This is a genomic window from Promicromonospora sp. AC04, from assembly GCF_003058225.1.
In the GTDB taxonomy this organism is placed as follows: Bacteria; Actinomycetota; Actinomycetes; order Actinomycetales; family Cellulomonadaceae; genus Promicromonospora.
The window spans coordinates 227,059-284,729 of the sequence record NZ_QBUG01000010.1; the positions used below are offsets into that span (position 1 = coordinate 227,059).

49 protein-coding genes and 1 tRNA gene (2 of these 50 only partly in view) are annotated in these 57,671 nt (G+C 71.1%); 35 read left to right on the forward strand and 15 right to left on the reverse strand.

The features are described from left to right. The 7 genes from C8K30_RS24085 to C8K30_RS24120 all read left to right on the forward strand — a co-directional run. Positions 1-704, forward strand: partial view of a M20/M25/M40 family metallo-hydrolase gene (locus tag C8K30_RS24085; protein WP_199230671.1) — the end only. The gene continues 1,024 nt to the left of window position 1, outside the view; the window shows 704 of its 1,728 coding nt (coding positions 1,025-1,728); its start codon lies beyond the left edge, outside the window; the stop codon is at positions 702-704. A 67-nt stretch (positions 705-771) separates the two neighbouring features. Then, complete coding sequence (locus C8K30_RS24090; protein WP_108495427.1) at positions 772-1,104, forward strand: CD225/dispanin family protein; 333 nt, start codon at positions 772-774, stop codon at positions 1,102-1,104. A gap of 79 nt (positions 1,105-1,183) precedes the next feature. After that, positions 1,184-2,335 carry a hypothetical protein gene (locus C8K30_RS30785; protein ID WP_158281112.1) on the forward strand — a complete coding sequence of 384 codons (1,152 nt, stop codon included), beginning with the start codon at positions 1,184-1,186 and terminating at the stop codon, positions 2,333-2,335. A 17-nt stretch (positions 2,336-2,352) separates the two neighbouring features. Next, entirely contained in the window at positions 2,353-3,936 is a 1,584-nt protein-coding gene (locus C8K30_RS24105; RefSeq protein WP_199230672.1) for a methyltransferase, read from the forward strand. Between the two features lie 143 nt (positions 3,937-4,079). After that, entirely contained in the window at positions 4,080-5,021 is a 942-nt protein-coding gene (locus C8K30_RS24110; protein ID WP_233257402.1) for a LysR family transcriptional regulator, read from the forward strand. A gap of 230 nt (positions 5,022-5,251) precedes the next feature. Further along, complete coding sequence (locus tag C8K30_RS24115; protein WP_233257403.1) at positions 5,252-6,373, forward strand: S1 family peptidase; 1,122 nt, start codon at positions 5,252-5,254, stop codon at positions 6,371-6,373. Between the two features lie 191 nt (positions 6,374-6,564). After that, the gene (locus C8K30_RS24120; RefSeq protein ID WP_108495431.1) at positions 6,565-8,013 is read left to right on the forward strand and encodes a S1 family peptidase; all 1,449 of its coding nucleotides are present in this window, start codon (positions 6,565-6,567) and stop codon (positions 8,011-8,013) included. A 102-nt stretch (positions 8,014-8,115) separates the two neighbouring features. On the opposite strand, the gene C8K30_RS24125 is transcribed toward C8K30_RS24120, so the two are convergent. Next, on the reverse strand, positions 8,116-9,180 hold the full coding sequence (locus C8K30_RS24125; protein ID WP_233257404.1) for a phosphatase PAP2 family protein: 1,065 nt from the start codon (positions 9,178-9,180) through the stop codon (positions 8,116-8,118). A 221-nt stretch (positions 9,181-9,401) separates the two neighbouring features. Here C8K30_RS24125 and topA point away from each other — a divergent pair, with 221 nt between their 5' ends. The 8 genes from topA (at position 9,402) to C8K30_RS24165 (ending at position 19,206) form a co-directional block, all read left to right on the forward strand. Beyond that, on the forward strand, positions 9,402-12,215 hold the full coding sequence (gene topA / locus C8K30_RS24130; protein ID WP_108495432.1) for a type I DNA topoisomerase: 2,814 nt from the start codon (positions 9,402-9,404) through the stop codon (positions 12,213-12,215). 107 nt (positions 12,216-12,322) lie between these two features. Beyond that, positions 12,323-12,724, forward strand: coding sequence for a pyridoxamine 5'-phosphate oxidase family protein (locus tag C8K30_RS24135; protein ID WP_108495433.1), 402 nt, complete (start codon positions 12,323-12,325; stop codon positions 12,722-12,724). Positions 12,725-12,915: 191 nt separating this feature from the next. After that, complete coding sequence (gene tmk, locus C8K30_RS24140) at positions 12,916-13,608, forward strand: dTMP kinase (protein ID WP_108495434.1); 693 nt, start codon at positions 12,916-12,918, stop codon at positions 13,606-13,608. Continuing rightward, positions 13,605-14,741, forward strand: coding sequence for a DNA polymerase III subunit delta' (locus tag C8K30_RS24145; protein WP_108495435.1), 1,137 nt, complete (start codon positions 13,605-13,607; stop codon positions 14,739-14,741). The genes tmk and C8K30_RS24145 overlap by 4 nt, the downstream gene beginning before the upstream one ends. A 142-nt stretch (positions 14,742-14,883) precedes the next feature. Next, the gene (locus C8K30_RS24150; protein ID WP_108495436.1) at positions 14,884-16,554 is read left to right on the forward strand and encodes an enoyl-CoA hydratase-related protein; all 1,671 of its coding nucleotides are present in this window, start codon (positions 14,884-14,886) and stop codon (positions 16,552-16,554) included. A gap of 186 nt (positions 16,555-16,740) precedes the next feature. Next, positions 16,741-17,403: a hypothetical protein gene (locus C8K30_RS24155; RefSeq protein WP_108495437.1), complete on the forward strand. Its 663-nt coding sequence runs from the start codon at positions 16,741-16,743 to the stop codon at positions 17,401-17,403. Between the two features lie 63 nt (positions 17,404-17,466). Further along, a complete protein-coding gene (locus C8K30_RS24160) occupies positions 17,467-19,008 on the forward strand; it encodes an alpha/beta hydrolase (RefSeq protein ID WP_233257405.1) in 1,542 nt (513 codons plus the stop codon). 122 nt (positions 19,009-19,130) lie between these two features. Beyond that, a tRNA-Thr gene (locus C8K30_RS24165) sits at positions 19,131-19,206 on the forward strand. An 89-nt stretch (positions 19,207-19,295) separates the two neighbouring features. On the opposite strand, the gene C8K30_RS24170 is transcribed toward C8K30_RS24165, so the two are convergent. Further along, entirely contained in the window at positions 19,296-19,682 is a 387-nt protein-coding gene (locus tag C8K30_RS24170; protein WP_108495438.1) for a DoxX family protein, read from the reverse strand. A gap of 109 nt (positions 19,683-19,791) precedes the next feature. Then, positions 19,792-20,229, reverse strand: coding sequence for a DUF2809 domain-containing protein (locus C8K30_RS24175; RefSeq protein ID WP_233257406.1), 438 nt, complete (start codon positions 20,227-20,229; stop codon positions 19,792-19,794). Positions 20,230-20,339: 110 nt separating this feature from the next. Here C8K30_RS24175 and def point away from each other — a divergent pair, with 110 nt between their 5' ends. Then, positions 20,340-21,029: a peptide deformylase gene (gene def, locus C8K30_RS24180; RefSeq protein ID WP_108495440.1), complete on the forward strand. Its 690-nt coding sequence runs from the start codon at positions 20,340-20,342 to the stop codon at positions 21,027-21,029. Positions 21,030-21,081: 52 nt separating this feature from the next. Here the strand turns inward: def and C8K30_RS24185 are convergent, their stop codons facing one another. From C8K30_RS24185 to C8K30_RS24195, 3 genes are read right to left on the reverse strand one after another with little or no spacing between them, the layout of a single operon-like run. Next, on the reverse strand, positions 21,082-21,666 hold the full coding sequence (locus tag C8K30_RS24185) for an alpha/beta family hydrolase (RefSeq protein ID WP_108495441.1): 585 nt from the start codon (positions 21,664-21,666) through the stop codon (positions 21,082-21,084). 50 nt (positions 21,667-21,716) lie between these two features. Beyond that, positions 21,717-22,523: a hypothetical protein gene (locus C8K30_RS31045; RefSeq protein WP_108495442.1), complete on the reverse strand. Its 807-nt coding sequence runs from the start codon at positions 22,521-22,523 to the stop codon at positions 21,717-21,719. Between the two features lie 34 nt (positions 22,524-22,557). Continuing rightward, the gene (locus tag C8K30_RS24195) at positions 22,558-23,178 is read right to left on the reverse strand and encodes a hypothetical protein (protein WP_108495443.1); all 621 of its coding nucleotides are present in this window, start codon (positions 23,176-23,178) and stop codon (positions 22,558-22,560) included. A 295-nt stretch (positions 23,179-23,473) separates the two neighbouring features. Between C8K30_RS24195 and C8K30_RS24200 the strand changes: the two genes are divergently transcribed. After that, the gene (locus C8K30_RS24200; protein ID WP_108495444.1) at positions 23,474-26,035 is read left to right on the forward strand and encodes an ATP-dependent Clp protease ATP-binding subunit; all 2,562 of its coding nucleotides are present in this window, start codon (positions 23,474-23,476) and stop codon (positions 26,033-26,035) included. Between the two features lie 200 nt (positions 26,036-26,235). Here C8K30_RS24200 and C8K30_RS24205 read toward each other — a convergent pair whose 3' ends face one another. Continuing rightward, the gene (locus tag C8K30_RS24205; RefSeq protein WP_108495445.1) at positions 26,236-26,985 is read right to left on the reverse strand and encodes an IclR family transcriptional regulator; all 750 of its coding nucleotides are present in this window, start codon (positions 26,983-26,985) and stop codon (positions 26,236-26,238) included. A 69-nt stretch (positions 26,986-27,054) separates the two neighbouring features. On the opposite strand from C8K30_RS24205, the gene eda reads away from it, so the two are divergent. The 3 genes from eda to C8K30_RS24220 are packed head-to-tail and all read left to right on the forward strand — an operon-like array spanning position 27,055 to position 29,839. Continuing rightward, the gene (gene eda, locus C8K30_RS24210; protein WP_108495446.1) at positions 27,055-27,717 is read left to right on the forward strand and encodes a bifunctional 4-hydroxy-2-oxoglutarate aldolase/2-dehydro-3-deoxy-phosphogluconate aldolase; all 663 of its coding nucleotides are present in this window, start codon (positions 27,055-27,057) and stop codon (positions 27,715-27,717) included. Then, positions 27,714-28,814 carry a sugar kinase gene (locus tag C8K30_RS24215; protein ID WP_108495447.1) on the forward strand — a complete coding sequence of 367 codons (1,101 nt, stop codon included), beginning with the start codon at positions 27,714-27,716 and terminating at the stop codon, positions 28,812-28,814. The genes eda and C8K30_RS24215 overlap by 4 nt, the downstream gene beginning before the upstream one ends. A 29-nt stretch (positions 28,815-28,843) precedes the next feature. Continuing rightward, positions 28,844-29,839: an NAD-dependent epimerase/dehydratase family protein gene (locus tag C8K30_RS24220; protein WP_108495448.1), complete on the forward strand. Its 996-nt coding sequence runs from the start codon at positions 28,844-28,846 to the stop codon at positions 29,837-29,839. 18 nt (positions 29,840-29,857) lie between these two features. On the opposite strand, the gene C8K30_RS24225 is transcribed toward C8K30_RS24220, so the two are convergent. Continuing rightward, positions 29,858-30,874, reverse strand: coding sequence for a LacI family DNA-binding transcriptional regulator (locus tag C8K30_RS24225; RefSeq protein ID WP_108495449.1), 1,017 nt, complete (start codon positions 30,872-30,874; stop codon positions 29,858-29,860). Positions 30,875-31,057: 183 nt separating this feature from the next. On the opposite strand from C8K30_RS24225, the gene C8K30_RS24230 reads away from it, so the two are divergent. The 7 genes from C8K30_RS24230 (at position 31,058) to C8K30_RS24260 (ending at position 40,334) form a co-directional block, all read left to right on the forward strand. Further along, positions 31,058-31,981, forward strand: a complete 924-nt coding sequence (locus tag C8K30_RS24230) for a sugar ABC transporter permease (protein WP_108495450.1) — start codon at positions 31,058-31,060, stop codon at positions 31,979-31,981. Positions 31,982-31,986: 5 nt separating this feature from the next. After that, positions 31,987-32,919, forward strand: coding sequence for a carbohydrate ABC transporter permease (locus C8K30_RS24235; protein ID WP_369941070.1), 933 nt, complete (start codon positions 31,987-31,989; stop codon positions 32,917-32,919). Positions 32,920-32,989: 70 nt separating this feature from the next. Beyond that, entirely contained in the window at positions 32,990-34,642 is a 1,653-nt protein-coding gene (locus C8K30_RS24240; RefSeq protein WP_233257407.1) for an extracellular solute-binding protein, read from the forward strand. Positions 34,643-34,725: 83 nt separating this feature from the next. Beyond that, complete coding sequence (locus tag C8K30_RS24245) at positions 34,726-36,369, forward strand: xylan 1,4-beta-xylosidase (RefSeq protein ID WP_233257408.1); 1,644 nt, start codon at positions 34,726-34,728, stop codon at positions 36,367-36,369. A gap of 53 nt (positions 36,370-36,422) precedes the next feature. Next, the gene (locus C8K30_RS24250) at positions 36,423-38,594 is read left to right on the forward strand and encodes a beta-galactosidase (RefSeq protein WP_233257409.1); all 2,172 of its coding nucleotides are present in this window, start codon (positions 36,423-36,425) and stop codon (positions 38,592-38,594) included. Next, complete coding sequence (locus C8K30_RS24255; RefSeq protein ID WP_108495454.1) at positions 38,591-39,337, forward strand: DUF624 domain-containing protein; 747 nt, start codon at positions 38,591-38,593, stop codon at positions 39,335-39,337. Before C8K30_RS24250 ends, C8K30_RS24255 begins: the two co-directional genes overlap by 4 nt. Before the next feature lie 76 nt (positions 39,338-39,413). Beyond that, positions 39,414-40,334, forward strand: coding sequence for a hypothetical protein (locus C8K30_RS24260; RefSeq protein ID WP_108495455.1), 921 nt, complete (start codon positions 39,414-39,416; stop codon positions 40,332-40,334). A 144-nt stretch (positions 40,335-40,478) separates the two neighbouring features. On the opposite strand, the gene C8K30_RS24265 is transcribed toward C8K30_RS24260, so the two are convergent. The 3 genes from C8K30_RS24265 to C8K30_RS30790 all read right to left on the reverse strand — a co-directional run bounded on the left by C8K30_RS24265 (position 40,479) and on the right by C8K30_RS30790 (position 42,482). Further along, positions 40,479-41,750 (reverse strand): ATP-binding protein, encoded by a 1,272-nt coding sequence (locus C8K30_RS24265; RefSeq protein WP_108495456.1) that lies wholly within the window; start codon positions 41,748-41,750, stop codon positions 40,479-40,481. A gap of 109 nt (positions 41,751-41,859) precedes the next feature. Continuing rightward, positions 41,860-42,240, reverse strand: coding sequence for a type II toxin-antitoxin system death-on-curing family toxin (locus C8K30_RS24270; RefSeq protein ID WP_108495457.1), 381 nt, complete (start codon positions 42,238-42,240; stop codon positions 41,860-41,862). Next, on the reverse strand, positions 42,240-42,482 hold the full coding sequence (locus C8K30_RS30790) for an AbrB/MazE/SpoVT family DNA-binding domain-containing protein (RefSeq protein WP_158281113.1): 243 nt from the start codon (positions 42,480-42,482) through the stop codon (positions 42,240-42,242). The genes C8K30_RS24270 and C8K30_RS30790 overlap by 1 nt, the downstream gene beginning before the upstream one ends. 127 nt (positions 42,483-42,609) lie before the next feature. Here C8K30_RS30790 and C8K30_RS24280 point away from each other — a divergent pair, with 127 nt between their 5' ends. Both C8K30_RS24280 and C8K30_RS24285 read left to right on the forward strand, forming a co-directional pair. After that, positions 42,610-43,740: a serine hydrolase domain-containing protein gene (locus C8K30_RS24280; RefSeq protein WP_108495458.1), complete on the forward strand. Its 1,131-nt coding sequence runs from the start codon at positions 42,610-42,612 to the stop codon at positions 43,738-43,740. Then, positions 43,737-44,255, forward strand: a complete 519-nt coding sequence (locus tag C8K30_RS24285) for a pyridoxamine 5'-phosphate oxidase family protein (RefSeq protein WP_108495459.1) — start codon at positions 43,737-43,739, stop codon at positions 44,253-44,255. The genes C8K30_RS24280 and C8K30_RS24285 overlap by 4 nt, the downstream gene beginning before the upstream one ends. A 16-nt stretch (positions 44,256-44,271) precedes the next feature. Here C8K30_RS24285 and C8K30_RS24290 read toward each other — a convergent pair whose 3' ends face one another. After that, on the reverse strand, positions 44,272-46,371 hold the full coding sequence (locus C8K30_RS24290) for an acyltransferase family protein (RefSeq protein ID WP_108495460.1): 2,100 nt from the start codon (positions 46,369-46,371) through the stop codon (positions 44,272-44,274). Between the two features lie 106 nt (positions 46,372-46,477). Beyond that, entirely contained in the window at positions 46,478-48,571 is a 2,094-nt protein-coding gene (locus tag C8K30_RS24295) for an alpha-glucuronidase (RefSeq protein ID WP_108495461.1), read from the reverse strand. 147 nt (positions 48,572-48,718) lie between these two features. Between C8K30_RS24295 and C8K30_RS24300 the strand changes: the two genes are divergently transcribed. After that, positions 48,719-49,900, forward strand: coding sequence for a GDSL-type esterase/lipase family protein (locus C8K30_RS24300; RefSeq protein ID WP_108495462.1), 1,182 nt, complete (start codon positions 48,719-48,721; stop codon positions 49,898-49,900). Between the two features lie 194 nt (positions 49,901-50,094). Here the strand turns inward: C8K30_RS24300 and uxaC are convergent, their stop codons facing one another. Continuing rightward, the gene (gene uxaC, locus C8K30_RS24305; RefSeq protein ID WP_108495463.1) at positions 50,095-51,531 is read right to left on the reverse strand and encodes a glucuronate isomerase; all 1,437 of its coding nucleotides are present in this window, start codon (positions 51,529-51,531) and stop codon (positions 50,095-50,097) included. A gap of 64 nt (positions 51,532-51,595) precedes the next feature. Continuing rightward, positions 51,596-52,864, reverse strand: coding sequence for an ATP-binding protein (locus C8K30_RS24310; protein WP_108495464.1), 1,269 nt, complete (start codon positions 52,862-52,864; stop codon positions 51,596-51,598). Positions 52,865-53,183: 319 nt separating this feature from the next. Between C8K30_RS24310 and C8K30_RS24315 the strand changes: the two genes are divergently transcribed. The 5 genes from C8K30_RS24315 to C8K30_RS24335 form a co-directional block, all read left to right on the forward strand. Next, a complete protein-coding gene (locus C8K30_RS24315; RefSeq protein WP_108495465.1) occupies positions 53,184-54,200 on the forward strand; it encodes a LacI family DNA-binding transcriptional regulator in 1,017 nt (338 codons plus the stop codon). 54 nt (positions 54,201-54,254) lie between these two features. Then, positions 54,255-55,484 carry an extracellular solute-binding protein gene (locus tag C8K30_RS24320; RefSeq protein WP_108495466.1) on the forward strand — a complete coding sequence of 410 codons (1,230 nt, stop codon included), beginning with the start codon at positions 54,255-54,257 and terminating at the stop codon, positions 55,482-55,484. After that, a complete protein-coding gene (locus tag C8K30_RS24325) occupies positions 55,481-56,605 on the forward strand; it encodes an ABC transporter ATP-binding protein (protein ID WP_108495467.1) in 1,125 nt (374 codons plus the stop codon). Before C8K30_RS24320 ends, C8K30_RS24325 begins: the two co-directional genes overlap by 4 nt. A 94-nt stretch (positions 56,606-56,699) precedes the next feature. Further along, entirely contained in the window at positions 56,700-57,617 is a 918-nt protein-coding gene (locus C8K30_RS24330) for an ABC transporter permease (RefSeq protein WP_108495468.1), read from the forward strand. Beyond that, on the forward strand, positions 57,617-57,671 hold the 5' portion of the coding sequence (locus C8K30_RS24335; protein ID WP_108495469.1) for an ABC transporter permease. 800 nt of this gene lie beyond the right edge of the window; 55 of the gene's 855 nt are visible here — the first part of the coding sequence; its start codon is at positions 57,617-57,619; its stop codon lies off the right edge, out of view. The genes C8K30_RS24330 and C8K30_RS24335 overlap by 1 nt, the downstream gene beginning before the upstream one ends.

Genomic DNA, 57,671 nt, shown 5'->3' on the forward strand with positions numbered 1-57,671 from the left:
CGCCCGGCCGGCGGTCCGCGACCACGCGCCTCGCCCGCGCGGTGACCCGCGTGGGCCGACGCCGGTTCGCGGCCAGGGTCAACGCGCCCACCGTCGACATGCTGGGGCGGGTGGCCCCGAGCGCCACCGGTCTCAAGGGCACGTTCCTCAGGGTCGTGACCAAGGTGGCCTCCGGGCCGCTCAGCAAGCTCGCGGCCTGGGTGCTGGCAGGGGGCGGCCCCGAGGCCTCGGCTACGGTCCGCACCACAGTGGCGGTCACCGAGCTCGAGGGCAGCGCGGGCGCGAACGTCGCGGCGTCGACGGCCCGCGCGCACCTCGACGTCAGGGTGGCGCTCGGCGACACGGTGGACCGGACGGTGAAGCGGCTGCGACGCGCCATCCGCGACAAGAAGGTCGAGATCGAGGTCGTCGAGAGCAGCGAGCCCAGCGAGGTCTCACCCGCGGACGGCCAGCAGTTCGCGCTGCTGAGCGAGGCGATCGGCGCGTCGTACCCGGACGCGCTCGTGGTGCCGTACGTCATGCTGGCCGCCTCCGACGCCCGCACCTTCACGCCGATCAGCGACCACGTCTACCGATTCAGCCCGTTCGTCATGACGTGTGAGCAACGGCAGTCGATCCATGGTGCCGGCGAACACCTGAGCGTTGATTCCCTGGGCCGCGGTGTGCATTTCTATCGTGAGGTACTGCGCAAAATACCCGGCTGACCTGGGCATTCAACAAATCACCAAAATTGGACTAAGTTCTCCCTTTACGTAGGTGAGGGGGACCTTCATGAGCAGCTCGGACATACCACCCGTAGTCCCGGGCCGACCGCGTGCGCCCGTGAACGTCAACGTCCATACCTACCCGGCGCAGCTCCAGTACCCGCCGCGGTCGTATCTCGTGTTCGCCGTTCTGGTGACCATCTTCTGTTTCTGGCCCACGGGAATCATCGCCATCGTGAACGCGGCACGCGTGAATTCCCTGTGGAAGGCGCAGGAGCACGACAAGGCCCGGAAGGCGTCCCGCCGCGCGCGCGACTGGGGTCTCCTGACGCTCGCCATCGGAGTCGTGGCGATCGTCGCCGTCGTGCTCTGGGCGAGCATCGCCTACCTGAACGCGTAGCAACTTCACCCACCGTTCGTCACCTATCACACGATTGCCCCTCCTGTCCTGGTGGGGGATGCGGGTAAAGTTCGCGGCTATGAGTGCGACACGGCGCAAGGGCTCGCGGGGCGGTCGTGCTGTTTCCCGCGCTGGAGGTCCCCCTGCAAGCAATGCGCTCACCTGGGCGGAGAGCCTCGCGGCCGGCGAGGCCGCACCCAGTGCCAGCGCCCTCGAGTGGGCCGAAGGGCTCGCGCAGAACGACGCCACGCCCAGCCCGTGGGGTAGCGCGAGCACAGCCGCTCCCGCAGCTCCCGCCTCGGTCGAGGAGGGCACGGGCTCCGTCTGGGGGCCGGTGCCGGCGCCCGCGGTGTCGGACGGCGACGGCGACGCCGACGCGAACCCGTGGGGCTCCGTCGCGGCGGCAGAGCCGGCCGTGCCCCGCGGCCGCGGCAAGAACGCCGGCGGCAAGAGCAGCAAGCCCAGCAAGACCAGGTCCAAGGGCAAGGGCGCCAAGTCCGGCACCAAGGGCGCGCCGAAGAGCGAACCCGCGCCCACCCCCGCCGGCGGCTTCCCGCTCAACGCGGGTCCCGTGGCCGACGACTTCTCGCCCGATCCGCTGTCGGAGCCGCTGCCGGAGCCCCTCCTGGAGGACGCCCCGCCCGTCCGGCCGGGCAAGTCCGGGTCGAAGAAGGCCGGGTCCACGAAGTCGGGCAAAGGCCCCAAGGGGCGCATCCCCACCCCCAGCACGGCGCAGCAGCGGAAGATCAAGAAGTCGCTGCGCCGCGGCCTGCCCAAGGCGCTCGACAAGCCGCTGGTGCTCGTGACGGCGGGCGTCCTCGCCGCCGTCCTGGGCCTGGGCACGGGCTGGGGCATGAACCTCTACCAGACGGGCGGCTCCCTGCCGTCGGCGGACGCGGCGTCGTGCGCGCAGACGCAGATGGCGTGGACGCAGGCCGCCAACGCGCAGTCGGGGATGGTCGAGGACCAGCCCGACACCCTGCGCAAGGGGTTCGTCAACGCGCGCAACGCCATGGAGGGCGTGACCCCGCCCGGGGCGATCTCGGAGGACTGGGCCGTCGCCTTCACCTACTACTCGACGGTGGCGAACAACATCGAGAAGGTGAAGGCCAACGACGGCCCTGCGGTGATCTCGGCAGTGGGCGGCGCGCAGGAGGAGCTCGACACCGCGGCCATGGTCAGCGCGTTCGAGACCATCTCCGCCTACGTCAACTCGAACTGCAACCAGTAGCCCGTCAGGATGGGCTCGTGCAGCCTCCTGTGACCGACCCCGTCCTCGTCGCCTCCCTCCGCGACGACCTCGTCTCCGCCGCCTACGACGTCGACGGCGTCGAGGACCTCTTCGGCCCGCTCGCCGCGGCCGCGCTGCACCGGGAGCAGGCGTTGCCGGCGCGCCGGGCGGTCGCCGCGGCGGTGGACGGCAAGCCGCCGTCGGACCGCGACCCGCGCGCGACCCTGGCCGCGCTGTTCCTGCTGGGCGCGGCGGTGCCGCGCGCCGCGCTGGACCGGGCGCTGCCCGCGACGGGGGCGGCGGGCGCGGAGCGCCTGGGCCTGGTCGCCGCCCAGGGCACCGGGGACGACGACGAGGTGCGTGCCGTCGTGGACCTGCGCCCCTATGCCTCCGCCGACGCCGTCGGCGACGCGCGCTGGTGGCTCGCCTCCGACCTGGGCGAGCTCGCGACCGGCGGCCGCCTGGCGACCGACCACGTGCTCGGCGCCGGCGGCGCGTCCCTGACGCTGGCGCAGGTCACGGTGCGCAACCCGACCGGCCGGGTGCTCGACCTGGGCACCGGCTGCGGCATCCAGGCCCTGCACGCGGCGCGGCACGCCCGGCAGGTGGTGGCGACCGACATCTCGCGGCGGGCGCTGTCGTTCGCGGGCTTCAACGTCGCGCTGAACCTGCCCGCCGGGGCGGAGGTGGAGCTGCGGCACGGCTCCATGCTGGAGCCGGTGGCGGGGGAGCAGTTCGACCTCGTCGTCTCGAACCCCCCGTTCGTGATCACCCCGCACGCCGGCGCGGCCGGCCGGGCAGTGGCCGACGCACTCGGCGACTACGAGTACCGCGACGGCGGCCGGGCGGGCGACGACCTGGTGCGGGACCTGGTCCTCGGCGTCGGCGGCGTGCTCGCGCCGGGCGGCACGGCCCAGCTCCTGGCCAACTGGGAGCATCGCCGGGGCGAGCCGTGGACCGAGCGGGTCGGCACCTGGCTCGACCAGGCCGGCCTGGACGGCTGGATCATCCAGCGCGAGGTGCTCGATCCCGCCGAGTACGCCGAGACCTGGATCCGCGACGGCGGGACCACGCCCGACCGCGAGCCGGAGGCCTGGGCCGCCGCCTACGGCGCGTGGCTCGACGACTTCGCGTCCCGGGACGTCGAGGCGGTCGGCTTCGGGATCGTCACCCTCCGCCGCCCCGCATCGGGGGCCGTGACGCTGCGGCGCCTCGAGGAGCACACCGGATCGGTCCGCCAGCCGCTCGGGGCGCACATCGCCCGCAGCCTCGCCGGGCACGACTGGCTCGCGGCCCGCGACGATGCGGCGCTGGCAGCGGCGCACCTGGTGACGGCGGCTGACGTCACGGAGGAGCGCTACCTGACGCCGGGGGCAGCCGACCCGAACGTCGTCGTGCTGCGGCAGGGGGACGGGCTGGGGCGCGGCGTGCACGCGTCGAGCCCGCTCGCGGCCCTGGTCGGCGCGTGCGACGGCGAGCTCACGGTGGGGCAGATCGTGGGCGCGCTCGCGGCGCTGTTCGAGGTCCCGGCGGACGCCCTTGCCGCTGAGCTGTTCCCGGCAGTTCGTGGTCTGGTTCGTGACGGCTTCCTGGAAGAATGAGACATATGGGTCACGTTCCGACCGGCGCGCGGGAATTCTTCCGTTTCCAGGACGTAACGGTCGGTCGCGCGGACCGATAAATTTTGTCCATATCAGAGACATCTGCGCCTATGACAGATATTTTCCACCGTGTGGAACTCGACATGCGGCACTTGAGGATGGTCGTCGCTGTTGCCGAGTCGGGCAGCGTCACAAAGGCGGCCGCCGCCCTCGGCATCGCGCAGCCGGCGTTGACTGCGCAGCTCAACCGCATCGACCGGTCACTGGGCGGGAACGTCTTCGTCCGCGACCGCTTCGGTGCGCGACCGACGGAGCTCGGTGAGCTGGTACTCAGGCACGCTCGCGTGCTTCTCCCCGCCATGGCGGCCCTCGCCGAAGACGCCGAGCGCCTCGTCAACGGCGACGTCGCCCACGGCGAGACCGTTCGGGTCGGCATTACCGGGACGGGGCTGGGTGGCCTGTTCGTCAACCAGCTGCACATCGGCATCCCCGGTGCGGAGGTCACCACGGCCATGCCCCACCTGCCTGACGACGTCGCGTCCCGGCTCGCCCGGGGCACCATCGACGTCGGGCTGGTGGGGATGTGCTCGGACGTCTCGCCGCCGGCCGCCGTGGAGGTCGCGTGGACCCGGGTCTGCACCGACCCGATGTTCGTGCTGCTCGACGAGCACCACCCGTACGCGGGCAAGCCCGAGGTCTCGCTCGCCGAGCTGTCCGAGGAGCAGTGGCTCTGCGTGCCGTCGTACGGCTGCCTCGAGGAGTGTTTCGTGTCGGCGTGCGTGCGCGCCGGGTTCACGCCACGGGGCATGGGTGAGGCCGGGTGGACCACCGCCGTCGACCAGGTGCGGGCGGGGCGCGCCGTCGCGCTCGTGGAGCCCGGCCAGCCGGACCCGACGGGTGTCGTCGCGGTGCCTCTCTCCGGCGCGCCCCTGCGGCGCACCCACTACCTGGGCTGGCGGCACGACGCCGACCTGCGCGTGGACCTGGAGGCCGTCGAGGGCGCCGCTCACCGCGCCCACCGCGACGCCGTCCGGCGCAGTCCGCAGTACGAACAGTGGTTGGCGATGTACGGGATGCTCGGCTGACCACAGCCCCCGACGGGTCAGGCGTACAGGTCGCTCCGGTGATCTGTGCGCCTGACCCGTCGTGCGTGGGATCCGCGCGGGCACGTACGTGGTTTGCCCTCCATAGGAAATATGTATGACCTGAGTGTGATCTGGGCGTGACGTCCGTCTCCTCCTACAGTGGCGCTGCGGGTGAAAAGTCGCCCGTGGGTGGATATTCACCCGCTCTACGACCCAAGGAGTCGCTGGAGATGAGACGTACTTCCCTCCGGGGCGTCGCCGTGGCAACAGCCACCGTGGGCCTCTTTGCCGGCACCATCAGCGCCGTCGCAGCTGCACCGTCCGACGTCGAGTCCGCAGCCGCGGGCTACACGCCGGGCCTCGTCGCCGCCATGGAGCGCGACCTGAACCTGAGCACGGCGGACGCCGTGGCCCAGCTCGAGGCCCAGGAGATCCTGGCCGACACGCAGCAGAGCCTGGAGAAGTCACTCGGTGCGTCCTACGCCGGTGCCTGGGTCGAGGGCACGGACGCCCTGCACGTCGCGGTGACCGACGCCGCAGAGGCGGCCGACGTCCGCGCGGCCGGGGCCACCCCCGTGACCGTGGACAACTCGCTCAAGGCGCTCGACGCCTGGACGGCCGACCTGGACGGTGCGCTGTCCCCGGCCGACGTGACCTCGTACCACGTGGACGTGGAGACCAACGAGATAGTCGTCTCCGTCGTCGAGGGCGCACAGGCCGACGTCGAGGCCGCCGTGGCCGAGGCCGGCGTGCCCGCCTCCGCCGTCTCCCTGACCGCGGCGACGGAGCGTCCCCGGACCTTCGCCGACGTGATCGGTGGCGAGGCGTACTTCATCGACGACAGCGCGCGCTGCTCGGTCGGCTTCGCCGTCACCGGCGGCTTCGTGTCGGCCGGCCACTGCGGTTCGGTGGGCTCCTCGGCGAGCGAGCCGAGCGGCACCTTCGAGGTCTCCGAGTTCCCGGGCAGCGACTACAGCTACGTCTCGGTCGACACGGACACTCCGGTCGGCGTGGTGGACGACTGGGCCGGCGGCACCGTCGCCGTCCAGGGTTCGACGCCGGCCGCCGTCGGCGCCACCGTCTGCCGCTCGGGCTCCACGACCGGCTGGCACTGCGGCACCATCGAGGCGCTCAACGCCACGGTTAACTACGCCGAGGGCAGCGTCTTCGGCCTCATCCAGACAGACGTCTGCGCGGAGCCGGGCGACTCGGGCGGCTCGCTGCTCGCGGGCTCGCAGGCCCAGGGCATGACCTCCGGCGGGTCGGGCAACTGCTCGTCCGGTGGCCAGACCTTCTTCCAGCCGGTGGGCGAGGCGCTGAGCGCGGCAGGTGTGTCGCTCCTGACGAACTGACCCGCACGCGCCGCTGAGCGCGGACGGTCCGTCGGGCCGCGGAGCAGGTAGGGAAGTCCCCTACCTGCTTCGTGGTATGTCCGCATATTGCTCCGATATGTCCTAAACGGTATCTGGGAGTTACCTGAAAGCGACCTTACGCTGTGCCGCACTGGGTGAATCCATTGCCCCGACGACAGGAGTCGCTGGACATGAGACGCACATCCTTCAAGGCGATCACCGTGGCTACCGCCGCGGCGACGCTCCTCGCCGGCAGCATCACCGCTGCTACCGCAAGCGCAGCCGCCGGAGCCGACAAGCCCGAGGTCTCCAGCTACGCCCCGGGCATGGTCGCGGCCATGGAGCGTGACCTCGGCCTGACCACCTCACAGGCCGTGGCCCGCCTCAAGACCGACGAAGCCCTGTCCGACAAGCAGCACGCCATCGCCAAGGCCCTCGACACGGGCTACGCGGGCGCCTGGGTGGACGGCACCGAGCTGTTCGTCGCGGTCACCGACAAGGCCGGAGCGGCCGAGGTCCGGGCCGCCGGCGCCACGGCGGTCGCTGTCGACAAGTCCCTGAGCCAGCTCGACCGGCTCGCCACGAAGGCCTTCCGGGCAGCGCCGGACGCCAAGGTCGCCGGCGCCTACGTCGACGTCGCGTCCAACGCGGTGGTCCTGGAGGTGGCCAAGGGCGCCAAGGCGGCCGTCGCGGCCGCCGTCAAGCAGGCCGGGATCCCGGCGGGCTCGGTCTCCCTCGTCGAGGTGACGGAGATGCCCCGCACCTTCATCAACGTGATCGGCGGTAACGCGTACTACATCGGCGGGTCGCGCTGCTCGGTCGGCTTCTCGGCCACCGGCGGCTTCGTGTCGGCGGGCCACTGCGGCGACGTCGGCAACACCACTACCTCGCCGAGCGGCACGTTCCGTACGTCGTCGTTCCCGGGCAACGACTACAGCTACGTGAACACCGGCACCGACGACACCCCGGTGGGCTCCGTCAACAACTACTCCGGTGGCACCGTGGGTGTCGCGGGCTCGACGGCGGCCGCCGTCGGCGCGACCGTCTGCCGCTCCGGTTCCACGACCGGCTGGCACTGCGGCACCATCCAGGCCCTGAACGCGTCGGTCACCTACGCCGAGGGCACCGTCTCCGGCCTGATCCGGACCAACGTGTGCGCCGAGCCGGGCGACTCGGGCGGCTCGCTGCTCGCGGGCTCGCAGGCCCAGGGCATGACCTCGGGTGGCTCCGGCAACTGCTCCTCGGGCGGCACCACCTACTTCCAGCCGGTGAACGAGGCGCTCAGCGCCGCGGGCGTCTCGCTGGTCACCGGTGGCGGTGGCACCCCGACGGGCTGCACCGGCTACGAGTCCACCTTCAGCGGCACCGCCGCCTCGGGCTCGGCGTACGCGAAGCCGTCGGCCAGCGGGTTCTCGGCAGCCTCGGGCACGTTCCGTGGCTGCCTGGACGGGCCGAGCGGGGTGGACTTCGACCTCTACCTGCAGAAGCTGAGCGGCAGCACCTGGACCGACGTGGCCCAGGGCATCACCTCGGCTCCGGACGAGACGGTCACGTACTCGGGCACGTCGGGCACCTACCGCTGGGTCATAGACGCGTACTCCGGTTCGGGCTCCTACACGGGCGGTTACGACACCCCGTGACGGCCTGATCCGCCGAACGTGAAGTAGGGCCAGGGCGAGACAGAACCGCAGCCTCCTGCGGTGCCTGTCTCGCCCTGGCCTACTTCACGGGGCCGGCGGGGTTCAGGGGCGCGCGGTCGACTGGCGCACGAGCAGCATCAGCGCGAACGAACCAAGGGTCACGGCCGCCACCCCGAGCATCCCGCCCATGTACGCGGTGAGGTCTCCGCCGAGCGGCAGCGCCCAGCCGTACCCGCGCACGCTGCCGAGCGCACCGAGAGCGAGCGCCCCGGTGACCACCGCGCCGAGGAGCAGCAGGCCGGCCGCGCCGGACGACCCGGGCTCCACACCGCCCCGCGGCTCGTCCAGGGACGACGACGAGCTCAGCATGCAGACGCCGGCGCTCCAGGCGAGCACGACCAGGATGGCGGCGACGACGTCTGAGGGCCGGTGCCACTGCCCGACCAGCGTCGACACCCCCGTCGCCCCCGTGTAGACGGCGCCCGCGACCGCGACGACCGGCCGCCAGCGCCGGGGCACCGCGATGAGGAGGCCGGCGGCGATGGACGCGGCGACGGTCGTGTGCCCGCTGGGGAGGGTGTTGATGTCGGCGCGCGCGATGTCGAGCAGCGGAGGCCGGTCGAGGACCACGTGCTTGAGCACCTGCGTGGTGAGGTTCGACCCGGCCACGAGGATCACCACCTGCCCCGCGAGCCACCAGCGGCCGCGGGCCAGCGCGAGGATCACCGCGGCCGCAAGGCCCAGGCCGACGAACGTGTTCGACACCACACCGAGCACCGGCTCGGCGAGGTCCCAGAGCACGCCCTGCCCGCGGGCGGCGCCTTCGAGCGCGAGCTGGTCGGCGCGCTGGCCGCGCTCCGAGGCGACGAAGGTGTCCCACGTGGCCCACACGCCCCACAGCGCGAGCACGGCGACGACGCCGGCGGCGATGCGCGGCTGCAGCCGTGGCCGGAGCCCCGCCGTCCGCCCCGGCATCGGGCTACCGACGCTGCCCGACGCCGGAGGTGGGGGCGGGCTGGCCGGACGCGGTGCCGGAGGCCGCGCCGGGCCGGCCTTGCGGGCCTTCGGAGCGGGCGCGGCCGGCGGCGTGTAGCCCTTGGCCGTGCCGACGACCCGGCCCCGCGAGGGCTGCGGCAGCTCGGGCAGCGGAAGGGTGGGGTCGGTCATGGTCTCAACCGTAGGGGAGCCGCCTGAAGACACCGTGTGGCTCGTGTGACGCTCCAACCGTCTTTGGTGCCACGGGTGAAAATCACAACGGTCATGCGAGACTGCCGGGCAACGCGCGGTCAGCCCGGATAGGGTGCGATCCGTCGCGCCTGGCGTACCGTGAACTCTCCAACGCCACTCGGCGCACCTCCCCAGACCCCGCAGGAAGCAGGCAGGACCGGATGTCCCAGGCACGCAAGCTCGTGATCGTGGAGTCGCCCACGAAGGCTCGAAAGATCCAGGGCTACCTCGGCGACGGCTACGAGGTCGAGGCCAGCGTCGGGCATATTCGCGACCTTCCGCAGCCCAAGGACCTGCCCGCGGAGATGAAGAAGGGCCCCTACGCCAAGTTCTCCGTGGACGTGGACAACGGGTTCGACCCGTACTACGTGGTCCACGCGGACAAGAAGAAGAAGGTCAGCGAGCTCAAGAAAGCGCTCAAGGACGCCGACGAGCTCTTCCTCGCGACCGATGAGGACCGCGAGGGCGAGGCCATCGCCTGGCACCTGATCCAGGAGCTCAAGCCCAAGGTCCCGGTCAAGCGCATGGTGTTCCACGAGATCACCCGGGACGCGATCCTCCGGGCGCTGGAAAACACGCGCGAGCTGGACCAGGACCTGGTGGACGCCCAGGAGACGCGGCGCATCCTCGACCGCCTGTACGGCTACGAGGTGTCGCCGGTCCTGTGGCGCAAGGTGCGCCAGGGCCTGTCCGCGGGCCGCGTGCAGTCCGTGGCGACGCGCCTCGTGGTCGAGCGGGAGCGCGAGCGCATGGCGTTCGTCTCGGCGGACTACTGGGACGTCGCGGGCACCTTCGCCGTGGCGGACGACGGCGGCGCGGCCACCTCCGGCCAGCCCTCCTTCCGCGCCCGGCTCACCCAGCTCGCGGGCGACAAGGTCGCCTCGGGCCGCGACTTCGACGACCGGGGCCGGCTCAAGGTCCGCACCGGCGTGCGGCAGCTCGACGAGGCGACGGCGAACGCCGTCGTCGCCGGGCTGGAGGCCGCCGACTTCGCCGTCCGCAGCCTGGAGACCAAGCCGTACACGCGCCGTCCCGCGGCGCCGTTCACCACCTCCACCATGCAGCAGGAGGCGGGCCGCAAGCTGCGGATGTCGTCGCGCCAGGCGATGCGTACCGCGCAGGGCCTGTACGAGAACGGCTACATCACCTACATGCGTACCGACAGCCCGTCGCTGTCGGCCGAGGCCACGAACGCGGCGCGCCGGCAGGCGGCCGAGCTGTACGGCCCCGAGTACGTGCCGGGCGCGCCCCGGCTGTACGCCAGCAAGGCGAAGGGCGCCCAGGAGGCGCACGAGGCGATCCGCCCCGCCGGCGACTCGTTCCGCACCCCGGCGCAGGTCGCCGGCGAGCTCAGTGGCGACCAGTTCCGCCTGTACGAGCTGATCTGGAAGCGCACCGTGGCCTCGCAGATGGCGGATGCGAAGGGGTCGACGGCGTCCGTCCGGCTCGGCGCGACCATCACCGGCGGCGCGCAGGACGGCAACGAGGCGGTGTTCTCGGCGTCGGGCACGGTGATCTCGTTCCGCGGCTTCCTCGCCGCGTACGAGGAGGGTGCGGACGCCGACACCGAGGCGCCCGAGGGCGCCGCGGCGAAGGAGACGCGCCTGCCGACGATGGCCGAGGGCGACGCGCTGGCCGGCACCGACCTCGCCGCGGACGGCCACTCCACGACGCCGCCCGCCCGGTACACGGAGGCCTCGCTGGTCAAGGCGCTGGAGGAGCGCGGCATCGGCCGCCCGTCCACGTACGCCGCGACGATCTCGACCATCCAGGACCGCGGCTACGTGATCACGCGCGGTCAGGCGCTGGTGCCGACGTGGCTCGCGTTCGCGGTGATCCGCCTGCTGGAGGAGCACTTCGACCGGCTCGTCGACTACGACTTCACGGCCACTATGGAGGAGGACCTCGACGAGATCGCCGCCGGCTCGCGCGAGCGGGTGGCGTGGCTGCGCGAGTTCTACTTCGGCGAGGTCCCGGGCAACATCGGCACGTCCGACGAGCTCGGCGTGGACAGCGAGGGCGGGGGCCTCCGCGCGCTCGTCGCGAACCTCGGCGAGATCGACGCCGCGGCGATCAACTCCGTGGACATCGGCGAGGGCATCCGGGTGCGCGTGGGCCGCTACGGCCCGTACATCGAGGACCTCGCGGCCGAGGTCGAGGAGGGCAAGACCCCGCCCCGCGCCTCGGTGCCCGACGAGATCGCGCCCGACGAGCTGACCGTCGAGAAGGCCCGTGAACTGCTCGCCGCCGGGGCCGACGACGGCCGCGTGCTCGGCACGCACCCCGAGTCGGGCAACCCGATCGTGGCGAAGAACGGCCGGTACGGCCCGTACGTGACGGAGCAGCTGCCCGAGCCCGACCTCGACCCCGACCTGTCGGCCGCGGCGAAGAAGCGCGCCCTGGCCGCCCTGCCCAAGCCGCGCACGGCGTCGCTGCTCAAGACGCAGGCCCTCGACTCGGTGACCCTGGAGGACGCGCTGCAGCTCATGTCGCTGCCGCGGGTCGTGGGCACCGACCCGGAGTCGGGCGACGAGATCACTGCGCAGAACGGCCGCTACGGCCCGTACCTGAAGAAGGGCACGGACTCGCGCACCCTGCCGTCCGAGGAGGCCATGTTCACGGTCACCCTGGACGAGGCGCTGGAGATCTACAAGCAGCCCAAGCGGGGCCGCGGGCGCACCGCGACGCCGCCGCTGCGCGAGCTCGGCGACGACCCGACCAGCGGCAAGCCGATCCAGGTCAAGGACGGCCGGTTCGGCCCGTACGTGACCGACGGTGAGACCAACCGCACCCTGCCGCGCGACGTCACCCCGGAATCGATCACCGCCGAGCGCGCGATCGAGCTGCTCGCCGAGAAGCGCGCCCAGGGGCCGGCGAAGAAGCGCACCACCCGGTCGACGACGGCCAAGAAGCCGGCCGCGAAGAAGCCGGCCGCGAAGAAGGCTCCGGCGAAGAAGGCGTCGACCTCGAAGTAGGACGGGCAGGCGTGCGGGTCACCCGGGTGACCCGCACGCCTGACACCGATGAGGCCGGTGGTGGATCTCGCTGAGCGTCGCTCGCGCGCACGGCGCACGATGGACATATGACCGACAACGAGCAGAGCATCACGCCGATGACCGAGGACGAGTGCTGGGAGTTCCTCTCGATGCAGCCCATCGGGCGGCTCGGCACTGCCGTCGCGGGAGAGCCCGAGATCTTCCCCCTGAACTTCGCCACGGCGGGCCGGGCCATCTACTTCCACACCATCCCCGGCACCAAGGTCGCGGAGGTCGCGATCAACGAGAAGGTCGCCTTCGAGGTCGACCAGTGGGGCCCGGAGATCGCGTACAGCGTCGTCGTGAAGGGCACGGCCGAGATCCTGGAGACCGACGCCGACATCGCCGCCGCCGAGTCGACCAACCTGATCAGCTACCTGGACGACACGAGGGACACCTGGGTGCGCATCACACCCACCCGGGTGACGGGCCGCCGCTTGCGGCGTTGACGCGTCGCCTAGTGCAACTCCAGCAATAGTAACTGGAGTTGCAATAGAGGACTTGAGCGGCGACGTCCTGGCGTTGGCCGACTTCGATGGAGCACCTCGGGTGTCTGACGTTCGGGTCACCTGAGTGGACCCGTAGACCTGACAGGTCGGTCCGACCGGTCGATGTCGGCGGTCGCAGTTAGGGTTGCGGCGTGAATGCACCTGGCTACTTCATCTCCTTCGAGGGCGGCGAGGGCGTGGGCAAGTCGACCCAGTCGCGCCTCCTCGGCGACTGGCTGGCGGACCTGACGGGCCGCGAGGTCGTGCTCACGTTCGAGCCGGGCGGTACCGCGCTCGGCAAGGAGCTGCGGGCCGCCGTCATGCACGGCCAGGACATGGGCCCGCGGGCCGAGGCGCTCATCTACGCCGCGGACCGGGCCCACCACGTCGAGACGGTGGTGCGGCCCGCGCTGGGGCGCGGCGCCGTGGTGATCACCGACCGCTACATCGACTCCTCGGTCGCCTACCAGTCCGGCGGGCGGGACCTGCCCGACACGGAGGTGGAGCACATCTCCCTGTGGGCCACCAAGGGCCTGCGGCCCGACATCACGATCCTGCTCGACCTCGAGCCAGGGGCCGCTGCGACCCGTCGCGCCGCCGCGGAGGGGAAGGGCGCGCTGGACCGGCTGGAGCGCGCCGGCCTCGAGTTCCACACCCGGGTCCGGGACACGTTCCTCCAGCGCGCGACGGCGGACCCGGCGCGCTGGGTGGTCATCGACGCGGCGGCCGGGGTGGACGACATCCAGGCGCAGATCCGGGTGGACGTCGCGGCCCGGCTGGGCCTCACGCCGGTGGTCGACGAGGCCACCAGCGTCGCGAGGACCGGCAGCGAGGACCCCTCATGACGGTGTGGGACGACGTCGTCGGGCAGGAGGCCGCCGTCGCCGCGCTGCAGGGCGCCGTGGCCAACCCGGCCGCGATGACGCACGCGTGGCTGGTGACGGGGCCGCCCGGGTCGGGCCGGTCGGTGGCCGCGCGCGCCTTCGCCGCCGCGCTGCAGTGCCCGCAGGGCGGGTGCGGCGTCTGCCAGGCGTGCACCACGACCATGGCGGGCACACACCCGGACGTGACGCTGCTGGCCACGGAGAAGGTGGTCATCACCATCGACGAGGTGCGGGACCTGATCATGACCGCGTCGCGGTCGCCGTCGGGCGGCCGGTGGCGCGTGATAGTGATCGAGGACGCCGACCGCATGGCGGAGCGCACCACGAACGTCCTGCTCAAGGTCATCGAGGAGCCGCCGCCGCACACGGTGTGGGTGCTGTGCGCGCCGTCGGCCCAGGACGTGCTGCCGACCATCCGGTCGCGCTGCCGCGCCGTGGTGCTGCGCGTCCCGCCGCCGCAGGCGGTCGCCGACCTGCTGGTGCGGCGCGACGGCGCGGACCCCGCGGTGGCGCTGACCGCGGCCCGGGCGGCGCAGAGCCACGTCGGCCTCGCGAAGCGGCTGGCACGCGACGCCGGAGCCCGGGAGCGGCGTACGGCCGTGCTGAGCATCGCGCGGCGCATCCGCGGCGTCGGCGACGCCGTGCTCGCCGCGGGCGAGCTCGTGGACGTCGCGAAGGCGGAGGCGGTGTCGGCCACGCAGGAGCGGGACGCAGTCGAGAAGGCCGAGCTGCTGCGCGCCCTGGGCGTGGCCGACGGCGAGACGCTGCCACCGCGCCTGCGCTCGCAGCTCAAGCAGCTCGAGGACGACCAGAAGCGACGCGCCACGCGGCACCAGCGCGACGTGCTCGACCGCGCGATGGTGGACCTGCTGTCCCTCTACCGGGACGTGCTCGTGGTGCAGCTCGGGGCGGAGGTCGAGCTGGTGAACGCGGAGCTCGCCGACACGGTGCGCGCGCTCGCCGCCGACTCCACCCCTGAGCAGACCGTGCGGCGCATGGACTCCATCGGGGTGGCCCGCACCCGCCTGGACGGCAACGTGGCGCCACTCCTGGCGCTGGAGGCCATGGCGATAGCCCTGCGCCCGCAAGGGTGAGCCGCCCGAGATGGTCCGGCGCCTGTGAAGATTTCGCGCGGGTGATACTGAACCACCGAGGCACATTGTCCCGATTGCCGTCCCTGGTTAGGCTGCGGGGCGCCCCCAGAGCTTTTCCGTGCGACAAGGAGTCCACCGCCCGATGAGGATCCTCCTGCTGGTTTCTGCCTTCAACGGTCTCACCCAGCGGGTCTGGTGCTCCCTGAGGGAGCAGGGGCACGACGTCGGTGTCGAGCTCGCCCCGACGTTCGAGTCGGCCGCCGCCATGACCCGCGCCGTCGAGCGTGCGGACCCGGACCTGATCCTGTGCCCGTTCCTCAAGCACCGCGTGCCGGACTCGATCTACGACCGCTGGCCGACCGTCATCGTGCACCCGGGTCCGGTGGGTGACCGCGGGCCGTCCTCGCTGGACCACGCGATCCGCGACGGCCGGGACCGGTGGGGCGTCACCGCCCTGTCCGCGGTCGAGGAGCTGGACGCCGGACCGGTGTGGGCCACCGCCGTCTTCGACATGCCCGACCAGCCGATCGCCAAGAGCGCCCTCTACAACAGCCGCGTCGCGGACGCCGCGATGGCCTGCATCGGCGAGGTGGTCCGCAAGGTGGCCGACGGCGAGCGGCCGATCCCGGCGGAGGCCTGCCTGCGGATCGTGCCCGTCAGCGGTGAGCTGCCGTTGCTGCGCCGCGAGGACTTCCGAGTCGACTGGAGCCGCCCCGCTGCCGAGCTGGAACGGCTTGTTGCCGCGGCCGACGGCGCCCCCGGCGCCCCCGCCGGCGTGAACGGCCGGTCGGTCTGCGTGTTCGACGCCTTCGCGTCGGCGGAGCACACCGGCGCCCCGCCCGGCACCGTGGTGGGCCGCAACCTCGACGCCGTGGCGATCGCCTGCGGCGTCGGCACCCTCTGGGTGGGCTACGCCGCCGAGCTGAGCGGCCGCCGCGGCGCGAAGCTCCCCGCCGCGCAGGTGATCGACGCGAGCAACGCCCCGTTCCGCCGCGTCCCGGACGCCATGGCGGAGACGACGTACGTGCGCGACGGCGCCGTCGGGTACCTGACGATCCGCTCCTACAGCGGGGCGATGTACACGGAGCAGTGCCGCCGGCTGACGAGCGCCTTGGAGAAGGCCCTCACCGAGGACACCCGGGTGCTCGTCATCAAGGGCACCGAGCACGCGTTCTCCAACGGGATCCACCTGGGCACCGTCGACGCGTCGCCGGACCCGGCCGCGGAGGCCTGGGACAACATCTGCGCCATCGACGAGCTGTGCCTCACCATCGCCACCGCCGAGCAGCTCACCGTCGCCGCGTTCACCGCCAACGCGGGTGCGGGCGGAGTCATGGCCGGGCTGTGCGCGGACGTCACGCTCGCCCGCGAGGGCGTGGTCCTCAACCCGTACTACGACATGGGGATCTACGGCTCCGAGCTGCACTCGTGGAGCATGCCCGCGCGCGTGGGGGACCACCGCGCGTCGCTGCTCCTGTCCCGCAAGCTGCCGATCTCGGTGGCCGAGGCGGCCCGCATCGGGCTGATCAGCGCTGTCGGGCCGCGGGAGTGGGGCGAGTTCACGACCTGGCTGTCCTCGGCGGCCCAGGGCTACGAGGAGCCCGCCACGCTCGGCTGGATGCTCGCCGCGCGCGCGGAGCGCCGGGCCACCGACCGGCCGCTGTCGTACTACAAGACCATCGAGCTGGCCGAGATGGCGCGCGACTTCTTCGACGACCGCAACGCCTTCTCCGTGCACCGCCGGGCGTTCCTGCGCAAGACCGCGGCGGACGCCACCCCGGAGAAGCTGCGCTTCTCGTCGGCCCGCGTGTGACGGCTGACGCCGCGGGTGATCGGTAGAGGGTCAGGTGATCGGCAGCTCGGACTGCTGGTCACCTGACCTTTTTCGATCTGGTCGTCGTGCAAGGGGCGGGGGCCTCGCCACATGACAAGGGGTGGAGGCGTCGCAATCCTGCGATGCTCACCCAGTGGGGTCAGAGGCGAGTGGAAGGATCTGGGCATGGAGATCAGGCGGATGAACCGGTCAGGCACGGCGGCACGGGCACTGGCACGTGCTGGTGCGACGGCCTTGGGCATCAGCGTGACGGCGGCGCTCGCGCTGTCGGGGTGCGCGCAGTCCGACGTCGGCGGGTCCGAAGGGGACTCGTTGACCGCGGCCACGACCCCGTCCACCGAGGAGAGCGACATGACCAGCCCCAGCCCGTCCGACGGCGCGGGCGAGGACGGCACGCTGCCGGAGGCCGCCGACATGGAGATCGTCGCCGGTAGCTCCGGGCGCGGTCTGCCCCCCGGCCTGGAGGGGAGCACGGACTCGACGGCCGGTGTGGCCTGGGCGCCCGAGCCCGGCCTGCTCTACGTCGTGACGAACGGGTCCAGCTCGTGCCCGACCATCGCGGAGCCCGCGGCGACCATCGGCTCGGGTTCGGACGGCAAGGGCGCCGACGTCGCCGCCGCGGACGGCGTTCTCACCGTGACGTTCGTGCCCCCGAGCAACGGCATCTGCACCATGGACTTCGTGCCGACCACCACCGTGGTCGAGGCGCCCGCAGAGTCCGATACTGGCGGGCCGGTGCCGGTCATGCTGGGCGACAAGGGGAAGGTCCAGCTCCAGCCTCGCAGCGCTGACGGCGAGCCCGGACCGATCGCCTGGCTCGACTCGTGAGGGTCGCGTGTCGGTTCGCCAGCAGGTAAGAAATCTACCGAGCACAACCGGTAGGTTGTCCGGGTGATTCGCCCCGCCCGCCGTCGTCAGCCTGCGGCCGTCGTCGCCACGCTGCTCGCCACCGTTCTTCTCCTCGCCGCCTGCGGTGCACCCCCCAAGGTGCAGACGGCGCTGGAAGACGTGGGCAAATCGGATGGCTCGGCGACGGAGGGCGCCCCGGAGGGTTACGAGGACTACTACGGCCAGTCGCTGGAGTGGACCGACTGCGGCGAGGGCTTCCAGTGCGCCACGGCGTCCGCCCCGCTCTCCTGGCACGACCCGGGGGAGGGGAGCATCGAGATCGCGCTCAAGCGGATCCCCGCTTCCGGGCAGAAGATCGGGTCGTTGCTGGTCAACCCGGGCGGGCCGGGCGGCTCGGGAGTGGACTTCGTGGGCGACCCGGCGCGGTTCGGGCAGGCGCTGCGCACATCGTTCGACATAGTGGGCTTCGACCCCCGCGGGGTGGGGCAGTCGACGCCGGTGAAGTGCTATGACGATGCGGGCAAGGACGAGTTCCTCAGCACCGACTACCCCTACACGCCCGACGGCCTGGCGGCCCGGCAGGACTCGGTGCGGGACTGGGCAGAGGCCTGCGCCGAGAACACCGGGCCGCTGCTGGAGAACGTCGACACGCAGTCCGCCGCGCGCGACATGGACATGCTCCGGGGTGCGCTCGGCGACGACAAGCTCAACTACCTCGGGTTCTCCTACGGCACCCAACTCGGCGCCACCTACGCCGGCCTGTTCCCCGACCGGGCCGGGCGCCTGGTGCTCGACGGTGCGCTCGACACCACGCTCGGCTCCGACGAGGTGGCGCTGCAGCAGGCCGAGGGCTTCGAGAGCGCGCTGCGCGCCTACGTGACGGACTGCCAGGCGGGCAGCGACTGCCCGCTGGAGGGCGACGTCACGGCCGGTCTGCAGCAGATCCAGGCTTTGGTCGAGGACGCCGAACCCAACCCGATCCCGACGTCGTCGGGGCGCACGGTGACCAAGAAGCTCGCGTTCTACGGCGTGGCCGTGACGATGTACGACGAGGCCTCCTGGCCGTTCCTCACGCAGGCCCTGCAGGAGGTCCTCTGGGAGGGCACCGGGGACGACCTGCTCTACCTGGCGGACGTCTACAACGAGCGCAACGACGACGGCACCTTCAAGTCCAACAGCGAGGAGGCGTTCCGCGCGATCAACTGCGCCGACTCCCGCGCGGAGGACGACATGGCGAAGATGCGGGAGCTCGCCGCCGACATCCAGGAGGCGGCCCCCACGCTCGGCGAGTCGTTCGGGTACTCCGGCATCGAGTGCACCGACTGGCCGTACCCGCCGGCGAAGCAGGAGTTCGACGCCGCCGCGAAGGGTGCGCCGCCGATCGTCGTCATCGGCACCACCAACGACCCCGCCACCCCGTACCGCTGGGCCGAGTCGCTCGCGAAGACGCTCTCGTCGGGCGTCCTGGTCACGTACGAGGGCGAGGGGCACACCGCGTACGGCCGGTCCAACAACTGCATCGGCGGGGCCGTGGAGGACTACCTGGTGGAGGGCGTGATCCCTGAGGACGGCCTCACCTGCTGACCTGTCGTCGGCCCGGTGCGGCGGGTTGAAGACGTCACACCGTTTCGCTTTGAAACCTGGGCCATCCATTGGGTACAGTGATGCCCGCTCACCCATCCGGTTCACCGGACAGCGGTGCGCGCGCCGCCTTAGCTCAGTCGGTAGAGCGTCTCACTCGTAATGAGAAGGTCGTGAGTTCGATTCTCACAGGCGGCTCCATGGAAAGACCCCGCTTGACCAGGCCAAAAGGCCAAGGCCAGGCGGGGTTTCTTGTTGCCTGGGAGGCCTCCTACCCCGAGCCGGTCGGATCAGCCGACGAAGGCCTCCGGCCCGAAGCGGCCCCACGCCACGAAGGCGGCCAGGGCGAGGTATGTCAGGTCGGCCAGCATGAGGCCGTACTCGTGACGCCCGATGCGCGTGATCGCGGCGCCCACCATGATCATCACCAGGCCGAGGGCAGCCAGCGGCACCAGCTCCTGCGCGATGCCGAGCACGGCAGGCAGCACCAGGCCCAGGCCGCCCAGTACCTCCAAGGCCCCGATGGCCTTGACGCTGCTGGGCCGGAAGTCCTCGACCCATTCCGCGGCAGGCCCCGTCGCAGCGATCCTCTCCCTGCTCATGATCACTTTGAGCCCGCCACCAGCTACGTAGGCGACGGAAAGGAGCCCGGCGACTGTCCACAGGGCGATGTTCATACGGTTCTCCTCGGGTGCGTCGACCTTTCACCCCTCCGACGGCGCAGCCGCCCTCGGCGTGACGGCCCCACGCCGGCGGACCGGTCAGAGGTCCGCTTCGAGCAAGGCATCAGGACTGGTTCCGGGCCGATCTACGTGCGTAACCGCTTGGTCGAAGCGGACCGGCGATCCGGTGCAGCGCCCACCCCGCCGCGACCCCCAGCGCGTAGAACGGCAGGTCCGGCGCGTTGAACGTGGTGCCGAGCACCAGCCGGGCGAACGCGCTGTGCGCGCCCAGCTCAGCGGGAACACCCGTGAGCTGGAAGAGCTCGACGGCCGCGCTCACCCCGAACGCCACCACCGCGGCCACCCACCCGCGCGTGCGCGGCGCCACCACCAGCACGAGCCAGAAGATCAGCAGCGCGTAGAGCGCGTCGCCCGCGTACTTCGCCAGGTCGCCCCCGAGCACGGACCGCACGGAGAGTCCCGCGGCCACGGTCACCACGGCCGCGACGGCAGGCGCCGTCCGACGTCGGAGCCCGGCCAGGGCGGTCCCGTCACCGCTCACGCGCACCCCTCACGCGCACCGCTCAGGTGGGCGGTCCGCAGCGGTGCGCGCAGCGCTCGCGGCGTCTCGGATCGGCGTGGACCGCATGCGCCGAAGGTACCCTCTGTGCCATGGCATGGACCCGCCCCGGACGGCGCAAGCCCGTCACGTACCTGCTCGGCGAGCCGACCGAGGACTACCCCGCGACGGCCCCCGAGGTGGACCGCGGCCGAGTGCTGCGCATCACCGAGATCGGTGAGCCGGTGCTGCACAACCCGGCCCGGACCGTCGAGGAGTTCTCCACCCCGGAGCTCGCCCGGCTGATCGACGACCTGTTCGCCACCATGGAGTCGGCGCAGGGCGTCGGCCTCGCGGCCCCCCAGGTGGGCGTGGACCTGCGGGTGTTCGTGTACGACCTCACGGACTCGTCCGGCGACCGGCACGTGGGGCACGTGGTGAACCCGGTGCTGGAGATGGACCTCGACGCCGAGCCCGAGACCGAGGAGGAGGGCTGCCTCTCCGTCGTCGGCGCGTACGAGCCGCTGGAACGCCCCGGCGCCGCCACGGTGCGCGGCGTGGACCAGCACGGCGGGCCGGTGCAGCTGTCGGGCACGGGGTACCTGGCGCGCTGCTTCATCCACGAGTCGCAGCACCTCGACGGCATCCTGTACTGGGACCACCTGAGCGCCGACCTGCAGGCGGACGCGCTGGAGCAGCGGGACGAGGAGCGGGCGGAGATCATCGCGGAGCGCCGCGAGATCGCCATCGAGCTGGACAAGACCCCGCCGACCTACCCGGAAAAACCCGCCGGCGGCCGCTGACCCCCCGTGGGCGTGATCGTTGCGCCCAGAACGGTCGGGCAGTCGCAAACGATCACGCCCGCAACGAGGCGATCCAGGTCGCCACGGCCTGTGCCACTGCCTGCTCCCGTGCCGTGCCGCGCATGTCGTGCGCGCCGGACAGCGTGACGGTGGTGACCGGCCCCGGGATCGCCGCGACGTGCTCGGCGAGCTCCTCGGGTGTACCGAACGGGTCCTTGTCGCCGGACACGAACAGCGTGGGCACCCCGATCTGCCCGAAGTGCTCCACGCGGAGCTTCTCCGGCCGCCCCGGCGGGTGCAGCGGGTAGCTGAGCAGCACCAGACCGGCGGCGGGCAGGCCTTCGGCCACCGCCATGGAGCACATCCGCCCGCCGTACGATCGCCCGCCCAGGAGCAGCCGGTCCGTCCCGACGCCGAGCTCGTTCGCCCAGGCGGCGGCCTCGGCCCGCAGGTGCGCGACGGCGACCGGCGCCCGGTCCGGCATCCGGCGTCCCTCCAGGCGGTACGGGAAGTCGACGCGGCGAACGGGGACCGGCGGGTCGGCGTCGGCCAGCGTGTGCTCGACCGTGACGAGCGTCGAGCTGTCGCGGCTCGCGCCCGCGCCGGGTGTCAGGAGGAGGCCAGCGGGTGTGGTCACCAGCCCAGTCTGCCCCGGAGGCCCCGGCTCGGCAGGGAGCGCAGGACGGCTCAGGTCAGCCGGCGCCAGAGAACCAGCGCGCCGCCCGCGGTGAGGAGCGCGCCGCCGCCGAGCACGGCGACCCAGCCCTCCGGCGAGATGATCTCGTCCTCCTCGACGGCCACGCCCTGCGCCTTTGCCACCGACTGCTCCTGGAGACCCTGCACCAGGGCGGCCTCGGGCGACGTGTGCGACGGCGAAGGGGTCGGCGTGCTCGAGGCCGTCGGAGACGGCGTCGGGCTGGGTGTCGAGGTCGGGGTGGGCGTCGGCACGGGCGTGGGCGTCGGCGCGACGACCTCGGGCTCGGCGAGCGTCGGCGTCGCGGTCGGCGTGGGAGTGGCTTTGTCGTTCTTCTTGGGGGTGGGTGTCGGCGTGGAGGTCGCGGCCGGCTCGACGACGTAGCACGCGGTGCTGTCTTCCGTCTCGTGCCAGTCGTCCGCGTCCTCGACCTCCACCGACACCACGCAGTAGCCGTCCGAGTAGGCCTGGCGGGCCTCCCGGAACGCGGCCCAGCCGCTGTTCTGCTCGCCGCGGGTGAGATCTCGCCAGAACGTCCGCTCGTCGTCGGACCCTGCGGGCCGGACCGTGTAGGCGACCTCGTCGCTCTCGGGGCCGCTCTCGAACGCGACGCCGTCGGCGCTCACCCGGATGTCGTCGTCGCCCCAGGTCTCGACGGCGGCAGCGCGCTGCCCGACGGCGGCCGTGCCCACCAGGGCGAGCACCGTCAGCAGGAGCAGGGTCAGCAGGAGCCGGCGATGTGTCGTGGCGCGACGCGCCGCCGGCCGCAGCACTGCGACGGAGGCGGTGGCACGGATCACAGCGGAGATCCTACCGCCGCGGCCGCGGGCCCGGTCAGAACCGGGGCCCCTCTTCGCCGTGGAGGAGATTGCGGATGGGGCGGGTGATGACGTCGACCCGGTCCACCAGGTCGGCGGGCCCGGTGACGACCACCGCACGGTCGGCGGCCGGGGAGTAGACGGCGGTCACGTTGCGCACGGTGACCCGCATGCAGCGCTTGGCCGTGCCGTCGACGTAGAACTGGCGGGTCTCGCACGGGACGTCGTCGACCTCGGCGACTATCGCGCGCATCGCGCTGCGGTAGTCCTGGTACGACTCGGCGAGGTCGGTCACGTCGGCCACCCCGGGCGGGGCGGCCGGATCGACGTCGGCGTGCAGCGGGGCGACGAGTGCACCGCTGCAGGCGGCGCGGACGATGTCCTCGATCTGCGCCGGTGTGGCGGGTACGCGCAGCGTCTCGACCTCGACGGTCTCGCCGGAGAACGTGCGGTAGGAGCGCAGGAAGCGTTCCTCCGTTGGGTCCGCGCTGTCGGACACCCCGGTGACTTCCTCCTCGACGAGATCGAGTCCCCAGGTGAGGGGGTCGTCGACCTCGCCGACTACGCCCGAGAAGCGCGCGAAGCGCGCGACGATCTGTTCCCAGGACTCGGGGGTCGGGCTCGGTTCGTCCGCCATGTGGCCTCCCGGGACGGGTGCGGTCTGACAACGAGACTGCCGGGTGTGTGCGGAGGCGTCAACGACCTCCGCAAGAATCAGCCCCTAATCAGCCTGGACTCGCCGCCGAAACCCTCCGCCCGGGCGTGTCGCCGCGCGTCGGCTCGCTCTTCACCCGTCGAGGGCAGTACATCGTCACGCCCCTGGCGAACAAGGGCATCAACCGGCCCATGGGCGCGTTGTGAGCGCATAGAGTCGTTGCGGTCAGGCCTGGTACCGCCGGTGCAGGTGTACGCCGCTCGTGAGGGAGCAGCACATGTTCGAGAGATTTACGGATCGCGCCCGTCGGGTCGTCGTCCTCGCGCAAGAAGAAGCGCGGATGCTGAACCACAACTACATCGGCACGGAGCACATCCTGCTCGGCCTCATCCACGAGGGTGAGGGCGTAGCCGCAAAGGCGCTGGAGTCGCTCGGGATCTCACTCGACGGCGTCCGCACCCAGGTCACCGAGATCATCGGTGAGGGGCAGCAGGCGCCGAGCGGGCACATCCCGTTCACGCCGCGCGCCAAGAAGGTCCTTGAGCTGTCGCTCCGCGAGGCGCTGCAGCTGGGCCACAACTACATCGGCACGGAGCACATCCTGCTCGGTCTCATCCGCGAGGGTGAGGGCGTTGCAGCACAGGTGCTCACCAAGATGGGTGCCGACCTGAACAAGGTGCGCCAGCAGGTCATCCAGCTGCTGAGCGGCTACCAGGGTAAGGAGCCCGTCTCCGCAGGTGGTCCCCAGGAGGGCCAGCCCGCGGGTTCGGCCGTGCTCGACCAGTTCGGCCGCAACCTCACCCAGGCCGCGCGTGAAGGCAAGCTCGACCCGGTCATCGGGCGCACGCAGGAGATCGAGCGGGTCATGCAGGTCCTGTCCCGCCGCACCAAGAACAACCCGGTGCTGATCGGCGAGCCCGGCGTCGGCAAGACGGCGGTCGTCGAGGGCCTGGCGCAGGACATCGTCAAGGGCGATGTCCCGGAGACGCTCAAGGACAAGCAGCTGTACACGCTGGACCTCGGCGCCCTGGTCGCCGGCTCGCGCTACCGCGGTGACTTCGAGGAGCGCCTCAAGAAGGTGCTCAAGGAGATCCGCACGCGCGGCGACATCATCCTGTTCATCGACGAGATCCACACCCTCGTGGGTGCGGGTGCCGCCGAGGGCGCGATCGACGCCGCCTCCATCCTGAAGCCCATGCTGGCTCGCGGTGAGCTGCAGACGATCGGTGCCACCACTCTCGACGAGTACCGCAAGTACGTCGAGAAGGACCCGGCCCTGGAGCGTCGCTTCCAGCCGATCCAGGTGTCCGAGCCGTCGCTCGAGCACGCCATCGAGATCCTCAAGGGTCTGCGCGACCGCTACGAGGCGCACCACCGCGTGTCCATCACGGACTCCGCGCTGGTCTCCGCGGCCACGCTCGCCGACCGGTACATCAACGACCGGTTCCTTCCGGACAAGGCGATCGACCTGATCGACGAGGCCGGCGCCCGCCTCCGGATCCGTCGCATGACGGCGCCGCCGGAGCTCAAGGAGCTCGACGAGTCCATCTCGGAGGCGCGCCGCGAGAAGGAGTCGGCGATCGACGAGCAGGACTTCGAGAAGGCCGCCGGGCTGCGTGACAAGGAGAAGCAGCTCACGCAGGTCCGTGCGGACAAGGAGAAGGCCTGGAAGTCTGGCGACCTCGACACGGTCGCAGAGGTCGACGACGAGCTGATCGCCGAGGTGCTGGCGATGTCCACGGGCATCCCGGTCGTCAAGCTCACCGAGGAGGAGTCCAGCCGCCTGCTCCACATGGAGGAGGAGCTGCACAAGCGGGTCGTCGGCCAGGAGGCCGCGATCAAGGCGCTGTCGCAGGCCATCCGCCGTACGCGGGCCGGCCTCAAGGACCCGAAGCGTCCCGGTGGCTCGTTCATCTTCGCCGGCCCCACGGGTGTCGGTAAGACCGAGCTCGCCAAGGCGCTCGCCGAGTTCCTGTTCGGTGACGAGGACGCGCTCATCCAGCTCGACATGTCCGAGTTCTCGGAGAAGCACACGGTCTCGCGACTGTTCGGCTCCCCGCCCGGATACGTCGGCTACGACGAGGGTGGCCAGCTCACCGAGAAGGTGCGGCGCAAGCCGTTCTCCGTGGTCCTGTTCGACGAGGTGGAGAAGGCGCACGCCGACATCTTCAACTCGCTGCTGCAGGTGCTCGAGGACGGTCGCCTCACGGACTCGCAGGGTCGAGTGGTCGACTTCAAGAACACCGTGATCATCATGACCACGAACCTCGGCACGCGGGACATCGCCAAGGGCCTCCAGACCGGCTTCAACGCCGGCGGCGACCTGGTGACCTCGTACGAGCGCATGAAGGCCAAGGTCAACGACGAGCTCAAGCAGCACTTCCGGCCTGAGTTCCTCAACCGTGTCGACGACACGGTGGTGTTCCCGCAGCTCTCGCAGGACGAGATCATCGAGATCGTCGACCTGGAGATCGCGAAGCTGGACCGCCGTATGCGCGACCGGGACATGGGCATCGAGCTCACGCCCGCCGCGAAGGGTCTGCTGGCGGAGAAGGGCTACGACCCGGTGCTCGGCGCCCGTCCGCTCAAGAGGGCGATCCAGCGGGAGATCGAGGACTCCCTGTCCGAGAAGATCCTGTTCGGCGAGCTCACCGCCGGTCAGCTGGTCATCGTCGACGGCACCGGCGAGGGCATCCTCGGCGAGTTCACCTTCCGGGGTGTGCCGCGCGACGAGCGTCGTCGTCCGACCACGGCCGAGCCGCAGTCGGTGCCGGCCGGTGCCGGCCTGACGCCGCGGGATCTGCCGTCGTCGGGCCAGATGGCGGCCGGCGGGGCGTAACCGCCCGGTAGCCCGGACCGACAACCAAGGCCCGGCCACCCCCGAGAGGGGATGGCCGGGCCTTGGTTGTTCCCCCTGGCAGGCAGTCAATCGAGGTCGGTAACCGGCATCGAGATCGGCACAGGCCTGGACCGATCTCAATGCCAACTGCCGACTCCACTGGGCCAACCAGAAGGGAGCGGCCCCAGCCGGACCTGTCCTCAGCCCGCAGCTCCCGGCACGCCTAGGCCTGCCGGGAGCAGGCTTGGCAGGACCTTGCGCAGTGCGCCGACTCGTTCGGCCCGCGCCGCGCCCCGCAGCCGTTCGACCGGCGCGGTGATGCTGACCGCGGCGACGGCGCGGCCGGCGCGCAGCAGGGGGACGGCGACGCAGGCGATGCCCGGTTCGTTCTCCTCGGTCTCCCCGGCGACCCCGCTCGTGCGGGCGTCGGCCAGCGCGGCGCGCAGCCTGCGCGGGGTCGTGTCGTCGCCGGCGAACCGGGCCAGCGCCGCGTCGTCGAGCTCCTGGACCGACAGGAGCGCGCGGCCCAGGGCGGTCGTCGCGGCCGCCCGACGCCGTCCGACGGCGGACCACACGCGGACCGCACGCTGCGGCTCGACCTTGTCGAGGTAGACCACCTCGCGCCCGGCGAGCACGCCGAGGTGCACCAGCTCGTCGACCTCCTCGCTGAGCGCGGTCAGGGCCGGGTGCAGCAGCGCGGGCAGGTTCTCCTCGGCCAGGTAGGTGCCGCCGAGGGCGAGCGCGGCGGGGCCGAGGCGGTACGCGCCGTCCGGCGCCTGCTCGGCGTACCCGCGGTGCCGCAGCGCGGCGAGCGTGCGGTGCAGGGTCGGCTTGCTGACGCCGACGGCCTGGGCCAGCGTCGCAAGCGGTGCGCCCGCGGCGCCGAAGCCCGCGAGCGTGTCGAGCGCCAGGAGCGCCTTGTCGACGCTCCCGAGCGGGCTGGCATCCATGGGGCTCCCTCACGTAGCATGCGTTTCGCAGTAAACAACAGGCGTTCACCATAGCGAAACGGAGTTGGAATGTCATCCGCGGACACCACAGTCCTCGAGACCCTCGCCGCGCACCGGCTCGTGCCGGTGGTCGTGGTCGACGGCGCCGACGAGGGCGCCCGCCTGGCCGACGCGCTCGTCGCCGGCGGCCTGCCCGTCGCCGAGATCACGCTGCGGCTCGCGGGTGGCATCGACGCCATCCGGGCGGTCGCGAAGAACCAGCCCGACGTCGTGGTCGGCGCTGGCACCGTGACCACAGCGGCGCAGGTGGACGACGTCGTCGCGGCCGGCGCCCGCTACATCGTGTCGCCGGGGCTGTCGGCCGCCGTGGTGCGGCGCGCGCAGGAGCACGGCGTCCCCGTGCTGCCGGGCGTCGCCACGCCCTCGGAGATCATGGCGGCGCTCGACCTGGGGATCGACGTCGTCAAGCTGTTCCCCGCGTCCGTGGTCGGCGGGCCCGCCGCCATCAAGGCGTTCTCCGCGCCGTTCCCGGGTCTGCGGTTCGTGCCGACCGGCGGCGTCAGCGCCGCCAACCTCGCCGACTACCTGACGCTCAAGCCGGTCCTGGCTGTCGGCGGCTCGTGGATGGTCGACCGCAAGCTCGTCACCGCCGGCGACTGGGACGAGATCACCCGCCGCACCCGCGACGCCGTGGCGCTCGCCGCGCAGATCGATGAGGAGAACAACCGATGAGCTCGCTGAACGTCCGCCCCGCCGCCGAGAGCGCGTACGACGTCGTCGCCCTCGGTGAGGTGATGCTCCGCCTCGACCCGGGCGACCGCCGGGTGCGCACCGCCCGGAGCTTCGACGTGTGGGAGGGCGGCGGCGAGTACAACGTGGCGCGCGGCCTGCGCCGCTGCTTCGGCCTGCGCGGCGCGATCGTCACCGCGCTCGCCGACAACGAGATCGGCCGCCTCGTCGAGGACTTCATGCTGACCGGCGGCCTCGACACGCAGTACGTCCAGTGGGTGCCGTACGACGGCATCGGACGCACCGTCCGCAACGGCCTCAACTTCACCGAGCGCGGCTTCGGCGCCCGCGGCGCCGTCGGGGTGAGCGACCGCGGAAACACCGCCATCGCGCAGATGCGGCCCGACGACGTCGACTGGGACGCGCTGTTCTCCCGCGGCGTGCGCTGGCTGCACACGGGCGGCATCTTCGCGGCGCTCTCCGAGAGCAGCGCCGACGTGGCCGAGGCCGCGATGGCGGCCGCCCGCCGGCACGGCACCATCGTGTCCTACGACCTGAACTACCGGCCCTCGCTGTGGAAGGGCATCGGCGGCGAGGAGCGGGCGCGGGAGGTCAACCGGCGCCTGGCCCAGCACGTGGACGTGATGATCGGCAACGAGGAGGACTTCACGGCCTCGCTCGGCTTCGAGGTCGAGGGCGTCGACGAGTCGTTGACGGACCTGGACACCGGGGCGTTCCGCGCGATGATCGAGACGGCTTCGGAGGCCTACCCGAACTTCCAGGTGATCGCCACGACGCTGCGCGGGGTGCGGTCGGCGTCGCGCAACGACTGGGGTGCCGTCGCGTGGTCGCGCAAGGAGGGCTTCGCCGAGGCGACGCACCGGGCCGACCTGGAGATCTTCGACCGCGTCGGCGGCGGCGACTCGTTCGCCTCCGGACTGGCCTACGGGCTCATGGAGCTCGGCTCGCTCCAGGAGGCCGTCGAGTACGGCGCGGCGCACGGCGCGCTGGCGATGACCACCCCGGGTGACACCACGATGGTGACGCTCGCCGAGGTCGCCAAGCTGGCCGGCGGAGGAAGCGCCCGAGTGCAGCGCTGACCTGCCCGGAGGGTGCAAGGATTGAGGCCATGTCGTCCAAGAGCATCCTGTTCATCGGTGGAAGCGGAATCATCAGCCACGCCTCGGTGGCCCGGGCCGCGCGGCTCGGGCACCGGGTGACGGTGCTCAACCGGGGCAGATCCTCGACCCGCCCGGTCCCGGCCGACGTCGAGACCCTCGTCGCGGACGCGAACGACGCCGAGGCGGTGGCCGCGGCGCTGGGCGGCCGGGAGTTCGACGTCGTCGCCCAGTTCCGGGCCTTCAGCCCGGAGCACGTGGCGCGCGACGTCGCGCAGTTCGCCGGCCGGACCGGGCAGTACGTGTTCATCTCGTCGGCGTCGGCCTACCAGACGCCGCCGTCGCGGCTGCCCGTCCGGGAGTCCACCCCGCTGCGCAACCCGTTCTGGCAGTACTCCCGCGACAAGATCGCGTGCGAGGACCTGCTGGTCCGCGAGTACCGGGACAACGGGTTCCCCGCGACGATCGTGCGGCCGTCGCACACGTACGACCGCACGCTGCTGCCGACGTCGGGCGCGTGGACCGACGTCGCCCGCATGCGGACAGGGAAGCCCGTGGTGGTCCACGGCGACGGCACGTCGCTGTGGACGCTGACGCACACGGAGGACTTCGCGGTGGGGTTCGTCGGGCTGCTCGGCCATCCGCTCGCCGTCGGGGACGACTTCCACATCACCGGCACGCACGCGCCCACGTGGGACCAGATCTACACGTGGCTGGCCGAGGCCGCGGGCGTGCGCAACCCGGACCTGGTGCACGTCGCGTCCGAGACGATCGCCCGTGTGCTCCCCGAGATGGGCCCGGGCCTGGTGGGCGACAAGGCGCACTCGATGGTCTTCGACATCTCGAAGGTGCGGACGCTCGTGCCCGAGTTCGGCACCACCATCACCTACGACGTGGGTGCCGAGGAGCAGATGTCCTGGTTCGACGCCCACCCCGAGGCGCAGGTGGTGGACGCCGACCTGGACGCGGCGTTCGACCGGCTCGCGGCGCACGCCCGCTCCGTCTGAGCGCGACGGCGCCGCCCGTCACCTCAGCGGCGCCGTCGAGTCCCGGACGACCAGCTCCGTCGCGAGGTTGAGGCGGCGCACCTTCGGGGACCGGCCGCGCGCGATGTCGAGCAGGATCTGCGTGGCGGCCGCTCCCATCTCGGCGAGCGGCTGCCGCACGGTCGTGAGCGGCGGCCCGACCCAGGAGGCCAGCGGCAGGTCGTCGTAGCCCACTACCGACAGGTCCTCGGGCACGCGCAGGCCGAGCTGGTGCGCGGCCCGAAGCAGCCCGAGGGCCTGCATGTCGGAGCCGGCGAACACCGCCGTCGGGCGGTCGGGCAGGGTCAGCAGGTCCAGGCCCTGGTCGAAGCCCGCCTCGACGTAGAAGTTGCCCTCGCGCACGAGCGCGGGGTCGACGGCGGCGCCGACCTCCTCGTGCGCCGAGCGGAACCCGTCCACGCGGGCGCGGCTGCACAGCATGTTCCAGGGGCCGGTGATCATCGCTATGCGGCGGTGGCCAAGCGCGAGCAGGTGCCGCGTGGCCTGCAGCCCGCCGTTCCAGTTGTCGGAGCCCACGGAGGCGACGTCGGCCGGGGGCTCGCCGTCGGTGTCGATCACCACGTACGGGATGCCGCGCCGGTCGAGCTGCTGGTGCTGCGCCTCCGACAGGTTCGCCGCGACGAGCAGCACCCCCAGCGGCGGCCGCGCGATGGTGGTGTCGAGCCACCTGGCGGGCGGGCGGTGCTCACCGCCCAGCTCGGACAGGATCACGCTCGTGCGCGACTCCGCGGCCGCGGCCTCGACGCCGCGGATGATCTCCATCGACCAGCCGGAGCCGAGGCGGTGGAAGACGAGGTCGATCAGGCCGGTGCCCGGGGGCGCCGTCGCCGGCCGGCGACGGCGGTACTGGTGCTTCTCGAGGGCGGCCTCGACGCGGTCGCGGGTTGCGGGGGCGACGTCGGCCCGGCCGTTGAGCACCTTGGAGACGGTGGGCACCGACAGGCCGAGCTCGCTCGCGATCGACGCGATGGTGGGGGCCGGACGGACGCCGCTCATCCCGTCTGCCTTTCGCTAGCTTTCACGGAACTTTCGAACTGAGGTACACCGTAGCAAGATCGTGACCCACCAGGTTATGGGACCGCCTTGACGATCAGATGTCACCCACCCTACTGTCCCAGACGACAAGCACTGTCGGTAGCGACGCCGATAGTTTCGAAAACGTTCCACAACGAGGTGGGGATGGCACAAGAGCTGCGTGGCACCGAATCGTGGGGCCTGGCCCTGCGCAAGCACTGGCGCCTGTACACCTTCGCGATCCTGCCGATCGTGTGGTTCGTGGTGTTCCGCTACCTGCCGATGGCCGGCAACATCATCGCCTTCCGCAGGTTCCGGCCGGGCGGCTCGATCTTCGGCGAGGAGTGGGTCGGGTTCTACTACATCGAGCGGTTCATCCAGGACCAGGCGTTCTGGCAGGCGTTCCAGAACACCGTGATCATCGGCGCGCTGACGCTCGTGATCGTGTTCCCGCTCCCGATCATCCTGGCCCTCCTGCTCAACGAGCTCCGCTCGCGGCTGTTCAAGCGGTTCGTGCAGACGGTCAGCTACCTGCCGCACTTCATGTCCATAGTGATCGTCGCCGGCTTCGTGTTCGAGCTGACGTCCCTGGACGGCACGGTGAACCGGCTCGTCCAGCTGTTCGGCGGCGAGCCGGTCTCGTTCATGCAGCAGGCGGACTGGTTCCGCACCATCTACGTGTCGTCCGAGATCTGGCAGACCGTGGGCTGGGGCACGATCCTCTACCTGGCCACGCTGACCACCATCGACGCGCAGCTCTACGAGGCCGCCCGGATCGACGGCGCCAACCGCTGGCAGCAGACGTGGCACGTCACGCTGCCCGGTATCCGGCCCACGATGATGGTGCTGCTCATCCTGAACATCGGCCAGTTCATGCAGGTGGGCTTCGAGAAGATCTTCCTGCTCTACAACACGCTGACCCAGCCGACGGCGGACGTGATCTCCACGTACATCTACCGCGTCGGCCTCACCTCCGGGCAGCTGAGCTACGCCACGGCGATCGGCCTGTTCGAGGCCGTGATCGGTCTGGTCCTCGTCTTCTCCGCCAACGCCATCTCGCGCCGAGTCACCGGGAGCTCCCTGTGGTGAACACCGTGTCCACCGTCGAACCCGTCGGCAACGCCGTCCCGGACCTGGCCCGCCCGCGTCCGGGGACCACCACCGTCAAGGACACGCCCGGCTACACGGTGTTCCGCTGGGTCAACGCAACGGTGCTGGTGCTGGTCGCGGCCGTCACGCTGTACCCGTTCCTCAACCTGGCGGCGCGGGCGTTCAGCTCCGAGGCGGCGATCCGCAGCGGCGACGTCACGGTGTGGCCCATCGGCTTCAACACGACGACGCTCATGTCGGTTCTGGAGCAGGACCTGTTCTGGCGCAACTACCTGAACACGGTCGTCTACACGGTGGTGGGCACAGCGATCGCCATGGCGTTGACCACGACGTTCGCCTACGTGCTGTCGAAGAAGTACGTGAAGGGCCGCATGCTGCTGGTCGGCTTCGCGGTCTTCACCATGTTCTTCACCGGCGGCCTCATCCCGAACTACATCCTGGTCAGCGAGCTCGGCTTCAAGAACACGATCTGGGCGATCGTGGTCCCGCAGGCGATCAACGTCTTCAACCTGCTCGTCATGAAGTCGTTCTTCGAGAACTTCCCGACCGAGCTCGAGGAAGCCGCCGCGATCGACGGGCTCACCACCTACGGGATCTTCTTCCGGGTGGTGCTGCCGCTGAGCAAGGCGGTGCTCGCCACGATGGTCCTGTTCTACGCGGTCTGGTTCTGGAACTCCTGGTTCCCCGCGTTCCTGTACATGGACGACCCGCAGATGTACCCGGTGACCGTGTTCCTGCGGAACATCATCGCCGGCGCCACCGGCACCGGCGAGGGGCTGAGCGACATCGCGGTCCAGATCGGCGCCAACGTCAAGGCAGTGACGATGCTGCTCACCGCGCTGCCCATCGTGTGCCTCTACCCGTTCGTGCAGAAGTACTTCGTGTCCGGCGTGATGCTCGGCTCCGTGAAGGGCTGAGCAGCGCGCCAGGCATCCGCCGTCGAACCATCCGCCGTCGAACGACGACGTTCATACCCCGGAGGAAAACATGAGGATCACCCGTAGAAAGGCCATTGCGGCGACCGCCGTGGCCGCCCTCGGACTCACGCTCACCGCGTGCTCGTCCGGCGGCGACGACGGAGACGGCGACGCCGTCGACGTCTCCGCGCAGACGACCGGCGCCATGGAGGACTACGGCGTCGGCACCACCTTCAAGGCGACCGAGCCGCTCGAGTTCGGGCTCATGTACCGCGACCACCCGAACTACCCGCTCAAGGACGACTGGTCGATCATCGAGCGGCTCAAGGAGGAGCACAACGTCACCTTCGACATCCAGTCGGTGCCGCTGGCCGACTTCGAGCAGAAGCGGTCGCTCCTGATCAGCTCGGGCGACGCGGCCGACCTCATCCCGTCGACCTACGCGGCCGACGTCGAGACGCTCACGTCCGGTGGCGCGCTCCTTGCGGTCTCCGACTACCTCGACTACCTGCCGAACTTCCAGGACAAGGTCGAGAAGTGGGGGCTGCAGGACAACCTGGACCGCCTGCGTCAGGCGGACGGCAAGTTCTACGTGCTGCCCGGCCTGCTCGAGAGCCCGAAGCCCTCGTACTCGATAGCCATCCGCGAGGACTGGTGGGAGGACGCCGGCCTCGAGGACCCCAAGACCTGGGACGAGTTCGCCGACCAGCTCGAGGTCATCAAGGAGGAGCACCCCGAGCTCGACTACCCGTACACGGAGCGCTGGTCCATCAACGGGCCGATGGAGGCCACCCTCCAGGCGGCGGCGGGCAACTTCGGCACCGAGGCGGGCTGGGGCTACGGCGACGGCGTGACCTGGAACGGCTCCGAGTACGAGTACACCGGCGCGTCCGAGGGCTACAAGGAGCTCGTCACGTACTTCGCCGACCTCGTGGACCGCGGCCTGCTCGACCCCGAGGGGCTCACCCAGGACGACGACGCGGCCAAGGCGAAGTTCACCACCGGCAAGGCGGCCGCCATCGGGTCGAACGACCAGGAGGCCGTCGTCTACCGCACGGGCTTCGAGGAGGCCGGCAACAAGGACGCCAAGGTGAAGCACCTCGTGGTCCCGGCCGGTCCGGCGGGCAACATCATGGACGCCACCACCGGCGGCCAGTTCGAGTCCGGTATCGCGCTCTCGTCGAGCGCCGCCGAGCGGGACGACTTCGTCGCCATGCTGCAGTTCATCGACTGGCTCTACTACTCGGACGAGGGCCTGGAGTTCGCCAAGTGGGGCGTCGACGGCGAGACGTACACCAAGGAGTCCGACGGCACCCGCACGCTGGCCGACGACGTCGACTGGGGCGGCCTCAACCCGGGCGCCTCGAAGTTCCTGAACACCGACTACGGCTACTACAACGGCGTCTGGACGCTGGCCCACGGCTCCACCACGGACCTGGTCAAGTCGACGCTCACGCCCGAGGTGCAGGAGTTCCTCGACGAGATGAACCAGAAGGACGTCGCGGAGAACGGCCCGGGCATCGCCATGGACGAGATGCAGCGCGAGGAGGCCTCGCTGCTGCAGACCAACCTGCAGGACCTCGTCATGACCGGGACCTCGCAGTTCCTCCTGGGCGACCGGTCGCTCGACGAGTGGGACGCCTACGTCGCCGAGCTGGAGAGCGCCGGCATGTCCACCTACGTCCAGACGGTGAACGACGCCGCGGGCGTCACGACCGAGTAACCACCCGTTGAGTGCGGGATCTTCGCCCTCCGGACCCGGTCCGGAGGGCGAAGATCCCGCACTCGACGAAGCAGAGGAGCTTCGTGGAGCGCGTCATCGTTTCTGTTCAGGGCAGCGGGGTGCTGGGGGATGCCTGGCGGGCCTGCGTCGGGACCGGGCGGTTCAACCTCGCGCTGCGGCAGGACTACCAGGACTCCCTCGCCCTGGTGCAGCGCGAGATCGGCTTCCGGCACATCCGGGGCCACGGCCTGCTGCACGACGACGTCGCCGTCCACCGCCCGTACGACGCCGCGGGCCACCGGGGTACCGCCTACGTGTTCACCTACGTGGACCAGGTGGTGGACGCCTACCTGAACCTGGGGATCAAGCCGTTCCTCGAGCTCGGGTTCATGCCCCGCGGCCTCGCCTCCGGTGACCAGACGGTGTTCTGGTGGCTGGGCAACGTCACCCCGCCGCGCGACCACGCCGAATGGGCGAGCCTGGTGCGGGCCCTGCTCCGGCACCTCATCGACCGGTACGGCCTCGACGAGGTGCGGACCTGGCCCGTCGAGGTGTGGAACGAGCCCAACCTCACCCACTTCTGGAAGGACGGGGACCAGGGGGCGTACTTCCGCCTCTACGAGGCGTCGGTCCTGGCGGTGAAGGACGTCGACGCCGAGCTCCAGGTGGGCGGCCCCGCCATCTCCCCCGGGGCGGACGACTGGTGGGAGCCCTTCGCGGAGTTCGTCACCACGCGCGACCTGCCTGCCGACTTCCTGTCCGTGCACGCCTACGCCTCGGGCCCGGCGCAGCACGTGCCGTTCGGCGTCTACCAGACCCTCCGGCGGCCCCAGGACCTGCTCGACCAGTTCGCCAGGCCCCGCAAGATCCTCGCCGGGACGGCGCTCGCGGACCGGCCGCTGCACATCACGGAGTTCAACACGAGCTACCGGCCCGACAACCCCGTGCACGACACGGCGTACAACGCCGCCTACCTCGCGCCGGTGCTCGCGGAGGGCGGCGAGCACGCCGCCTCCTTCGCCTACTGGACGTTCAGCGACGTCTTCGAGGAGGAGGGCGTGCCGGCGTCGTTCTTCCACGGCGGGTTCGGCATGCTCGGCTACCGGCAGGTGCGCAAGCCGACGTTCCACCTGTACGCCTTCATGGCACGGATGGGGCCGGAGGTGCTTGCCCGCGGCGTCGACCACCTGGTCACGCGCCACCCCGCGACGGGGCAGGTCACGGTGCTCGCCTGGCAGCCGGTGGGCGGCACGGACGACCCGGCAGAGCCCGACCGGCACGAGGTGCGGCTGAGCGTCCCGGTCGCTCCGGTGGCCGCCCTTCGACAGGTTCAGGACCCGCCGGTCGAGGCTTCCGACCAGGATTCGGCCGGCTCGACCGGCTCGACCAGCTCGGCCAGCGGATCGCGGGTCTTCGTCATGCGGCACGACGTCGACGAGTCCGCCGGCAACGCGTGGGCGGCCTGGCGCGAGATGGGGCGGCCCGCGTCGCCGTCGGGCAGACAGCTGGACGCGCTGCACGAGGCGAGCGAGCCCGCCCGGCGGGCGTACTCGCTCCCCGTCGTCCCGACGGCGGACGGCGGCCGGGTGGACCTCGACCTGCCGATCGGGCGGCACGGCGTCACGCTGGTGACCCTGGATCCGGTGCGTGACGAGACCCCGCCGTGGCTGGACGACGCCCGGATCCTGGGCCGCGCGGACACACTGCCGGGTGCGGGGTATCCATGAGCTCAGTACGTCCCGACCCGGCAGATGTCCCGCACTCAGCGGAAGGAACAGGCGTGATCGACACCAAGATCCTGTACGGCGGCGACTACAACCCCGAGCAGTGGCCGCGCGCCGTCTGGGAGGAGGACTACGCCGCCTTCGGCAAAGCCACGATCGACACGGTGACGCTCGGGGTCTTCGCGTGGTCCTACCTGCAGACGGACGAGGACACCTACGACTTCTCGCGGCTCGACGAGATGGTGGCGCGCGCCGTCGAGGGCGGCGCGCGCATCGTGCTGGCCACCGCGACGGGCGCGCTGCCGCCGTGGCTCGCGCACCAGCATCCCGAGGTGAACCGGACCGACTTCCAGGGGCGGGTGCACACGTACGGGCAGCGGCACAACGCGTGCCCCAGCTCGCCCGTGTACCGGCGGCTGTCCGCCGAGCTGGCCGGCCGGATCGCCGAGCGGTACGCCGGCACGCCCGGCCTGGTTGCCTGGCACGTCGGCAACGAGTACGGCGGGTTCGACGGCGGCTGCTGGTGCGAGCACTGCGCCGCCGGGTTCCGGGTGTGGCTGCGCGAGCGGTATGGCACCCTCGAGCGCCTGAACGACGCGTGGAACGCGACGTTCTGGTCGCACCTGTTCTCCGACTGGGAGCAGATCGTCCCGCCGAACATGCTGAGCGAGCACTGGCGCGGACCGGACCACACGGCGTTCCAGGGCATCACGCTGGACTACCGTCGCTTCCAGTCCGATGCGATGCTGCGCAACTTCCGCGACGAGAAGGCGCGCATCCGCGAGCACGACACGACGCTCCCCGTGACGACCAACTTCATGGGCCTGTTCAAGCCGCTCGACTATCACCGGTGGGCCGAGCACCTCGACTTCGCGTCCTGGGACAACTACCCGCCCGGCCCGCGCGAGCACACCCGCATGGCGCTGGCCCACGACCTGATGCGCGGCCTCAAGGACGGTGCGCCGTTCTGGGTGATGGAGCAGACGCCGACCATCACCGCCTCCCGGGACGTGAACCCGGTGAAGCGGCCCGGCGTGCTGCGGCTGTGGTCGTGGCAGGCCGTCGCGCACGGCGCGGACGCCGTCCTCTACTTCCAGCTGCGACAGTCGAAGGGGGCGTGCGAGAAGTATCACGGTGCGGTCCTGGACCATGCGGGGCGGACGGACACGCGGTCGTTCCGCGAGATCGCGGGCCTGGGCGGGGAGCTCGCCGCGCTGGGCGACGCCGTGCTCGGCGCACGGACCCCGGCCCGGGTCGCGCTGCTGTTCGACTGGGACTCCTGGTGGGCCGCCGAGATGACGGACGGCTTCAACCGGCACGTGAAGTACCCGGCAATCGTGCTCGCGTACTACCGGGCGCTGTGGGCGGCGGGCGCGCAGGTCGACGTCGTGCCGGTGACGGCGGACCTGTCGCGGTACGACGTCGTCGTCGCGCCGATGCTGCACCTGCTCAAGGGCGATATCGCGGCGCGTCTGGAGGCAGTGGTGCGACGGGGCGGGTCGCTGCTGACGACGTTCTGGTCCGGGCGCGTTGACGAGGACGACAACGCCTTCCTCATGGACGTGCCCGGGCCGCTCGGCCCGGTGCTGGGCCTGCGGATCGAGGAGACGGACTCGGCCGAGCCTGGGGTCACCAACCCTGTGACGCTCCGGCTGCCCGACGGCGAGGCCGGCCTCGGGGTCCCCGCGAAGTCCCGCGGCGGAGCAGGGGCTTCGTGGGGTGAGGGCGGCGAGGTGGTCGCCCCGGGCGGTGCGGGTCCGGTCGACGCCGGTCCGGGCACCGGGCTGGTCTCCGACGCTGGGCTGGTCATGGAGATCCTGGTGCCGGACGGCGCCGAGGTGGTCGGCACCTACGGCGCAGAGTTCTACGCGGGCACGCCCGCCGTGACCCGCAACCGGCCCGACGGCCCGGACAGCGGCGAGGCCTGGTACGTCGCGACCGGCCTGGACGACGCCGGGGTGGAGTGGGTGGTGCGGCGCGTACTCGACCGGCACGGGCTCGTGGGCCCGTACGCCGACGCGCGCGACGTCGAGCTCGCGGTGCGGTCCAAGGACGGCGTGCGGTTCGCGTTCGTGCTGTCGCACGCGACCGAGCCGGTCGACGTCGTCGCGCACGCGTCCGGCGTCGACCTGCTGACCGGCCGGACCGTGCGGCAGGGGGAGACGCTCCGGCTCGACCCGGCCGACGTCGTCCTGCTGCGCGAGGACGCACCGAGAGACCCGGCATGAGCGCCGGCGGGTCGGGTGTGACCGGTGGGCCGGGTGGGCCGGGTAGGTCCGGTGAGTCGGGCGAGGGCGAGCGGCGCGAGTTCGGGGAGGGCGTCCTCGGCCGCGCGACCGCCGTCGTCTACTGGTACCTGATGGTCGAGGTGCTGCTCGTGGTCGCGGTCCTGCCCGGGGCCGTGGCGTCGCTCTTCCTGGAGCGGACGCCGGGCAATGCCCCGCTCTTCGCGCTGTGCCTGCTGCCGGTGGGGCCCGCGGTGTCGGCGGGGTTGTTCGCGCTCCGCGACCGGACGAAGGCCGAGGGGCTCACGCCGGCGTCGTCGTTCTGGCGCGGATACCGGCTGAACTGGGCGGACGCCCTGAAGGTGTGGGTGCCCGGGCTCGCCGTGGGCGTCGTGATCGTGCTGGGGCTGGCGAACGTCGGCGCGGGCGGCGTGCCCGGCTGGTATGCCGGCGCGCTGGTGGTGGTGGGGATCGGCCTGGCCCTGTGGATGGTGAACGCGCTGGTGATCGTGTCGTTCTTCGGGTTCCGGACCAGGGACGCGGCGCGGCTCGCCGCGCACTTCCTCGGCGCGCGGCCGCTCGTCACGCTCGGCACGCTCTCGCTCCTGGTGCTCGCGGCCGGGATCGTGGCCCTGACCACGGAGGCGGTGTTCGGCCTGCTCGCGGTGGTGTGGCTCGCGCTGGTGCTGCGCAACGCGCGGCCCCTGCTGGCCGACGTCGAGGAGCGGTTCACCTCCGCGAGGTGACCCTCGGTTGCCATCGTGATGACGGTATGGCGGGGCAACATTGTCCGATCTGGGGTACTTGCGCCAGGGTATGTGCATGGCGATCAAGCAGGGGGACCCGGCAAGACTGACCTATCGCTATCTGCGGGTGGCGATCGTCGCGGTGGTGCTGGTGCTGTTCGTGTCGCTGACGATGCAGATCGTCGCCGACCACGGGCGGCTGGAATCGGGCGAGGAGTGGTGGTACGCGACGATCAGCTCCTACTTCTACTCGCCGGTGCAGAGCATCTTCGTGGGCACGCTGGTGGGCATCGGGACGTGCCTCATCGCGATCAAGGGCCGGCACGGCGCCGAGGAGGTGCTGCTCAACTTCGCGGGCATGTTTGCGTTCGCCGTGGCGCTCGTTCCGACGCCGCTCGACGCCGAGATGTGCCCCGGTGAGCCCTACTGCCTGGACGTGCCCGAGCGGGTCGGCAACAACATGGGGTCGCTGCTCGTGGTCGGCGGCCTGGTCATGCTGCTGTCGACCTGGCCCCGGCGTCGCGACCTGGGCAGCCGCGAGGGCTGGGACCTGTGGATCAACTGGCTGACGTGGGCGGCGACCGGGGTCTGGCTCCTGGTGTGGCCCGGGAGCTTCCTTACGGCAGCGCACTACACCGCGGCCATCCTGCTGTTCGCCTGCCTCGTCGCCGTCGCCTGGATCAACGGCACGGACCATGCGGTCACGGCCCAGGCGCTCGAACGGCTGCGCGGCATGTCGGCGGCGGCGTACCGGGTCTGGTACCGGTGGATCGCGGTGGTGATGGCCACGGTGCTCGTCGTGGGTCTGGCCACAACGGTCGTGCTCGACCGGTACTTCCCGGACTTGTTCCCGCAGACGCTGTTCGTGGTCGAGACCGTGATGATGCTGATCTTCGTGCTCTTCTGGGTGCTGCAGACCATCCAGTTCTGGGACATCGACCTGCCGGCGGGCGCCCGCGTCGCGGACGTGCGGCTTCCTGGCGATACACCGGTGTAGGCCGGGCCGGCGAGGGCTGTGAGAGCGTCGCCCGATGAACGTGACCCGCTCGATCATCCTCTTCGTCGCCGCAGCCGTGTTCGAGATCGGCGGCGCCTGGCATGTACGCCCCGCGCGCGACCGCCGGCTTCGGGGCCAGTATCGCTATGGTCCGAGCAGCGCCGCCGGGATGACTGCGATGCCGTCTCTCCGTCGGTAGGCGTACTCGCCGGCAGTCACAACCACGGCGTCGATCAGGTTGTCTCCGATCTTCTCCTTCAGCCACTTAAGGTGCTTGACGTCAGCGTCCTCGGCACGGTCCGAGAGCTTTACCTCGATGGCGATGACCCTTCCGTCACGTCGTTGGACTATGAGGTCGACTTCGTGGTCACCACCCCGTGTGCGTAGGTACGAGACCCGTGCGTCGGCGTTCTCTGCATAGACCTTGATGCTCAGGCCGACGAGGTGCTCGAACAACGCGCCAAGAATGGTGCCGTCAGGGATGGTGACCGATCCTTGGTCCGCGCGAAGGAGCTTGTCGGGCCCAAGGCTGAGTAGGCGCGCCGCAAGTGCTGGGTCGGCCAACTGATGCTTCGGTGTCTGCGTCAGCCTCTCCAGATGATTGTGACCCGGAATCCAAGCCGGGATGTCGTCGAGCAGCCATAGCGATCCGAGCGCGTCACGGTATGACAGCACCGTGGTGCGCGCGGGCTTGTCTGAGTCGCCGACTGTAGCTGCGTCAAGGATCTTGGTATAGCTCGTCGTGCTAGATGTTGCGGCTGCGTAGGCAGTCAGCCAGGCGCGGAGGGTGCGGGGCCGCCGCACTGAGTATCCCTGTTCCGGGAACTCCCGCTGCACTACGTTCTCCAGATAGGCGTCGAGCAGCGATTCACGGATACGCCGCGGTTCGTCTCGGATTGCCGGGAGCCCGGACGCAGTGATCTCCTCGACGTAGTCGGTCAGACGAAGGCTGGTGGTGCCGGCAACGGCTGCGTTGTCTTCGTTGAGCAATGTCTTCAGGCTGACGCTTGCCTTCTCAATCTCTCGCTCCGCCAGACTGAGTGGGCGTAGTCGCATGGGGACGATGCGGCCCGCCCCGGAATGTACGACCGCACCGCGAGGAGCGGAGCTGCCTGCGATGATGAAGTGTCCTCGTGGGGTTCCAGCATCGACGGCGCGACGCACGTAGTCCCACACCTGTGGCATGCGTTGCCACTCGTCGACCAGCACCGGTCCGGGCATGGTAGTGAGGATGCTCGGATCGGTGTCGATGATCTCGCGCGTCCGTGGCAGGTCGAGATCGACGATCGTCTTGGCGCGTTGCGCTGCGGTCGCGGTCTTTCCAACGCCTTTGGGGCCATGGATCGAGATGGCTCGTAGCGAGGGCTGTAGCTCATCCAGGAGGTCGTCGATCACGCGCCGGCGATAGGTGCTCACCCTTGTACGCTACAGATCGCAGGACATCTACGCTACATTTCGCAGGCTCTGTACTGGACATATCGCGGACCCCCTGCGCTACGGATCGCGAGGCGCATGCCTGGCACGATCAGGCGTCGGGCTCGAACATCGACTCGAGCTGGTCGGCGATCCAGTCCAGCTCAGGGTGGTCGGACGCAGCCTTGAGCACGAGTGCCTCGTGCTCTTCCACCGTGCCGGCCAGATCCGGGTAGCCGTTCACGCGATACGTTGCTGCGACGACGATCCACGCGAGGCGCTTGTTGCCGTCGACGAGCGGGTGGTTTCGGTTCACCGAGTCGAGCGTGGCCGCCATCTTGAGGTGGATTCCGGGGTAGAGCTCCTGGCCGTACGAGGTCATGCTCGCTCGCGCCAGGGATGCCTCCAGCAGTCCGAGGTCGCGGACCACGGGCTTGATCTGTTCCGCGACCTCGAACATCCGCAACGCGATGTGCGCCGGGACGAGGTGCATCACTGTGCGAGCCGGTTCAGGAGCTCTCGGTCACGCTTGCCGACGTAGTCGGCTGCAGCGAGCCAGTCCTCGGCCGTGGGGCGTGCGTCCTCCGCAGGTCGTCCAAGCTCGACCTTCGAGATCACCACCGCACCGTCGACAACCCTGAAGTCGAGGGCGTCACCGACATGCAGACCGGCAGCCTCGGCGATGTCCTTGGGGACGGTCACCTGGTTCTTGGGGCGAAGGGTCAGGATCGTCATGCCAGCCTCCGGTAAGAGATTCCTACTATCTAACCATCCTACCCACGCGGGTGATCTCGATACCTTGAGCACGCCACCCTGAGACGGCCGCCGATGACTTTCCGGCGTCTGCCCGGTCGGACCTGGTATGGGCGACAACGCCGCAGGTTCTGCACCGACGCGTGTCCAGGCGGCGGTCGACCGGCTCGTGGCCGACGGCGGCGAGGTCGGCCTCCAGGTCGCGGTCATCCACAGGGGCGGGCTCGTCGTCGACGCGGTGAGCGGCCTGGCCGACGCCGAACAGGGGCTGCCGGTCACCCCGCACACCCTGTTCTTCGCCGCGTCGACGGCCAAGGGCGTCGCCTCCGCCGTCGCGCACGTGCTGGTGGAGCGCGGCGAGCTGACCTACGACCTGCGGGTCGCCGACGTCTGGCCGGAGTTCGCCGCGCACGGCAAGGGCGACGTGACCCTGCGGCACGTCCTGATGCACACGGCCGGCGTGCCCGCGCCGCCGTACACGACGACAGCCGAGGACCTGTGCGACTGGGACCGGATGTGCAGTGCGCTCGCGGACGCGGAACCCTGGTGGGAGCCGGGCACCCGGTTCGGGTACCACGCCCAGACCTTCGGCTTCCTGCTCGGCGAGACCGTGCGTCGGGCGACCGGGCGCTCGCTGTCGTGGTGGCTCCGGGCAGTCGTCACCGGGCCGCTCGGGGTCGAGGACGACGTGCACTTCGGCGTCGCCCCCGCGTTGCTGGGTCGCGTGGCGCGGCAGGAGCCGGCCATCGGGCCGCCGTCGGCTCCTGAGCCGGGCTCGCCCGCCGACCGGGCGGTCCCGCCCGGGATCCGGGCGAGCGCGGCCCTCGCCAACCGGCGCGACGTGCTGACGAGCGACATACCTTCCCAGGGCACGGTGTCGGCCCGCGGAGCGGCGCGCGTGTTCGCGGGCCTGCTGGGGCACACGGGCGTCCCCCTCGTGTCGCCGGCGCGGCTGGCGGAGCTGGCCCGGCCGGCGTTCGAGGGGCCGGACGAGGTGATGGGCATGCAGGCGTCGTGGGCCTTCGGGTTCAGCCCGCAGCGCCCGAGCGGAGTGCCGTCCCGCGCGGGATCGGCCTTCGGCATGCTCGGCGCGAACGGCTCAGGGGCCTGGGCGGACATCGACTCCGGCGTCGCCGTCGCGGTGCTGCGGAACCGCTTCAGCCCGGACTGGACCGTCGTCGGCAGGATCGACCGGCTCGTCGCGGAGCTCTTTCCGACCCCACCCCGAGGAGAAACATGAAAGACCCAGTGACCACCATCGACGCCCGGTTCAGCGACGCCGGCGCGGAGCCGACCAGCTGGCAGGCGACCCAGGAGGTGTTGGAGAACGCCCAGCTCACCTGGCTGACCACCGTGCGCGCCGACGGCCGCCCGCACGTCACGCCGCTGGTCGCCGTCTGGCTCGACGGGGCACTGCACTTCACGACGGGCCCCGAGGAGCAGAAGGCCGTCAACCTCGCGGCCAACCCGAACGTCGTGCTGACCACGGGCTGCAACACCTGGGACGAGGGCCTGGACGTCATGGTCGAGGGTCCAGCCCTACGCGTCACGGACCAGGCCACGCTGGAGCGGCTCGCGGCGGCCTGGCGCACCAAGTGGGCCGGCCAGTGGCAGTACGACGTCGGGGACGGCGCGTTCCGCAACGACGTCGGCGGGACCGCCCTCGTGTTCGCCGTGGAACCGGCCAAGGTGCTGGCCTTCGGCAAGGGCACGTTCACCCACACCCGTCACGTGCCGCGCCGGTCGGCGCCGTGATGGCCCGCGGCCCCCGTCAGTACAGCCAGGGCGCCACCTTGTGCACGGCCTCGCCGAGCGCCGGCGTGAGCGTCCGCACGTAGGTGGCCGACAGGTGCGAGCCGTCCCGGTAGACCATCACGTTCCCGATCACCGGCGGGCATGACCTCGGCTCGCAGATCAGGTCCGACAGGTCCACGTGCCCGGCGCTCTCGGGCATGCCCGGGTAGGCCTTCACCGGGTTGCGCTTCACGAACACGTCGGAGCGGTCCACCACGCACCGGGCGCCGTCGCGCCCGTGCGCCTCCACGCAGTTCGGCGGGCTCCAGGCGAACCGCGGGTTGTCGCGGATCGTGACCACAGGCACGCCCGCGGCGTCGAGCTGCTGCCAGGCCGCCACCTCGGCGGGGAGAACCGCCTCGGGCCGGTCGTCCTCGTACGTGTGCGTGCCGGTCACGAACACCGCGTCCGGGTCCAGCTCGACAGTGTCGGCGATCAGGTTCGCGCTCCAGAGCGCGCAGTCGTCGGTGGGCACCGGCTCGTACCGCATGCGGCACTGCCCCTTCCCGGCCAGCAGCACGCGCCAGCCGTTGTCCTGGCCCATCCGGGTGATCGCCGGCGCCCACTGGTACGTGTGGGAGCCGCCGGCGATGAGCACGGTCCGGGTCGGGTCGGCTGGGTCGTGGAGGGTGCACATCCGTACCTCGTCGAACCCCGGGCCGTCGCCGTGCTCCTGGATGCAGGTCTTGTCGACGTCGGTCTCGGGCCGATCGTGCTTCGCGACCTCCGGATCGGGCCGCACCGGTGCCGTGTCGGGCGCCTCGTCCACGGTGACGCCGGCCGGGGCGGAGAGCCTGCCCGGTGCGGTCCTGGGTTCCTGTGCGCGCAGCGCGTCGGCGCCCGCGTACTCGGCGCCGAGGTGCTCGAGCTGTTCCAGCTTCGCCGCCTCGCGCGTCTGCACGCCGATGCTCGCGGCCGCCGTCGGCACGACGACGAGCGCGGTCGCGACGCCGGCCGCCAGCAGCGCGACCGCCGCCCGCGGCCGTGTCAGGGTCCGTGGCACCGCGAGGCCAACGGGGCGCGCGACCACCTGCCGCGTGGCCCAGGCGAGGAGCACGGACACGGCCAGCACCATCGTCGCGCCGCGCCAGCCGACGGCCGGGAAGCCCCGGACGGCCAGGTAGAAGATGAGCACCGGCCAGTGCCACAGGTACAGCTCGTAGGAGATGCCGGCCAGGAACCGGAGCGGCGCCAGGTCGAGCACACGCCGCGGACCCCAGGACGCCGGGGTGCCCGCGCCCGCGAGCACCAGCAGCGCACCGATCACCGGCCAGAGCGTCCAGACGCCGGGGAAGAGCGTCCCGCCGTCGAGCAGGAAGCCCGAGGAGACGACGAGGCCGAGCCCGGCCCACGCGCCCACGGTGCGCAGGACGGCGGCGCCGCGGAGGGGGACGAGCGCGAGCAGCGCGCCCACGCCGAGCTCCCAGAACCGGGTGGCGGTGTGGAAGTAGGCAACCGGCTGCAGCACCCCGGTGAGGTACAGCGCGTAGCCGAACGACGCGGCGGACGCGACGGCGACGACGAGCGCGAGCCGGCGTCGGACCGGGACTCGGGCCCGCCGGCACAGCCACGCCACGACCAGCACGACGAGCGGCCAGCCCAGCAGGAACTGTCCCTGCACGGACAGCGACCAGAAGTGCTGGAGCGGGCTGGCCGACGGCCCGGCCGCCCCGTAGGCGAGCGAGTTCGAGATCAGGTCCCAGTTCTCGACGTAGAGCGCGGACGCGACCACCTGCCGCCACACGTCGAGCCATCGTGCGCTGGGCATCAGGGCCCACGCGGCGACGGCGACGGCCCCCAGCACCACGAGGGCCGACGGCGCCAGGCGCGCCAGGTTCCGCGCGTACACCGCCCCGAGCCGGAGGGAGCTCGACTCGGCGCGGCGCACGAGCGCGCCGGTGACGAGGAACCCGGAGATCACGAGGAAGACGTCGACGCCCCCGGACACGCGGCCGCCGCCGAAGAGGTGGAACAGCACCACGAGCAGGAGCGCGAGGCCGCGCAGGCCGTGCACCTCGGTGAGATGCGGACGGGTCGTCGTGGGGACGAGCGGGGCGGACGGAACAGCGGCGTTCATCAAGGAACCACCAGGTGTGTTGGAACCTACTGCTTACACACCTGGGGACGCGCAGCCTCGCTGAAACGCTGTGGCCGTTACCGAAGCGACGCCGGAGTTCACCCGCTCAGTAGATGGTACGTCCCCTCTCGTCCTGGATGCCCGATTTTCTCAGGAAGTAGGTGTTCACCTGGTCGCGCCATTCGGTGGCGCTGCGCAGCTGCTCGGCGAGCCGCTCCGAGACCCGTTCGGAGACGCGGGGGTCCACCAGCTTCGACGCCTCCGACCACGCGCCGATCATCGCCTCGACCCGGGACACGCCTTCGAAATGGGTGTCGTAGATGTGCTGGATCACGGTCTTGCCGCTGTGCAGCACGTGCGTGTACGGCACGTGGTGGAAGAAGAGCAGCAGCTCGTCGGGGCAGGTCGACGGCGACTCGAAGGCCGCCGACCACGGCGCCGGGTACTGGCCCGCGTAGCCCGTGCCGGTCCGGACCGTGCGGTCGACGCCGATGCCGTCCCGGTCAGCGAAGTGGTACGTGCCCCAGGGGGTGTACTCGTAGCCGTCGACGTCGGGCCCGTAGTGGTGGCCCGGGCGCACCATGAAGCCCACGCCGAGCGGCGCCGTGTACTGCTCGTACGTCTCCCACGACCGGTCCAGCACGGCATGCACTGCCTGCCCGACGGAGTCCGGCGCACCCGGGAACGTGAGGCCCACCCACTCGTCGAGCACGGCGGCCGGGTCGAGCGTCGGGTCCCAGCACAGCCGCCCGTACGCGTAGAGGTTGGCCTGCGCGAACGGGTGCCCCGTCCAGAACTCGTCGTCGCCCACGTTGGAGACGGCGGCGAAGCCGCCGGCGGGCTTGCGCCACCTGCCGGTGCCCGGGTCCTCCGCCGCCTTGCCGCGGCCGGTGGCGAGGTCGGCCACGGTGGGCGAGCCGTTGTCCCGGCCGTCGGCGTCCCAGAAGCGGAACCCGAGGATCTGGCTCCACTGCGGCCCGAGGTACACGGCGTGCTGCTGCTGGCCGGTGTACTCCTGGGTGACCTGCAGCTCCAGGGCGACCCGCGTGTGCGGCATCGCGGCCAGGACCGGCGAGAGCGGCTCCCGCACCTGGAAGTCGAGCGGACCGTACTTGACCTGCACGACGACGTTGTCCGAGAACGCGCCGTCCAGCGGGTGGAAGTGGTCGTACGCGGCGCGCGCGCGATCGGTCGACCGGTCGCGCCAGTCCTGCCGGTGGTCGTAGACGAACGCCCGCCAGTGGATCAGGCCCTCGTACGGCTCGACGGCCGCGGCCAGCATGTTCGCACCGTCGGCGTGGGTGCGCCCGTACGCGAACGGGCCGGGCTGGCCCTCGGAGTCCGCCTTGACCACGAACCCGCCGAAGTCCGGGATCGCGTCCCAGACGCGCGCGGCCGCCCGTACCCACCAGTGCGCGACGTCCTGGTCGAGCGGGTCGGACGTGCTGAGGCCGCCGAGCGCGATGGGGGAGGCGAACGACACCGACAGGTGCACCCGGATACCCCACCGCCGGAAGACGGCGGCGATCCGGACGACGTCGCCCAGGTCGTCGGTCAGCAGGTGCGCCTCGTGCTGGTGCACGTTGACGTTGTTGATCGCCACGCGGTTGATCCCGATCGCGGCCAGCAGCCGTGCGTACCGCTCGACGCGCGACAGGTCCCCGCGGACGAAACCGTTGTCGTAGAAGATCGAGCCGCCGGAGTACCCGCGTTCGACCTGCCCCATCGAGGGGTGCGCGTGCACGTTGTCCCAGTGGTCGAGCATCCGCAGGTCCGTGGCGGGGGCATGCCTCTCGTCGGCGTCGGGGCCGTCGAACGCGGCCTCGCCCAGGCGCACCACGTGGAACAGCCCGTACAGCAGCCCGGCATCGCTGCCCGCCTGCACGACGACGGCGCCCGCCTCCCGCGTGAACCGGAAGCTCTCGTCGGCCGAGACGCCGGTGTTCTCGACCAGCTCGGCCGGCGAGGGGTCGCCCGCCGGGAGCTCGGGCGCCAGGGTCAGCACCAGCTCGGCGTCGGCCACGCCGTCGCCCACCTCGAGGCGGGAGAACGCCCCGCCGAACCGGGCGGTCGCCGCGGCCACCTCTTCGGCGATGGTGCTTGCGAGGGCGCCGTCGCCGGCCACCACTACCCGGCGGCTGCCGATCGCGGCGAACGCGTCGTCGGGCAGCCAGGCCTCGTGGGGAACTTCTCCAGTCATGGACCGTCCCGTCCGTCTTGCGGTTGATGGGCAGGTTTGCGGGGCGTACTTACCCTAACGCCGCCGTCGCTGCGTGCCGTGCGGCGGGACGACCGGTGAGACGAGCGTCGGGCGGCCCCGGGCCGGCGTCGCCCATACGCTGGGGGAATGACCGCCGGGCCCCGCCAGATCTCCACACTCGTCACCGCCGAGCTGCTGCGCGGCGCGCTGGAGGTCGAGCAGACGCCGAACGGCGTGCGTGTGCACCGGCTGCCGGCCCGGGCGCGCGCCCAGGCCGCGGACCCGCAGCTCGCCATGGCCGAGTCGCAGCTGTCCGGGGTGCGGCTGGCCTTCACGACGGCCGCGACGAGCATCGAGCTGCGGGCGCTGGCGGTCCGGTTCGGCTTCAGCGGCGCCCCGGCCCGCCCGCTCGGCGTCTTCGACCTCGTCGTCGACGGCCGGCCCGCCGGGCAGGCCAGCCTCGCCGAGGCCGTCGTCGTGACCATCGACATGGCGACCGGAGCGCGGGAGACCGAGCCGGGCGGGATCGGCTCCGTCGTGTTCGACGGGCTGCCCGACGGCGAGAAGTCCGTGCAGCTCTGGCTGCCCCACAACGAGACCGTCGAGCCCGTCGAGCTGCGCACGGACGCGCCGGTGCGGCCGTCGCTGGAGCGGCGCCCGGTGTGGCTGCACCACGGCAGCTCGATCAGCCAGGGTTCCAACGCGATACGCCCGACCGGCATCTGGCCGGCGGTCGCCGCGTCCCTCGGGGGCGTCGACCTCGTCAACCTCGGGTTCGGCGGGAGCGCCCTGCTCGACCCGTTTACCGCACGCGCCGTGCGCGACACCCCGGCCGACCTGATCAGCCTGAAGGTCGGCATCAACATCGTGAACGCCGACCTCATGCGCCTGCGCGCCTTCGGTCCGGCCGTGCACGGGTTCCTCGACACGATCCGCGACGGCCACCCGGACACGCCGCTGCTGGTCGTCTCGCCCGTCCTCTGCCCGATCCACGAGAACACGCCCGGCCCCGGCGCGTTCGACCAGGACGCCCTCGCCGAGGGGCAGCTGCGGTTCCGCGCGACCGGCGACCCCGCCGAACGCGCGGCAGGCAAGCTCACGCTGGTCGTGATCCGCGAAGAACTCGCCCGCATCGTGCGCGAGCGTGCCGCCGAGGACCCGAACCTGCACTACCTCGACGGCCTCGAGCTCTACGGCCCCGCCGACGCCGAGGACCTGCCCCTGCCCGACCGGCTCCACCCGGATGCGGCGACCCACCGCCTGATCGGCGAGCGATTCGCGGCGCTCGCGTTCGGCGCGGGCGGGGCGCTGGCACCGATCCAGCCCTGAGTCCCGCGCGGCCTAACTCCACCCGCCGGCCCGAAACCTGCGCGTCCTCTCGCCCGTCGAACCGCAACGACACGCCGAGATCGCGCGGGATATCGGCGTGTCGCTTCGGTTCAGCAACCCTGACGCACTGGGAACTTGCGGTTCGGGGTGACGGGCCGTGACACGACACAGGTCAGTGGTCCGGCTGCGGCCTGTCAGCGCGCCGCGTACGCCAGCTTCGGCAGGTGGTAGGCCAGGTCAGCGGCCGTTTCCACGGCCTCGTCCAGGTCGAGGCGGTGCTCCGACACCAGGCGGGCGAGGTAGCCGGCGTCGACCCGGCGGGCCAGGTCGTGGCGGGCGGGGATCGAGCAGAACGCGCGGGTGTCGTCGACGAAGCCCGACATGTTCGAGAACCCCGCCGTCTCCGTGGCGGCCTCCCGGAACCGGCGCATCGCGTCCGGCGCGTCCAGGAACCACCACGGTGCGCCCAGCCGCAGCGCCGGGTACACGCCGGCCAGCGGCGCGAGCTCGCGCGAGTACACGTCCTCGTCCACGGTGAAGGCGATCATCCGGAAGGTCTCTGAGTTGCCGAACGCCTCCAGAACGGGCCGCAGGCCGTGCGCGAACTCGGTGACGACGGGGATGTCGTACCCCTTGTCGGGTCCGAAGACGGCGGCCACGGCCGGGTCATGGTCGCGCAGCACGCCGGGGTGGAACTGCATCACTAGTCCGTCGTCGGCCGACATCGCGGCCATCTGGAACAGCATGTGCGCGGAGAAAGCCGCCTCCTCCGCCGCGCTGATCGCCGCGCCGTCCCCGTCCGGCCCGCTGCGCAGCGCCTTGTCGAAGAGTGTGCGCGCGACGTCGTCGGGCAGCGGAGTGGTGTCCGCGCTGAAGTGGCCGTGGTCCGTGGCCAGGCCGCCCGCCGCGACGAAGGCGGCGCGGCGCTCGCGGAGCGCCGCCAGGTAGCCCGCGTACGTGTCCGTCGCGATGCCCGACGCCGTGGCGAGCCGCTCCAGGTCGCCCCGCCACGTCGACCGGGCCGGGTGCAGCAGCGGGTCCGGCCTGAAGGTGGGCAGGACGCGACCCGGCAGGTCGGCGGCGAGGCGGGCGTGCGCGTCGAGCGTGCTCCAGGCGGGGTCGGTGGTGCCTATGGTCTCGATGCCGAACCGGTCCAGCAGCGCGCGGGGGCGGAAGGCGGGGTCGGCGAGGCACTCGGCGATCTGGTCGTAGACCTGGTCGGCCGTGTCCGCGGACGGGCGCACCGTCACGCCGAAGATCTCGACGAGCTCGTGCTCCATCCAGTACCGCGTGGGCGTGCCGCGGAAGTGCTTCCAGCCCGCGCAGAAGCGCCGGAAGATCTCGCGCGGGTCGGACTCGAACCCGGGCCCGTCGGCCGGGCCGACGCCCAGCTCCGGCAGCTTCGCGCCCTGCGAGACGAGCATCCGCGTCAGGTAGTGGTCGGGGACCACGAGGAGCTGGGCGGGGTCACCGAACGGCTCGTCGTCTGCGAAGGCGGCGACGTCGACATGGCCGTGCATCGACACGATCGGGAGGTCCCGCACCGCCAGGTAGATCTCGCGGGCGATCGGCCGCGTCACGGAGTCGGCGGGCAGCGCCCGGTCGGGGTGCAGCGTCCAGGTATCGGTCACGGGATCCTCCTGAGGCATCGTTGCCGGTTCGGGTAAGCGCTTCCGCATCCTAGGTGGTCGAGACCTACGGTCCGAGCAGCGCAGCCGGAACCACGGCGACGCCGTCCTCGCGGCGATGAGCCCAGGGCCCGGGAGTAATCACGAGCACGTCGGTCAGGGTCTCGCCGAGCTCCTCCTTGAGCCAAAGCAGATGTCGGACATCTCGGCTGCTCGGGTTCTGGGTGACCTTGACCTCGATCGCGATAACGCGGCCGTCAGGATGTTCGACGATGATGTCGATCTCCCTGTCGCCGGAGTCCGAACGCATGTGGAAGACCCTGGCGTCGGTGATCTGCGCGTAGACCTGGACCGACTGGGCGACGAGGTTTTCGAACAGCGCACCGAGGAGCGCACCCTCGTAGAGAGTCGGACGACTTCCCTCGGATCCGCGCAGCAACGCACTAGCGCTCACTCCGAGCAGATGCGCGGCAAGGGCCGGGTCGGCTAGCTGGTGCTTCGGAGAGCGAGCGAGGCGGTTGAGGCGATTCCGGCTCGGCTGCCAGGCGGGCAGGGGGTCCAGCAGCCAGAGCTGCTCCAGGACGGCGCGGTATGAATCGGCGGTCTGGCGGGACGGCGGATCGCCATCGCCGGGTGTGGCGGCCTTGAGGATCCGCTGGTACGTGGTTGTGGTGGAAGTCGCCGCGGCGTAGGCCGTCAGCCAGTCTCGAAGGGCCTGTGGCTTGCGTACTGCGAGTCCCTGCTCGGGGAACGATCGCTGCACGATGGAGTGAACGTAGCCTTCCAGACGAGCGCTGCGGGATCGCACGGACAGCCCATGGAGGTCGGGGAATCCCGACCCGGTGATTTCGTTCGCGTAGTGGGGCAGACCGAGCTCGGTGTGCCCATCGATCTTGTCATCACCGTCGAACAGCGCCGACAGACTGACGGTCGGACGGTCGATTCCGCGTTCGGCCAGGCTTAGTGGCCGCATCCGGTAGGAGACCATGCGTCCGGCTCCGGAGTGGGTTGGGGCCTCTGCGGGGACGGAACTTCCTGTCAGGAGGTAGGAGCCATCGTGATCGTCCACCGCGCGACGCACCAGGTCCCATGAACGAGGGAATCGCTGCCACTCGTCCAGGAGAAGAGGATGATCCACTCGCCGCACACGGTCGGGGTCACCCGCAAGCAGATCTCGTTCAACAGGGTCGTCCAGAGCGATGACTGTCGCGGCCCGACGTCGTGCCGTCTCGGTCTTGCCGACGCCCTTCGCGCCGAAGATCTCGATCGCCGGCAACTCGCCCGCAACGTCATCGAGGACTTCGTCAAGCACTCGGCGGCGGTAGATCGCGTCCATCAGCGCACCCTCCAGATCGGCTACTAGGCAAATTTCAGCTGATTTACCAGGCAAATTTCGGGACTTCTACTAGGCAGATTCCACGTACTTTACTAGGCGGATTTCGGATCGCAATTCGAGGATGCTGGCGGCTCCAGCCGCCCACGCGTCGCCGTCGACGGAGGCGTCGAGCACGATCGAGAGTGCCACGTACACGCTGCCTGACTGCCCCCATCTCGCGTCCGAGAGGCGGGACGATCGGTGAGAACCGTCGCTGAGAACGTTTGCGGTCAAACCCTACGATAGGGTGCAAACGTTTGCAGGGTCACGAGGGGGTGCCATGGTCACGGTGCACGACGTCGCACGCGCCGCCGGAGTCTCGATCTCGACCGTGTCGCGTGCCCTCGGTTCCCCCGAACGGGTGGCCACCGAGACCCGCGACCGCGTGACGCGCGCTGCTGCCGAGCTGGGCTACCGGCCCAACCACGCGGCGAGCGGCCTACGGAAGGGGCGCACGCACGCCATCGGCCTGGTGGTGCCCGACCTGGAGAACCCGTACTTCGCGTCGGTGACCAAGAGCGTGCAGGCCAGGGCACGTGCCGAGGGCTACGAGGTGCTCGTCGCCGACTCCGACGAGGACGCCGCCGTCGAGCCCGAGCTGATCGACGCGCTCGCCGCCCGGACGGACGGCCTGGTCGTGGCCTCGCCCCGGTCCGGTGAGGCCGAGCTGCGTGCGGCCCTGGTCGGCGTCACGGCGGTCCTGGCCAACCGGGAGCTGCCGCCCGCCCGGAAGGCGGGCTCCGGGGCCGCGGCCGTCCCGTTCATCGCCGTCGACGACGCCGACGGCGTCGCCCAGGCCCTCGGGCACCTGTCCGCGCTCGGCCATCGGAAGGTGGGCGTCGCCGCGGGTCCCGCGTCGTCCTGGTCCGGCGGACGGCGGGTGGCCGGGCTGATCGCCGCGGCCGGCCGCTGGGACGTCGAGCTGGTGGAGCTGGGCAACTTCCAGCCGTACTTCGCGGGCGGCATCCAGGCCGCCGACCATGCCCTGGCGAGCGGCGTCACCGCCGTCGTCGCGTTCAACGACCTCATGGCGCTCGGCATCCTCGACCGGTTGCGGCACCGCGGCGTCGACGTACCGGGCGAGATGTCCGTCGTCGGGTTCGACGACGTCCAGCTCGCCGCCCTCGTCTCGCCCGCGCTGACCACCGTGCACATCCCGCTCGCCCGGCTGGGGCAGCGCGCCGTCGACCTCCTGCTCGCACGGTTGCGCGGCGGTACGCCGGTGAGCGGACAGCTCCCGGTGGAGCTCACGATCCGCGGGTCCTCCGGACCCGCTCCTGCCGAGACGGTCAGCTGACGCCCGTCCCGGCGAACAAACCCTGGGCGAAGAAGCCCGAGAGAGGAAGGCACTATGCGCACCTCGAACAAGGCCGTGGCGCTCGTCGGCGTCGCGGCGCTGACCCTGCTCACCGCGTGCACCCCACCCGCGCCCCCAGGCGGAGAGAGCGGCGGCGCCGTCACCGACCCGGCCGACGTCCCCGACACGCCGTCGGAGCCCGTCACCCTGAACATCCTCGACGTCGCAGGCAACCAGCGGCTCACCGAGGGCATGGTCGACGAGTTCGTCGAGAACAACCCCGACGTCATCGAGTCCGTGACCTGGGAGACGGGCGGCGCACCCGACGTAACGGGCATCGTCAAGCCGCAGGTCGACAGCGGCAACCTGTCCATCGACGTCGTCTTCACCGGCAACGACGGGCTCGCGGCCGGCATCAGCCAGGACCTGTGGATCCCCGTGGTGGACGACTACGGCGACCGCGTGTCGAACCAGGAGAACTACCTGGAGCCCGCCGCGAAGATGCAGGAGCTCGCCGAGGGCTACGGCATCGTGACGACGTACTACCCGTCCGGGCCGCTGCTGCAGTACGACCCCGAGGTCGTCGAGACGCCCCCGGCGACCCCCGAAGAGCTGCTGGAGTGGGCCAAGGCCAACCCGGGCAAGTTCGGCTACGCGCGCCCCGCGAACTCCGGCCCGGGCCGCACCTTCCTCATGGGCCTGCCCTACATCCTGGGCGACGACGACCCGACCGACCCCGAGAACGGCTGGGACAAGACCTGGGCCTACCTCAAGGAGCTCGGCCAGTACGTCGACACCTACCCGACGGGCACCGGCCAGGTAGTGACCAACATGGCCGACGGCACCTGGAGCATGATCCCCACCACCACCGGCTGGGAGATCGCGCCGCGTGCGGAGGGCCAGCTCCCCAACACGCTGAGGGCCGCCGCGTTCGACGACTTCACGTGGGTGACCGACGCGCACTACGCGGCGATCCCGAAGGGCCAGAGCGCGGACAAGATCAGCGCGATCACCCTCTTGCTGCAGGACATGCTCACCCCGGAGCAGAACGCCAAGGCGTACGACGCCGGCTACTTCTACCCGGGCCCGGCCGTCGAGGGCGCGACGCTCGACCTCGCGCCGCAGGAGTCCAGGGAAGTGATCGAGGAGTTCGGCCGCCCCGAGTTCGACGAGCTCATCGAGTCGCAGGACGCCGTCGTGCCGCTCGACGCCGAGTCGATGGTGACCGCGTTCGACATCTGGGACCGCGAGGTCGGCGGCGGCAAGGTGGAGGAAGAGGAGTGAGCGACTTCGAGTCGCTGGAGCTGTGGGGTGTCGGACGGCGGTTCGGCGGGGTGGACGCGCTGTCCGGGCTGAACCTGACGATCAGGTCGGGCGAGTTCGTCGCCCTGCTGGGGCCGTCGGGCTGCGGCAAGTCGACGGCGCTGAACTGCCTGGCCGGCCTGCTCCCGCTGACGCACGGCGAGATCCGGCTGGACGGCAGGCGGATCGACACCCTGCCCCCGGAGCGGCGCGGGTTCGGCATGGTGTTCCAGTCGTACGCGCTGTTCCCGCACCTGTCCGTGGAGAAGAACGTGGCGTTCGGCCTGCAGATGCAGGGGTTGCCGCGGGCCGAGATCGACTCGCGGGTGCGGGAGGCGATCGCGCTGGTCAAGCTCGGCGAGCACGCCAAGAAGCTGCCGGGCCAGCTCTCGGGCGGGCAGCAGCAGCGGGTCGCCATCGCGCGTGCGGTGGTGCTCGAACCGTCGCTCGTGCTGATGGACGAGCCGCTGTCGAACCTCGACGCGAAGCTGCGGCTCGACATGCGCACCGAGATCAGGCGCCTGCACCAGTCGCTCGGGCTCACCACCATCTACGTGACGCACGACCAGGAGGAGGCGCTCTCCCTGGCCGACCGCCTGGTCGTCATGCGCGAGGGGCGGGTGCAGCAGGTCGGCACGCCCGACCAGCTCTACGAGAGCCCGGTGAGCTGGTACGTCGCCGACTTCATGGGGTACCGGAACATCCTGCCCGCGACCGTCGTCTCGGTGTCCGGGGGCGAGGCGGTGGTCGAGCTGCCCGGGACGGCCGACGGCGGCGTCCGCCTCACCGGGCGTGCGGTCGGGGCCATGGGCGCGGGGGACCGCGTGCGCGTAGCGATCCGCCCGGAGGACTTCGCCGTGGCGTCGACCGCCGGTGGCGGCTCGACCGGCGGCGCCGGCTCGATCACCGGCGCCGTGTCGGTCGTCGAGTACCACGGCCGCGAGCACGCCGTCGGGGTGCAGACGGGCGACACGATGCTGCACGCCCGCACGACGACGGCGCCCGACGTCGGCGGTGCGGTCACCCTGACCGCGCCGGTCGAGCGGGTGCTGGTGTTCCCGGAGTCGCTGGACGCCGTCGTGCCGCAGGAGGTTGCGGCATGACCCGCGCGCCAAGAGCTCGTGGTTGTGGGCGCGATCGTTGCGACTACGCGTCCGTCATAGGCGCAACGATCGCGCCCACAACAAAGGTGGGGTCGTGAGGGGCGGGAGGCAGCGGGCTACCGCGAGCCTGCGGCACCGCCTGGCCGAGCGGGGTGTGGACCCGGCGCTGCTCCTGCTCGTGCCGGGGCTCGTGGTCGCGCTCGCGCTGTTCGTCTACCCGTTCTCCTACGGGATCGGGCTCACGATCCAGCCGACGGCCGCGATGCAGGAGCAGTGGGGCGGCGGGATCTTCGCGAACTACGTGGCGTTCTTCAGCGACCCGTTCGTGTTCGACTCCGTCGGAATCACCATGCGGCTCGCGCTCCCCGCGGCCCTGTTCAACGTGCTGGCGTCGGTCCCGGTGGCGATGGTGCTGCGGCACAGGTTTCGCGGCAAGCGGCTGCTGACGTCGCTGCTGGTGCTGCCGATCACCCTTGGCACCGTGCTTACCGCGCAGGGGCTGCTGATCTTCGCGGGGCGGCAGGGCTGGATCAACCGGACGCTGCTCGCGTCGGGCCTGATCGAGGAGCCGCTCCGGCTGGTGAACAACTACCTGGGCGTCATGTTCTCCCTGGTGATCACCGGCTTCCCGTTCGCGTTCCTGCTCATCTCGTCCTACCTGTCGGGCATCGACCCGTCGCTGGAGCAGGCCGCGAAGACGCTCGGCGCGGGCTGGTGGCAGCGGTTCCGGCGGATCGTCCTGCCCCTGCTCGCGCCAGGGCTCGCCACCACGTTCGTGCTGACCTTCGTGCTCGCGTTCTCGGTGTTCCCGTCGGCCCGGCTCGTCGGTGACGCCATGGGCGAGACCCGGGTCATGTCGCTCATGGCGTTCCGGGCGTTCGGGGAACAGAACGACTACGCGATGGCGTCCACCATCGCGCTGATGATGGGCGCGGTCGAGCTGATCGTCGTCGTGGCCGTGCTGGGCCTGCGCTCGCTGCTGTACCGCGGGACCACTGGAGGGAAGGGCTGATGGCCGCTTCAACGCTGGAGCGGCCGCTCGCCGCCCGGCCGTCCACCTGGTTCG

Excerpts from the sequence above, each read along its gene's own strand:
- C8K30_RS24090 (WP_108495427.1), top strand. The coding sequence starts at position 772 with ATGAGCAGCTCGGACATACCACCCGTAGTCCCGGGCCGACCGCGTGCG.
- C8K30_RS30785 (WP_158281112.1), top strand. The coding sequence starts at position 1,184 with ATGAGTGCGACACGGCGCAAGGGCTCGCGGGGCGGTCGTGCTGTTTCC.
- C8K30_RS24110 (WP_233257402.1), top strand. The coding sequence starts at position 4,080 with ATGCGGCACTTGAGGATGGTCGTCGCTGTTGCCGAGTCGGGCAGCGTC.
- C8K30_RS24115 (WP_233257403.1), top strand. The coding sequence starts at position 5,252 with ATGAGACGTACTTCCCTCCGGGGCGTCGCCGTGGCAACAGCCACCGTG.
- C8K30_RS24120 (WP_108495431.1), top strand. The coding sequence starts at position 6,565 with ATGAGACGCACATCCTTCAAGGCGATCACCGTGGCTACCGCCGCGGCG.
- C8K30_RS24125 (WP_233257404.1), bottom strand. The coding sequence starts at position 9,180 with ATGACCGACCCCACCCTTCCGCTGCCCGAGCTGCCGCAGCCCTCGCGG.
- topA (WP_108495432.1), top strand. The coding sequence starts at position 9,402 with ATGTCCCAGGCACGCAAGCTCGTGATCGTGGAGTCGCCCACGAAGGCT.
- C8K30_RS24135 (WP_108495433.1), top strand. The coding sequence starts at position 12,323 with ATGACCGACAACGAGCAGAGCATCACGCCGATGACCGAGGACGAGTGC.
- C8K30_RS24145 (WP_108495435.1), top strand. The coding sequence starts at position 13,605 with ATGACGGTGTGGGACGACGTCGTCGGGCAGGAGGCCGCCGTCGCCGCG.
- C8K30_RS24150 (WP_108495436.1), top strand. The coding sequence starts at position 14,884 with ATGAGGATCCTCCTGCTGGTTTCTGCCTTCAACGGTCTCACCCAGCGG.
- C8K30_RS24155 (WP_108495437.1), top strand. The coding sequence starts at position 16,741 with ATGGAGATCAGGCGGATGAACCGGTCAGGCACGGCGGCACGGGCACTG.
- C8K30_RS24170 (WP_108495438.1), bottom strand. The coding sequence starts at position 19,682 with ATGAACATCGCCCTGTGGACAGTCGCCGGGCTCCTTTCCGTCGCCTAC.
- def (WP_108495440.1), top strand. The coding sequence starts at position 20,340 with ATGGCATGGACCCGCCCCGGACGGCGCAAGCCCGTCACGTACCTGCTC.
- C8K30_RS24195 (WP_108495443.1), bottom strand. The coding sequence starts at position 23,178 with ATGGCGGACGAACCGAGCCCGACCCCCGAGTCCTGGGAACAGATCGTC.
- C8K30_RS24200 (WP_108495444.1), top strand. The coding sequence starts at position 23,474 with ATGTTCGAGAGATTTACGGATCGCGCCCGTCGGGTCGTCGTCCTCGCG.
- C8K30_RS24205 (WP_108495445.1), bottom strand. The coding sequence starts at position 26,985 with ATGGATGCCAGCCCGCTCGGGAGCGTCGACAAGGCGCTCCTGGCGCTC.
- eda (WP_108495446.1), top strand. The coding sequence starts at position 27,055 with ATGTCATCCGCGGACACCACAGTCCTCGAGACCCTCGCCGCGCACCGG.
- C8K30_RS24215 (WP_108495447.1), top strand. The coding sequence starts at position 27,714 with ATGAGCTCGCTGAACGTCCGCCCCGCCGCCGAGAGCGCGTACGACGTC.
- C8K30_RS24220 (WP_108495448.1), top strand. The coding sequence starts at position 28,844 with ATGTCGTCCAAGAGCATCCTGTTCATCGGTGGAAGCGGAATCATCAGC.
- C8K30_RS24225 (WP_108495449.1), bottom strand. The coding sequence starts at position 30,874 with ATGAGCGGCGTCCGTCCGGCCCCCACCATCGCGTCGATCGCGAGCGAG.
- C8K30_RS24230 (WP_108495450.1), top strand. The coding sequence starts at position 31,058 with ATGGCACAAGAGCTGCGTGGCACCGAATCGTGGGGCCTGGCCCTGCGC.
- C8K30_RS24240 (WP_233257407.1), top strand. The coding sequence starts at position 32,990 with ATGAGGATCACCCGTAGAAAGGCCATTGCGGCGACCGCCGTGGCCGCC.
- C8K30_RS24255 (WP_108495454.1), top strand. The coding sequence starts at position 38,591 with ATGAGCGCCGGCGGGTCGGGTGTGACCGGTGGGCCGGGTGGGCCGGGT.
- C8K30_RS24260 (WP_108495455.1), top strand. The coding sequence starts at position 39,414 with ATGGCGATCAAGCAGGGGGACCCGGCAAGACTGACCTATCGCTATCTG.
- C8K30_RS24270 (WP_108495457.1), bottom strand. The coding sequence starts at position 42,240 with ATGCACCTCGTCCCGGCGCACATCGCGTTGCGGATGTTCGAGGTCGCG.
- C8K30_RS30790 (WP_158281113.1), bottom strand. The coding sequence starts at position 42,482 with ATGACGATCCTGACCCTTCGCCCCAAGAACCAGGTGACCGTCCCCAAG.
- C8K30_RS24280 (WP_108495458.1), top strand. The coding sequence starts at position 42,610 with ATGGGCGACAACGCCGCAGGTTCTGCACCGACGCGTGTCCAGGCGGCG.
- C8K30_RS24285 (WP_108495459.1), top strand. The coding sequence starts at position 43,737 with ATGAAAGACCCAGTGACCACCATCGACGCCCGGTTCAGCGACGCCGGC.
- C8K30_RS24290 (WP_108495460.1), bottom strand. The coding sequence starts at position 46,371 with ATGAACGCCGCTGTTCCGTCCGCCCCGCTCGTCCCCACGACGACCCGT.
- C8K30_RS24295 (WP_108495461.1), bottom strand. The coding sequence starts at position 48,571 with ATGACTGGAGAAGTTCCCCACGAGGCCTGGCTGCCCGACGACGCGTTC.
- C8K30_RS24300 (WP_108495462.1), top strand. The coding sequence starts at position 48,719 with ATGACCGCCGGGCCCCGCCAGATCTCCACACTCGTCACCGCCGAGCTG.
- C8K30_RS24310 (WP_108495464.1), bottom strand. The coding sequence starts at position 52,864 with ATGGACGCGATCTACCGCCGCCGAGTGCTTGACGAAGTCCTCGATGAC.
- C8K30_RS24315 (WP_108495465.1), top strand. The coding sequence starts at position 53,184 with ATGGTCACGGTGCACGACGTCGCACGCGCCGCCGGAGTCTCGATCTCG.
- C8K30_RS24320 (WP_108495466.1), top strand. The coding sequence starts at position 54,255 with ATGCGCACCTCGAACAAGGCCGTGGCGCTCGTCGGCGTCGCGGCGCTG.